Here is a 53,906-nt window from a genome sequence, read left to right as displayed (position 1 = left end):
GGCCCGGCCCGGATCGGCGGCGAACAGATCCCGCAGATGCAGCGGGGCGATCTCGCGATGATGCGCGACCAACGCGGACCACTCCCGAGTGACGGTGATATCGGCGTGTTCGGCGTCGCTGCGGTGAGAGCTCACCGTCTCATCATGCCCATTCCGCGCGCCGGGCCAGTCGCAGCATGCAAGCCGACCCACCGGGACCGGTCGGTCCGGCCGACAGCGCGTCGCGTCCCGCTCGAGGACGATCCTGCGAGGCGTACCGGGCGGGGCTTGTCGGCCGGGCTCACTCCCATCCGTCACTGCCGCTCGTCTCGCGTGTTACCCCGTTGGGTGATGAGATCCACAGCTCATCGTGCTCGACCGTCCGGTTGGCGCAGTGTTGGGCCGTTTGGCGGGAACCCGACCACGGATGGGCTACCCTCGCGTTCACTCGATCTGTGTTCGTCACCACATGCCATCGAGAGGGTGCCATGACTAGGTCGCTCCCCGGTCTCTCCCGCGACATCGCGCTGTTGATCGCCCGTGTGGCCCTCGCCGTGATCATGGCGGCGCATGCCTGGCAGAAGCTGTTCGTCACCGGGATCTCCGACACCGCCGTGCTCTTCCACAAGTTCGGCATCCCGCTGGCCATCCTGGCGGCGTCGTTCACGATCGTCGTCGAGTTCGCCGCGTCAGCCCTGCTGGTGATCGGCTGGCAGGTGCCGGTCGCCGGATCGTTCCTGGTCTTCGTGATGGTCGGGGCGATCGTGTTCGTGCACGGCAGCAAGGGGATCTTCGTGTCCGACGGTGGGTGGGAGCTGGTCGGCGTGATCATCGCCGCGACGCTGGGGCTCATGGCCACCGGTCCCGGCCGGATCAGCCTCGACCACCTGCTGGCGAGCAACCGGGTCCGGGAGGCCGCGCTGATCCGCCGGCCGGTCACCGTCTGACGTTCCTTCCAGCCGGTCGGGGAGACCGCCCTTGACCTCGGCCCCGGCCGGCGCCACGCTGGGCCGTTGAGCTCTTGACCCCAGGAGCCGGCATGGCCACCGAGACAACGCTGAGCGCGGGGCGGATCACCGACCGCGTGCGTCGGACCGCCGCGGCGTGGGAGCGGTTCGCTGCGGGCGACGATGAGGTGGACGGCATCCCGCCGGTCATCCTGTCCTCCTGGCAGCGCAGCCGCGACGTCTATCGCGTCGACCCGATTCACACGTGTCCACCGCCCGCCGGCGGGACCGGCACCGGTTCGCTGCTGCACAACAGCGTCGTGACCCAGCTGGGCGGGCTGGCGGCCTCGATCGCCGGCCGCGGTGAGGACGCACTCACCGCGGTCACTGACGGCACGGGCCGGATCCTCGGCTCATGGGGTCCGCGGGAGGTGCTGCGCCGCGCCGCCGACACCCATCTCGCGCCACTGTTCACCTGGTCCGAGCGGGCGACCGGGACCAACGGGATGGGAACCGCGCTGGGGTGGCACGGTCCGGTGACCGTCCGCGGGCCGGAGCATTGGTGCGCGACGCTGCATGGCTTGAGCTGCCACGGAACCACCATCGACGACCCGGTCAGCGGCGACCCCATCGCGGTGCTCACCGTCTCGGTACACGGCCCCGACCTCCCGAGCCCACTGTCGTGCCTGCTCGAGCGCGAGGTGATGCCGTTGCGCCGGGAGCTGGTGCGGCGCGCCCGCCGCGACGGCGCCCAGTTGGTGGAGGAGCTCATGGCGGCCCAGGCCGCCGCGGCGCCCGGCGAGCCGCTCATCGTCACCGACAGCGCGGGCCAGGTCGTGCTCGCGAACGCATCCGCGCATGCGCGCAACGAGCAGCTCCCCGCGCACCCCGCGCTCGACCCCGCGAAGCGGTGGCGGTCCGGCACACCGGTGCTGCGCGATGCCGTGCGGGAGGCGATCGGGCGGGTCCATGCCGATCCCCGCTGGGTGGGCGTCGCCGACCTCGATGTCCTTGCCGGCGAGGCCGCGATGCCCCAGACGTTCCAGCTGCGTCCGATCCTCTCGCTGAACGGGCTGATCGGGCTGCTGCTGGTGGGCTCGGATCACCCCGATGGCGAGCCGATCGGGCGCGGGAGCCGGCAGGCGGTGGGCACCGCGCTGGAACGGATCATCGGGATCCGCGACGACCGGCTCATCATTCTCGCTCCCGCGGAGATCCGGTACGCGGAAGCAGGCAAGCACGCGGTCTGGCTGATCACGGACCAGGGGCGGGTGCGGGCCGCCGGGCGCGGGATGGAGGGTGTCGAACGCGCGCTCGAGCCGTTCGGCTTTCTGCGGGTTCACCGCAGCTACCTCGTCAACGTCCACCGCATCCGGGAGGTGGAGCGCGGCTTCTCCAAGGGAACGCTGACGGTGAGTACCCAGCACCATGGCCGGGAGGGCATCCCGGTCGCCCGACGGCAGGCCGCGGAGCTGCGCCGGAGGCTGGGGATCTGAGCGGGGCACGCCGACCGGACGCCGGCGGCGCCGGCGTCCGGTCGGCCGGGCGGACCGCTACGCGGGGGCGAGGTGCCCGCGCTCGATGAGCTGGACGGTGTCGACCACCTCCATGTCCTTGACGAAGTGGACGAACTCGTTGTCCATCAGTGCCCGCGGGTTGAAGTTCGGGCTGGCCAGCACGCCGTGCACGCGCCGGCGCTGCATTCCGAAGTTGCCGCCGTCGTAGATCGGGAAGATCGCGGCCTCGCGCAGGTACTTCTCGAACATGTGCGTGCGGTCGGCGCTGTTGACCCCGACGACCTGCATGCACTTGTAGACGCTGTCGAGCAGCAACTCGGTGCAGAACACCTTGTTCATCGCACCGATCAGCTCTCCGTGATAGCCGTGCTGATCGATGTAGTGCGCCGCCTTCCAGCAGAAGTAGCGGCTGGCCTCGATCCGGGCAGCGACGTCACCGAGCACGTACCCGACGTTCTGGAAGTGGATCATCGGGTGCGCGGCGCCCGCGGTGTAGGTCTTGCACCACGAGAGCGCGGCCTCGTAGGCGGCTCGGGCCACTCCGACCGCGGCGATGCCGGCGACCGGGCCGGACCACGCGAAGTTGCGGTTGATCAGCAGGTCACCGTTACCGTAGGTGCCCTCGACGAGGTTCTCGGCGGGAATCCGGGCGTCCTCGAAGATGATCTCCGAGTTCGGCGTGAGCCGATGCCCGAAGCTGTCGATGATGTTGTAGGTGACCCCCGGGGTGCCGCGTTCGACGAGAACCGCCGACAACCCCTCGGTGCCACCCTTGCTCGGGTCGGTCCGGACGACGACGAGGTTGACGTTGGCGCCGTTGCCGTCCCAGCCACCGACGTTGCACGGCCAGTACTTGCGGCCGTTGAGCACATAGCTGTCGCCGTCGCGGCGAGCGGTGACGCCGATTCCCACCGGGTGCGGGGCCGGGGAGTCGAAGTTCGCGGTGCCCCCGGGCGTCCCCGGCGGTTCACTCGCGGCGTATCCGGCGATCCATTCGCCGGACGCGTCGGACGTCGCGGCACCCATGACCCGCCTCTTCTGCTCCTCGTTACCCCAGTACCACACGGGCAGCAGCGCCAGCCCGTTGACCAGCAGGGTGCAGGCGAAACCGGGGTCGACCGCGCAGATCTCCTCCGCCGCGAGAATGAGCTCGACGTTGGTCAGACCTCCACCGCCGTACTCCTTGGGCAGCATCCCGAACGCGATCCCGCGCCGGTACGCCTCGATGTAGGCGGGCTTGGTCAGCTGGAACGCCTTGAGTGGATCGGGTTCCCGGTCGGCCTCGCGGACCACGGGCGCGAGCACGTTCTCGGCGAAGTCCCGGGCCGTCTGCTGGACGTTCTTCTGATCAGCGGAAAGCGTGAAGTCGATGGCCATCGTGATCATCCTCCCGTTCTGCCGATGAGCGCTCTAGCCAGCGGGTCAACGCGGGACCGGCGCTCACGATCACCTTGCGCCCGGCGGGTCGGCCGGTGAAGGGAGATGGCACCGACGGTGCCCGGCCCCGCGCAGGCGGTAGCGCGACGGGCACGAGAGGCGCCCCGCTTCTGGGCGGACCGCATCGACGACGTCCTCCGGTCAAGCGCACCCTCACCATCTAGCGGGTTTGCCTGTCCGAGTGATAGGAAATGCTAACCTTTGATCCAGAAAGGCCGCTCGACTACAGGAGGACGCCCGTGGGGCGCAGCCGGCTCGGTGCGGTCCGCACCGGAAGGACCCGGATCCGGACCATCGTCGCATGCGTCGTGGCGATCGCGACAGCGGCCACAGTGGCTGCATGCGGGAGCGCCAGTGGCTCCTCGGAACCGACGATCACGTTGTACAACGCCCAGCACAAGCAGCTCGGCCAGGAGTGGGTGGACGGCTTCACCAAGGAGACCGGGATCAAGGTCCAGGTCCGCGACGGCAAGGACTTCGAGCTGGCCAACCAGATCCTCGCCGAGGGTGACGCCTCACCGGCGGACGTGTTCATCACCGAGAACTCGCCGGCGATCTCGCTGCTGTCGAGCAAGGGGGTGCTCGCACCGCTCGACGCGGCCACCATCGCCCAGGTCCCGGCCCAGTACCGCTCCGGAGCCGACGACTGGGTCGGGATCGCGGCCCGCTCGACCGTCCTGGTCTACAACCCCTCGCTGCTCCCCGCTGACCAGCTGCCACAGTCGATCATGGAGCTGTCCCGGCCGCAGTGGAAGGACCGGGTCGGGATCGCGGCGGGCGGTGCCGACTTCCAGGCGATCGTGAGTGCCGTGTACGCGGTGAACGGTGACGCGGCGGCCGGGGAGTGGCTCGCCGGGCTCAAGCAGAACGCACGGGTCTACCAGGGCAATGTCGCGATCATGAAGGCGGTCAACGCCGGGGAGATTCCGGCGGGGGTGATCTACCACTACTACTGGTACCGGGACCGCGCGGAGTCCGGGCAGGACAGCAAGAACACCGAGCTGAAGTACTTCGGCAACCAGGACGCGGGCGCGTTCGTCTCGGTCTCCGGCGGTGGCGTCCTGAAGTCGGCGAAGCACCCGGCCGAGGCCCAGCGGTTCATCGCCTACCTGACCGGCAAGGCCGGCCAGCAGGTTCTCGCCAACTCCTATGCGTTGGAGTACCCCGTCGGCTCGGGCGTCGCGGCGGACACGGCGCTCAAGCCCCTGTCCGAGCTCGACCCGCCCGTCATCGACCCCAACACGCTCAACGGGCCGCAGGTGATCTCCGAGATGCAACGGGTCGGCCTGCTGTGAGCACCGGGGTCACGGTGGCGACCCGGTCGCGTGTCGCGTCCGCGCGGGCCTACCCGCCGGTCCGTCTCGCGGCCGCGGTGGCGGTCGCCGCCCTGACCCTGATCCCGCTGGGCTACGTCGTGGTCTTCGTGATCGTCGAAGGGCCCACGCAGGCCGCCGAACTGCTGCTGCGGCCCCGGGTGGGGGAGCTGCTGCGTAACACCTCCGCGCTGGTCGCCGCAGGCTGCACCGCGGCCGCGGTCATCGGCACCGGTGCGGCGTGGCTCGTCGAGCGCACGACCCTGCCCGGCAGGCCGGTGTGGACCGCGCTGATGGCCGCGCCGCTGGCCGTCCCGGCGTTCGTCAACAGCTACGGCTGGGTCTCGGTGACCTCAGCCGTCGAGGGCTTCGCCGGCGCGGTGCTGATCACCACGCTGTCGTACTACCCGCTGGTGTATCTCCCGGTGGCCGCGGTGCTGCGCGGGATGGACCCGGCGTTCGAGGAGCTGTCCCGCACGCTCGGCAACGGTCCGTGGCGGACCTTCTGGCGCGTCGTGCTGCCGCAGCTTCGCCCGGCGCTGCTGGGCGGGGTGCTGCTGGTCGGGCTGCATCTGCTCGCCGAGTTCGGCGCGCTGCAGGCGCTGCGCTTCCCGACCTTCACCACCGCCATCTACGACCAGTTCGAGTCCACGTTCAACGGGGCGGCCGCCACGATGCTCGCCGGGGTGCTGGTGCTGGGCTGCCTGTTGCTGCTGTTCGGGGAGCTGCGGCTGGCCGGCCGGGCCAGGCTCTCGCGAGTCGGTGGCGGCGCCGCCCGCACCGCGGCGCCCTATCGGCTCGGTGCGCTCACCCCCGTGGCCGTGACCGGGATGGCCGCACTCGCCGGACTCGCGCTGGGCGTGCCCTTGGTCATCCTGGGTCGCTGGCTCGTCCTCGGCAGCTCGACGACCTTCCCGATCGGCCAGCTCACCGAGATCACGCTGACCTCGATCGGGCTCGGGCTCGGCGGCGCCGCCCTGACCTGTGTGCTCGCGGTACCGGTGGCCTGGCTGGCGGTACGGCATCCGGGCTGGGTGAGCCGGATGCTGGAGCGCAGCACCTATGTGGCGGGTTCGCTGCCCGGCATCGTCGTCGCGCTCGCATTCGTGGCGCTGGCCATCGGGTATCTGCCCGCGGTGTACCAGACGGCCACGCTGCTGGTGGCGGCGTATGCGGTGTTGTTCATGCCCCGCGCGATGGTCAGCCTGCGAGCGGCGCTGGCCCAGGTCCCGCCCGAGCTCGACGACTCGGCGCGGGCGTTGGGCGCCGGGCCCTCGGGGGTGTTGTGGCGGGTCACGTTGCCGCTGGTGCTGCGCGGCCTGGGCACCGGCGCCGCGCTGGTGTTCCTCGCGGTCGTCACCGAGCTGACCGCGACGCTGCTGCTGGCGCCGACCGGGACGGTGACGCTCGCCACCGAGTTCTGGTCCAACAGCTCCAGTCTCGCGTACGGGGCCGCGGCTCCCTACGCGCTCATGATGATCATCATTTCGGCGCCGGCGGCGTGGCTGCTCACCCGGGAGTCACGGCGGGAGATGGGGAGAGCATGACGCAGACCAGCGAGCGCACCCAGCAGCAGGCGGTGGCCACCGACGGGCTGCGCGTGTCGGGCGTCCGCAAGTCCTACGGCCCGACCCCGGTCCTGCGCGACGTGGATCTCACCGTGCCCGCCGGGGCCCTGACCGCCGTGGTCGGCCGCTCGGGCTGTGGAAAGACGACGCTGCTGCGGCTCATCGCCGGCTTCGACCGGCCCGATGCCGGGACCGTCGCCATCGGCGGGCGCGAGGTCGCCGGGCCGGGCGGGGTGCTGTCGCCGGAGGCGCGCCGGATCGGCTACGTGACCCAGGAGGGCAACCTCTTTCCGCACCTCACGGTGGCCGCGAACATCGCCTTCGGGTTGCCCCGCCGCATTCGTCGCGCCCGGGGGCGGGTCAACGAGCTGCTCGAGCTCATCGGTCTGGACCCCAGTCATGCGAAGCGCTATCCGCACGAGCTCTCCGGCGGGCAGCAGCAGCGGGTCGCGCTGGCCAGGGCGTTGGCGCCGGAACCGGGGATCCTGCTGCTCGACGAGCCGTTCTCGTCCCTCGACGTCGAACTGCGGGAGAGCACCCGGCGCGCCGTGGCCGATGCACTCGCCGCCGCGGGCACCACCACCGTGCTGGTCACCCACGACCAGGCCGAGGCGCTGTCGCTGGCCACCCGGGTGGCGGTGATGCGGGACGGGCGGATCGTGCAGGAGGCCAGTCCCGCGGAGCTGTACCGGCATCCGGTGGACCGCGGGGTGGCCGCGTTCGTCGGGGACATCGTGGTGCTGCCGGCCACCGTCTGTGCCGGTGTGGCGCAGTGTGCGCTCGGTGGGCTGCCGGTTGCCGCCCCGGCCGCCGAGGGGCCCGCGACCGTGCTGCTGCGTCCCGAACAGATCGCGCTCGACGGCGGGGACGACGGGGTGCCCGCACATGTCGTCGACATCGAGTACTACGGGCACGACGCCGTCGTCCGGCTGACCCTGGGCCCGGCCTGCCACGTCACGGCCCGCTGCCCCGGCTACGCGCTGCCCGCCGTGGGGGAGCGGGTGCGGCTTTCCGTGCGCGGCGAGGTCGGAGTGGAGACGGGCGTCGGGTGACCGCGGCGCCCGCCGCACTCGATTGCAGGGCACGCTTCACGACGGAGAATTTTCCGAATCAGAATTGCATGGGGCATTTCGGACGTAACCGGGCGAAAGGCCTCGCTCGATCCGGCGGTCGACGTAACAGACTGTGCGTGACCGGGGCCGATGCGTAGCACTCGGTCGGGATGGTGAATGCTGAATGGCGAACAGTTGACCGCGAAGAGGCAACCTGTTCGTATGGCGCAGGGTCACCATCCGGTGAGACGGAACGCGGGGTTGTTCGCAGGGGGATTGATGAACGAATTGTCGGATAGCCCTGTCTCGGTGTACGAGGTGGAACTGGGCGCCCGCCTGCCGCGCGTCCCCCCGGTCCCACCGGCGGGCGGGACCGTCGCCCAGGCCCGGCTGCTGCTGCGGCTGCACACCCGGCCGATCTCCGAGGTGGTCCTCCCGCTCACCCCGGACGGGCTGGAGCCCGAGGAACTCGCCGACGCGCTCGCCGACATCGTCCGGCTCGCCGACGCTCACCTCGAATGTGACGGGCTGCCGACGCCGCCGAGACTCACCGCGAGCGGCCTGGGCGGCGACGGTGTCCCGCGCTGCCTCCACCGCCGCCACGAACTCGAGGCCGACGGCCCCTGGATGACGGTCCTGATCGCGACCCGCGACCGGCCGGAGTCGCTGAGGCGGTGTCTGGACTCCATCGCCCGGATGTGCTACCGGCGGTTCGATGTCGTCGTCGTCGACAGCGCCCCCAGTTCGGATGCCACAGCCCGCGCGGTCGAGGCCTGGCAGCGGGATCATCCGTTCCCCACGGTGTCCTACCTGAGGGAGCGCCGCCCGGGGGTGGCGCTGGCCCACAACCGGGGGCTCGCGGCGGCCACCGGATCCTGGGTGGCGATCACCGACGACGATGTGGTGGTCGATCGGTACTGGCTGAGCGGTATCGCGGAGGCCGCCACCTCGGACCCCGGGGTGGGCTGCGTGACCGGGTTGATCCTCCCGGCCGAGATCGACACCACCGCGCAGGTGCTGCTGGAGCAGTTCGGCGGATACGGGCGCGGCTACCAGCGCCGCAGCGTCGACCTCAACGGCCACCGCCCGGACGACCGGCTGTTCCCGTTCACCGTCGGGCGGTTGGGCAGTGGCGCGAACATGGCCTTCGAGACGGCGCTGCTGCGGGAGCGCGGCGGCTTCGATCCGGCCATGGGCACGGGCACGACGGCCCGCGGCGGGGACGATCTGCTCGCGCTGCTGCGGGTGATCACGGGTGGGCGCACCCTCGTCTACGAGCCGACCGCCCTGGTCTGGCACTGGCATCGGCGGGACTACGGCAGCCTGCGACGGCTGGTGCACGACTACGGCGTCGGTCTGGGGGCCTACCTGACCAGCGCCGTCGTCCACGAGCCGCGGCTGCTTCCGGGGATGCTGCGCAGGCTGGTCCTGGGTGCGTGGCACGTGGTCGGACGGTCCTCGGAGAAGAACCGCAACAAGCGGCCGGACTATCCGCGCGAGCTGGAGATCATCGAGCTGATCGGCCTGGCGCGCGGGCCGTTGGCCTACGCGGTCAGCCGCTGGCGGCACCGGCGGATGAGCCGGTGACCGACGTGCAGCGCGTTGTCGCCGCCGCACACTCCGAGCTTGTCCTCGCCGATCTGCTGATGGAGCTGCGCGAGGTCGTGGACCGGCTCGTCGAGCGGATCGCCGTGGCCGATGTGCTGGACGGGTTCCTGCTGGCCGCGGGCGCCGTGCAGATCGTCGAGGACCACCTGCAGCCGGACACCTCGCCGGTGCGCCGGGGAGCCCAGTACCTGCGGGGGCGCGGGCCCGGGCAGCTCGGGGCGCGGGCCCTGGAGGCGATCGCGACGACGGCCGAGCGGGCCCGCCTGCTCGGGCCGGCGATGCGCGCGGCGGCGCGCTGGGTCGGCGAGGCCGCCGCGATGCGGGACGCGCTCGCTCACGACCTCCTCGACACCGGGTCGATCGGGGACGACGAGCGGCAGCTGCGGGACCGGGCGCACCGGCTGCGTGCAGACCTGGCCGGGCTGCCGGACGGGCTGACCCGTGAGATCCTCCGGCTGCCCTCCTGCTTCCGCAGCTTCGACCAGCAGCCCGCGGACATGGTCCGGCTGGCCATGGCCTACGCGCACGCATGTCCCGACCGCGACCGGCCGACCCTCGTGGTGGGGGTCCGAACCTCCGGCAGCTACCTCGGCCCGCTCGTCGCGGCGGCGTTGCGACGGGCGGGTTTCGGTCGGGTGCGGGTCTCGACGATTCGCCCCGGCGTGCCTGCGGCCCGCGAGCAGCGGCGGATGCTGCAGGCGCTGGGGCAGGCGGGCGGCGCGGTCGTCGTCGTCGACGACCCCCCGGGCACGGGGGTGGCGTTGAGCGCGGTCGCCGAGCAGATGCACCGGTGCGGTCTGGACCGGGCGGCGATCACGCTGCTGGTACCGCTGTTCGAGGCGACGCCACCGGCGCGCCTTCACGGCTACCCCACCGTCACCCTGCCGCCCGACCGGTGGGCGGTGCACGACCTGCTCGTCCCGGCCGCCGTCGCCGAGGCACTGACCCCGATGCTCGGCAGGACGGTCACCGAGGTCCGCCGCGTGCCCGCGCCGAACCCGGAACCCGGCCGCGGCCACGTGCGGGCACGCTTCCATGTCGTCACCGCGGACGGCCGGGCCCGGCTCGTGGAGGCCCGCGGGGCGGGGCTCGGGTATTTCGGCCGGCACGCGCTGGCGGTGGCCCGGGCGACCTTTCGGCACGTCCCGGAGACCTACGGGTTCGCCGACGGGCTGGTGTTTCGCGAATGGCTCCCCGATGCCCGGCCGCTCGGGACGGTGGACCCGGCGCAGGTGCCCGTGATCACCGAGTATCTGCGCGACCGGGCGTCCGGGCTGCCCGCCACCGACCGGGCGCAGGCCCTCACCGGCCGCCAGCCAGCCTGGGAGATCGCCAGCAGACTGCTCGGTCGCGGCTTCGGCCGGTTGGGCCTGCTGCTGCGCCCGGGGCTGATCGACCCCGCCGTCCGTACGCTGTGCGCGGTCGCGAACCCGTCGGTCGTGGACGGCGCGACCGCGGCGGCCGACTGGCTGACCGCCGACGGGGTGCTGTACAAGCCCGATCCGGACGTGCGGGCCTTCGCCAACACCGACCGGGCCTGCTACGACCCCGTCTACGACGTCGCGGGTGTCGACCCCGGGACGAGCAACCCGGCGCTGGCCACCGCGCTGCGCTCGGCGTGGCCGTGCGACGACGATCGCTTCCTGCTCTACGAACTTGCGCATCTGGAGGATCGGCTGGGCGGCGACCCCCGGGTCCGGCGCGCCGCGTCCCGGGCCGCGCAGCGATATCTGGCGACCCGGTACCCGGCCGGGCCGGTATCGGTGGGCGGCCCGCTCTGTGCCCTGGACATCGACGGCGTGCTGGAGTCCGACGCGCTCGGCTTCCCGATCACCACGCCGACGGCCATGACCGCGCTTCGAGCACTCCAGCAGCACGGGTACCGCCCGGTGCCGGTGACCGGCCGCTGCCTCGACGAGGTTCGCGACCGGTGCGTGGCCTACGGGTTGGCCGGTGGGGTGGCCGAGTACGGCGCGGTCGTCTACGACCACCGTGCCGGGCGGGTGGTCGAGCTGGTCGAACCCGCCGGGCTCGACGTGCTGGCCGTCGTGCGGCGCAGGTTACGGGAAACTCCCGGCGTTCAGGTGGACGACGATTTCCGGTACAGCGTGCGGGCCTACCGGGGCTCCGGCGGCCGACCGGCCGCCGTTCCCGGCGAGCTCCTCGACGGTGTGCTCGCCGGGCTGGACGGGATCCGGGTCGTCCCCGGATACCGCCAGACGGACATCGTCGCGGCGGGAACGGACAAGGGGAGGGGGTTGGCCGCTCTCACCCGGCTGCTCGGCGCTGCTCCGGACCGGCCCGCCGAGGTGGTGCTCGCGGTGGGCGACGCGGAGCCCGACCTCCCGATGTTCGCGCTGGCCCGGCATGCCTATGCCCCGGGCAACGCCGCGGAGGTGGTGCGCGAGGCCGGGATCACGGTGCTGTCGCGGCAGTACGCGTGCGGGCTCGCCGAGGCCGTCACCCGGCTGCTCGGGCACCGTCCCGGTGGGTGTGGGCGCTGTGCCGCGCAGGCGCCCGAACCGTCCGCCCGGCTGTTGCCGGCCCTGCTGGATGCCCAGCGCGGGGGCCGTGCCGGGCTGCCCGCCGCCGCGCTGCACCTCGCCGTCGAGCTCGCCCGCGCCCGGACCTCACGGACGGTCACATGATCATCCCGATCCTGCTCTATCACTCCGTCTCCGATGCCCCGTCGCGGTTCATCGCGCCCTTCACCGTGTCGTCCGCCGCGTTCGACCGGCACCTCGATCTGATCGCCGAGGCCGGGGCGAGCACGCTCACCGTCACGCAGCTGCGGGACGCCGTGCGGGCGGGCCGCGGGTTACCGCCGCGCCCGGTGCTCATCACGTTCGACGACGGGTTCCGCGACACCCTCACCGCCGCGGCGCCGCGGCTCGCCGCGCGGGGGATGACGGCGACGGTCTACGTGACCACCGGTGTGATCGGCGGGGTCAGCCCGGGCGGAGACCCGATGCTGAGCTGGGCGGAGCTTCGCGAGCTCGCCGCCCTCGGGGAGCTCGGTGCCCATAGCCACACCCATCGCGAGCTGGACACCCTGCCGACGGCGGCGGTTCGCCAGGAGGTGGTGGACAGCAAACGACGTCTCGAGGACGGCGTCGGCCGCGCGGTGCACAGCTTCGCCTACCCGTTCGGCTATTCCGACCCGCGGGTCCGCCGCCTCGTCGCGCAGGCGGGCTACTCCTCGGCCTGCGCCGTCAAGAACGCGCTGAGCCGCGCCGACGAGCCGGCCTACGGCATCTCCCGGCTGATGCTCATGGCCACCCACACCGACGCGGACGTGCGTGCCTGGCTGCGCGGCGAGGCCCCGGTCGGCCCCCCCGACGAGCGGCTGCGCACCCGGTGCTGGCGGAGCTGGCGACGGCTGCGGAGCCGATGGCGGCCGGCGCCGCCCTGGGTTGCCGTGAACTCCCCGGCGGGTGAGACGCCGTGACGCTCTCCTGGGCGCCTCCGCTCGGCTGGCTGCGCGGCCCGATCGCGGGCCCGCTCACCGACCTGCGCGCCGCGATGCTCATCCGCCGGACCGCCCCAGCGGCCACCGCCACGCTGCTGGACGGGTCGCTGTCGGCGTGGCAGGTCGGGGAGCGGCTCAGCGGAGGTTCCGACACGACGACCGTCGTGCTGCGTGAGGCGGGCGGAAGCGGCCGCAGCGCCCTGCTCAAGGCCACCCGGAGCAGGTCGGGACGGGCCCAGCTCATGCGGCAGGACGCCGTGCTCACGGCGCTGCACGCGGACGAACGACTGGGTTCCTGGCGTGGGCTGCTGCCCCGGATCCTGGCGGCCGGTGAGGTCAACGGTGCCTACTGCGTGCTCGAAACCCGGCTCGGCGGCGACGATGCGCGGATCGTGGTCGCCGATCCGGACCGCCGGGACCTCGTGCGCCGCGGTGCCCTCGACGCGATCGCGGACCTGCACCGCCGGACCGCCCGGGTCGTCCCGGTCTCCGACGCCGACCTCGCTCGCTGGATCCGCGAACCCGCCGAGGTCGTCCGGCCGGTGCTGCGCGGCGCGTACCGGGCGGCCCTGGACCGCATGGTGACCGAGCTGGTCACCAGCCTGCAAGACCGGCGGGTGGCGGTCGGATGGGTGCACGGTGACTACACCGCGGACAACGTGCTGTGCGGTCCAGCAGGGTCGGCGACCGCGGTCGTGGACTGGTGCCAGGCGGACCCCGACGGGCTGGCCGTTCTCGACCCCGTCAGCTTCCTGCTCGCCCTCGACACCGCGGTGCACAAGGTGGAGCTCGGCACCGTCGTGGTGCGCTGGCTGGAGGCCGCGGGTGAGGTGTGGGGGCCGCTCGCCGAGGCCCAGTCCGGCCTGGGCGCCGATCCGCTCGGGCGCGGGACGCTGGCGTTGCTGGCCTGGCTGCGGCACATCGCGACCAACCTGTCCAAGTCGCCCCGCTACGGCGCCAACCCCGTCTGGATGCACCGCAATGTGCGGGCCGTGTTGCGTCATCGGTATCGGCAGCCGGCCCGGGCACGGCCGGAGCCGCCGGGATGAGCGCGGACTCACCGGGGCTCGCGCCGGCCGCGCGGTGGCTGCGCGGCTGGGCCGCGCCGATCCACCGCGACGGGCTGGCGCTGGTGCTCAGCTCGGGGCTGAGCTCGGTGCTGGGCCTGCTCTACTGGGTGGTCGCCGCCCGGCTCTTCTCCACCGAGGTCGTCGGGGTCAACTCGGTGACCCTGTCGACGATGATGCTGTTGGGCGGAGTGGCGCAGCTCAACCTGAACTACATGCTGCTGCGCTTCCTCCCGGTTGCGGGGGGTCGCGCCCGCAGGCTGGTGGTCCTCGGCTATCTGGTGAGCGCGACCCTGTCCGCGGCGGCCGCGGCCATCTTCGTCGCGGGCGCCGGGGTGTGGGCGCCCGAGCTGCTGGCGCACACCGGCCGGGGCCGGCTGCTGCTGCTGCTCGTCCCGGCGACGGCGCTGTGGGCGATCTTCACCCTGCAGGATTTCGTGCTCACCGCCGTCAAGCGGGCGACCGTGGTGCCGGTCGAGAACCTGGCGTTCGCCCTCCTCAAGATCGCGCTGCTGGTTGCGGCGGTGGGACTGGCGCCGCACGAGGGCATCGTGGTGTCGTGGACGGTCGCCACGGCCGCCGCCGTCGTCGTCACCAACGGGTACCTGTTCTGGCGGGCGCTGCCGGCGCACGAGGCCCGCACCCGGGCGCTGGCCGAACCGCTGTCGCTGGCCGGCATCGGGCGGTTCGTGGGGGCCGACTACGCCGGGGCGGTGTGCTGGCTCGCCGCCACCTTCGGTCTTCCGATGATCGTCATCGCCGTCGCGGGCCCGACCGGCGCCGCGACGTACAACATCGTGTGGGCCATCGCGTTCGCGCTGTACCTGGTCTCGTCCGGGATGGGCCAGTCCCTCGTCGCGCACGTGGCCGCCGAGCCCGACCGGCTGCCCGCGGCCCGGCGGGCCATGGAGGTGAAGGCGGCCGTGCTGCTCGTGCCGGCGGTCGCGATGATCGTGTTCGGGGCGCCCGTCGTGCTCGGTGTCTTCGGGCCCGAGTACGCCGAGACCGGGACCGGCCTCCTCGCCCTTGCCGCGCTGTCCGCGTTGCCGAACATCATCACCACCTCGACGGTCAGCGTCGCCCGGGTGCGTCGGCAGGTCCCGCTGCTGTTCGCGGTACCGGCGAGCGTGGCGGTCCTGACCATCGGTCTGTCGCTGCTGACGCTGCCCCGATGGGGCGTGATCGGTGTCGGGGCCGCGTGGCTGACGAGCCAGACCCTGGTCGCGTCCGTCGTCCTGGTGCTGCGCTCGACGCGGCTCGCCGGGCGTCGGCGGAGCGCGGGCGTGTCCTGAGGTCGGCACCCGGACCGAGGGGTTGGACGCTCTGGCGCCGAGATCACCCGACATTCAGCGGCGGCGGAATGGGGCGCTCTGTGGTGGAATGGACTGGTCAAGCACGGCGGGGGGCGCCATGGGCGGGTTTGCGGTCCGAGATCAGGAGCGGCGAGGCGCGCGCGTCGTCAACGGTGGCTCCCGAAGATCGATATCTCGGCCGGTCTGAGCCGCGGCTCTGACCGGGTATTGCTGCTTCCACCGCACTGCTTCCGGCCCGAACGACCAGCGCACGAAACGGGCCGACCGGACGTCGCTACTGTGCCCCGAGGATGGCCTGCCATGCTCCAGCCTGGGTCAGGAGGTACCAGGTCGCCTGGTACGCGGACATCTCGCCGACTGGGCCTGTCGCGCCGTCCGCATCCCCATCGCACCCGGGGGGCGGCGACGGTCCGCAACTCCCGGCCGCCCGGGGAACCGACGATCGGCAACGGCGAGTTCGTCGAGCTGCCCCGGTTGCTCGAGATCGCCCGCCTCACCCCCGCCCAGGCGCTCGTGCTGGCGATCGATGTGCTGGCTGCGCCGCCGATCCGGGGTCAGGGCGGGCCGCGTGGCGGGTCAGCCGGGTACGCGGTGGTCGTCGGAGCCGATGGCCTCGCGCGGTTGACCGCCGAGCCGGAGCATCCGTCCTCGGACGGCCACCGACCCGTCCCGGCGAGCCTCGGCGAGGCGACGCCGCTGGCGGATCTTGCAGCCGCGGCGCGCCGATCGGTCCGGGAACCGGACCAGCGGGAGAGCGAGCAGCTCGCCGCGCTGGATCGGGCGGCCGTCGCGGCAGCCGAGCCCGGGGCGAACCGCGCCGATGTGACGGCACCATTGCGCGCCGTGTCGCCGTCCGATGGCGACCGACGCCGGCGTGCCGAGCTCGCGCGGCTGGTCCGTGCCGCGAACGGGTGTCCCGCCGGCACGACCGCGCCCCTGCCCCCCGCACCGCGCGCCGCACGTCCCGCGGCCCCGCCCACGCCTCCGCTGCGGAACCGCTCCGGCGCCCGGTCCGTGGCGGCGCGCTCCTGGCGATGGGGGATCTCGATCGTGGTGCTGGCGGCGGTGCTGCTGCTCGAGATCATCTTTCTGCGCGACCGGATCAGCCATGACATCGGTGTGGTGCTGGACGCGGGCCGCGCCGGAGCGGCGACGACCACCGCCCGGCCGACCCCTCCGCCGGTTGCGCCGCCGGCTCCGCGGGCCGCCGGCGCCGTCGCCGGGGTCGATCTGAGGGCGCTGTATCCGTGCACACCGGGTAGCGACTGCCAGATCCGGCTGCAGGTGCTCCTCCACCCGCAGCCCGATCCGCAGACGGTCGCCTGGGACCTCCGGATCGTCAACCCCTGTACCGGCGCGGCGGCGGCCGGCCCAGCGGGAACGGTTGCCGTGCCGCCGAACGGCGAGCGTGCCGTGGTCGTCGACACGGTCTCGCTGCCGCCGGGTGACGCGCTGGCCGTGCTGGCTCAGGTCAGCACTCCCGCCGTGGCGGCCAGCGCGCCGCTGCCCGTCCCGGTGCTGGGCACGTGCACCGCCGTACCACCCGAACCATCCCGCTGAGAGCGAAGGAGCGATGGGGTGCTGAGCGTGGAGCGTGGTCGGGCCGCGGCAGCCCCCGACGGTCCCGACCCGAATCGCCCGTTGCGCGCCAAGGACTCCGGGGGCACCGCATTCGACCTACTGGCGATCCTGGCCGCCCTCGTCCTGGTCGGTCTGGGCCTGGCCAACCTGTCCGTTGTGGACACCCCGGACACGGTGTTCCGGCAGGCGGCGATCGCGGTCGCGGGGGTCGTTCTGCTGGCGGCGTTGTGGCGGTTCCGGGCGGGGCTGCTGCTCGTGCTCGGCTGGGTCACCTATCTCATCGCGGTGCTGCTGCTGGGCGCGGTGCTGGTCATGGGTGTGACGGCGAACGGGGCGACCCGCTGGATCAGCTTCGGTTCGTTGACCTTCCAGCCCTCGGAGCTGGCGAAGCTGGGGTTGCTGCTGGTGCTCGCCGCGGTCCTGGGTTCGGAGCGACCGGCGTGGCAGCGCTTCGTGTTCGGGATCGTCCTCGCGGCGGTGCCCATCGCGCTCACGGTTCTGCAACCCGACCTCAGCACCACCACGCTCCTGATCATCCTCACCGTCGCGATGCTCATCATCGGGCGGACCCCGGCGCGGCTGCTCCTGCCGCTGCTGGCCGCCGTCGCACTGGTGGTACCGCTGGTCATCGGCACCCTGCGGCCCTACCAGGTGGAGCGTCTCGGCAGTTTCCTCGTGGGCTCCCACGAGGAACCGACCGGTTCGGGCTGGGCCATCCAGCAGGCACGCATCGCGCTCGGATCCGGGTCGCTCTTCGGCCGGGCAGGTGATCCACTCAGCTCGCTGATGGCGCAGTACCTGCCCGAGCGGGAGACCGACCTGGCGCTGGCCAGTGTCGTCGAGCAGTTCGGGCTGGTGGCCGGCGCCGCCGTCATCGTGGCCGCGATCGTGCTCGTCTGGCGGCTGGCGCTGGCCAGCCGGGTCCCCCGGACACCGAACGGAGCCCTTGTGGGCGGCGGGCTCGCGATCCTGCTCGGGGCGGAGGTCCTCGTGTCGCTGGGCGGCAACCTCGGGCTGCTGCCCCTGGCCGGTGTCCCGTTTCCGCTGCTCAGTTATGGCGGGACGGCGTTGCTGGTCCATCTGGCCGCCATCGGGGTGGTGCTGGGCGTGCGCCGGGACGGGTCGCGCAGACGACTCTGGATCGTGCCCCGCTGGCGGGCGCGGCGGCCGAGGCTGGTGCGGGCGACCGCGTTCGCGATGAGCGCCGTGCTGGTGACGTTCGGGTTCTACGGCTGGAATGTGCAGTCCGCCCACGGTGCGGCCCTGTCCGCGGCCGGGCAGGAACAGATGACCCGATGCATCCGGATCCCCGCGCTGCGCGGGGACATCACCGACCGGCACGGGGCGCCGTTGGCCACCAGCAGCGCGGCCGCGGGCGTCGGATCGGATCAGGTTGTCGCGGTGCCGGCGCTGCTGCGGTCCCGACCGGACGAGATCGCCAGGGTTGCGGCGCTGACCGGGCAACCGGTGCAGGCTCTGACGTCCGCCCTCGAGGATGCCTCCCCGACCACTCTCTCGCTGCCGATCGCTGAGGTACCCACCGAGACCGGGGCGTCGGTCGCCGCGGCCGGGATCCCCGGCGTGGTGGTGATCCCGGAACCCCGGCGCAGCTATCCCACCGGGCCCCTGCTCGCCCCGGTCCTCGGGTTCGCCGGCATCGCGACCCAGACCGAGGTGCAGCGCAACCCGGATCTGCCGTCCGGCGAGATCGTCGGGCGCGCCGGGCTGGAGCAGCAGTACGACTCGATCCTGCGTGGGACCAACGGCTACCAGTGCGTCTACGTCACGCCGAGCGGGGTGCCGGTGGCGATGGGGCCGCGGCAGGAGCCGATCGCGGGGGCCACCCTGCGGCTCTCGCTCGACCTGGGGTTGCAGCGGGAGCTGGGCACAGGCCTGGCGAACGCGCTGCGCGGGCAGAGCCGCAGCGCGATCGGCGCCGCCGTCGCCATGGACCCGCGCGATGGTCAGATCCTCGCGATCGCCGGCCTGCCGTCGTACGACAACAACATCTACGGCCCGCCGATCGACCCGGCCGGGCTGCAAGCGGCCGCATCCGCCCCCGGCCATCCGATGCTGGAGAAGGTGACCCAGGCAGCGGTGCCGCCCGGCTCGACCTTCAAGCTGGTCGTCGCCTCGGCCGACGTGATCAAGCCGGCGTGGCCGATCGACCAGGTGATACCCACCGGAGGTAGCTTCACCCTCGGCGGGCACACGTTCAACAACTGGTCGGTGCTCGGCCCGATGGACCTACGTCAGTCCATCGCCTGGTCCAACGACGTCTACTTCTACAAGCTGGCGAATACGCTCGGACCCGAGCCGATCATCGACGCCGCCCATGCGCTCGGGGTGGGCTCCCGCACCGGCATCGACCTGCCGGGAGAGTCGCCCGGATACCTCGGCAGCCCTCGGTCCGTGGCCGAGAGCGGCGGCACCTGGTACGGCGGGTCGACGGTGATCCTCGGTATCGGGCAGGGATATCTACAGGTCACCCCCCTGCAGAACGCCCTGTGGACGGCCGGTGTCGCCACCGGGCAGCTCGTCACCCCCCGGCTGGGCCTCGCGACCGGGGTCAACGGGAGCGCCTACACCGCGCTCCCGTCCTCGCCCCCGAGGCCGGTGCCGTTCGCCGACAAGCTCGGTCCGGTTCGGGACGGGATGCGCGCCGCGGTCACCGGCGGGACGGCCACCCGGCTGGCCAACCTGCCGGTGCCCGTCGGGGCGAAGACCGGAACGGCGGAGGACGGAAGCCTTCCTGTCACCAGCTACGACAACTGGATGAGCGCGGCCTCGCCGATGCCGAACCCGAACATCGTGATGACCGCGCTCGTTCAGGGGCCGGGCACCGGAGCGAACAGCGCCAGCGCCGTGGTCGCCGGCGGGCTGCGTTACTACCTCGCCCACGAGGCCGAGATCCGGGCCACCGATCCCGTTCAGACGCCCTGACCCCTCTCGGCGAAGGCTCCGCAACGCGGTCGGCCGGGGTCAGCTGCGGCCGTAGGCCGCCAGCAGGTTGGGATGACGCAGGCAGTATGCGGCTCCCTCGGCGACACAGGTCAACGGATTGTCCGCGAGCTTGACCGGGAACCCGAAGGCCTGTTCGAGGCTCTTGCCGAAGCCGCGGGTCAGCGCCGCCCCTCCGAACAGGAGAATCCCGTCCGCCAGCACATCGGCGGTGGCCTGCGGTGGCAGGTCGTCCAGGCAGGCCGCGAGGGTCTGGATGATCGTGTCGGTGAGCGGCCGGATGACATCCGTGACCTCCGCCACGGGGATCGTCAGGAGTCTCGGGCGGCCCGACCCGGCGTCGCGTCCCTGCACCACCAGGCTCGGCTCGGACTCCGTGCCCGTCTGGATCTTGATCTCCTCGGCCGCCTGCTCCGCCACGATGAGCTCGTGCTCGTCGCGCAGATGCTGGTAGACCGCAAAGGTCATCTCGTCACCGGCAACCCGGCAGGAGCGAGCCGTGAGCACGCCGCCGTAGCAGAACGCGACGGCCTCGGCCGTGCCGCCGCCGACATCGACGACCATGTGTACCTGGCGATCGAGCGGATCGATTCCGCAGCCGACCGCTCCCGCGATCGGTTCATCGACCGCCGTCGCCCGGCTTATGCCCGCCTCGTCGGCGGCCTCGAGCAGCGCGCGCTGTTCCAGATCGGTCGCGCCACCGGGCACGCCGATGACGACCCGGGCGCGACTGCGCTGCCAGGTGTGCTGGGTGAGCCGCCGGATGACCGCGCGGAGATAGGCCCGCGCCGTCTCCAGATCGGTGATCACGCCGTCCTGCAGCGGCCGGATCGCGGTCATGCCCACCGGCGCCCGGCCCACCAACTCGGAGGCGTCCCTGCCGAGGGCGACGATCCGGCCACGTTTGGCCCCGTTACGACGCAGCAGCAGGACCGACGGCTCGTCGAGCACGATGCCTCGACCTGCGTCGCAGACGACGGTGTTCGCGGTGCCGAGATCGATCCCCAGTTCGACCACTGCCCCTCCCCCCGCGGCCGTTGCCGGCCCCGGGGTCCAGTGTGGTCCGGCGAACACCGCCGGTCCACCGCTGACTCTCCGCGAGTCGCCCGGCGCACGGTCAACGGCCGGCGGATCCGCTCGCTCTCCCGGCCCCGTGGGCGAACGACGACGCCTCGGCTCCGCGCTGCGGAGCCTGCTGGGTGCTGAGCCTGCCGACGGCCCGGCGCAGGTCGTCGAGCAGCAGGTTGGCGAGATCGTGGGAGAAGCCGTTTCGCACGACGATCCGCAGCGCCGCGATGTCCTCGCGCTTGGCGGGGAACGTGTAGGCCGGTACCAGCCACCCGGCCTCGCGCAACGCGGCGGAGACGTCGAATGCCGAGAACGGTGCGTCCGGGTCGACGGTGAACGCGAACACCGGAAGCTGGGAGCCGTCGGTGAGCAGCCGGAACGGACCCAGCTCGGCGATCGCGGCGGCCAGCGACGTCGCGACGTCGCGGCAGGTCTGCTGCACCCGCCGGTAGCCGTCCACGCCGAGGCGCAGGAAGTTGAAGTACTGCGCGATCACCTGGCCGCCTGGCCGGGAGAAGTTGAGGGCAAAGGTGGGCATCTGGCCCCCGAGATAGTTGACGGTGAAGACGAGCTCGGCGGGCAGCGCCGTGCGGTCGCGCCAGACGACCCAGCCCACGCCCGGATAGACCAGCCCGTACTTGTGCCCGGAGGTGTTGATCGAGGCGACCCGCGGCAGCCGGAAGTCCCACTCCAGCGTCGGATCGCAGAATGGCGCGATCATCGCCCCCGACGCGCCGTCGACGTGCACCGGGATATCGAGGCCGGTGCGCTCGGCGAGGTCGTCGAGGGCGGCACAGATCTCGGCGACCGGCTCGTAGCTGCCGTCGAAGGTCGATCCGAGGATCGCGACGACACCGATCGTGTTCTCGTCACACAGCTCGACCGCCTCGGCCGCGCCCAGGTGCAGGCGGTCGCCCTCCATCGGCACCAGCCGGGCCTCGACGTCGAAGTAGTTCGCGAACTTCTCCCAGCAGATCTGCACGTTGATGCCCATGACGATGTTGGGCTGGGCGATGGACTTCCCGGCGGCTCGGCGTGCCAGCTGCCAGCGCCGTTTCATGGCGAGCCCACCGAGCATGCAGGCCTCGCTCGATCCGGTGGTCGAGCAGCCGAGCGCTGTGGCCGGGTCCGGGGCGTGCCACAGGTCGGCGAGCATCCGCACGCACCGGGCCTCGAGGTCGGCGGTCCGGGGGTACTCGTCCTTGTCGATCATGTTCTTGTCGAACGACTCGGACATCAGTCGTTCGAGGCTCGGCTCGGCCCAGGTGGTGACGAAGGTGGCGAGGTTGAGCCGAGCGTTCCCGTCGAGCATCAGCTCGTCGTGCACGATCTGGTAGGCGGTCTCGGGATCGAGACCCGCGGCGGGCAGCGCGAAACGCGGGATGTCGAGCGGCTCGCGGGCGAAGATCGGGTTGGCCGTGACGTCTCGGCTCTGGCCACCGGTCTCGGATGGCGGATGCGCGATCGGCATGCCGATCACGCTAGCCCGGATCACTGACCTGGCCAATGCCAACGGCCCAGGTCAGAACCCCCTGTGAGTGCATAACAGTGTTAGAACACTGTTATGCACTCACAGGGGTGCGGAGGGTGACGGGCAACGAGTCGTAGCCGCGCAGCACCCTGGTGGGCCTGCGATGCGCGGGACCGGCCGGGGCGAGCCGGGGGAAGCGGTCGAACAGCGCCCGCAACGCCACCTCGCCCTCCATCCGGGCCAGTCCGGCGCCGAGGCAGTAGTGGACGCCGCCGGAGAACGCGACGTGCTGCCCGGCCTCGGGGCGGGTGACGTCGAAGCGGGCCGGGTCGGGGAAGACCGCGGGGTCGCGGTTCGCGCCACCGATGAGCGTCACGACCGACGTCCCGGCCGGCACCGCGAGCCCCGCCACCTCGGTGTCGCGGATGGCGACCCGTCCGGTGCGCTGCACCGGGGACTCGATCCGCAGCATCTCGTCGATGGCATTGCTCCAGTGCTCGGGCTCGGCCTGCAGGACGGCGAGCTGCTCCGGATGCGCCATGAGCAGCCCGGCGCCGCTTCCGATGAGGTTGACCGTGGTCTCGAAACCGGCGGCGAGCAGCAGCATCGCGATGCTGCTCAACTCGTCCCCGGTCAAGGCGCCGTCCTTGTCGTGCGCGGCGACGAGGGTGCTGAGGATGGTGTCGGCGGGATCGCGACGGATCTCGTCGAAATGCCCGAGCATCCAGGAGTGCAGCGCGTCGATGTCGCGCTCCGAGCGCTGGAAGTCACGGAAGGAGAGGCCGACGTCCAGCGACAGCGCGGCGCCGGCGCCCCATTCGAGGAACTGGCGCCGCATCGCCACCGGGGCCCCGAGCATCTCGGCGATCACCGTGGCGGGCAGCAGGGCGGCGTAGTCCTCGATCAGATCGCCCCGGCCGTCCTCGGCCGCCCGGGCGGTCAGCCCGTCGAGCAACTCGGCCGCGATCTGCTCCGTGCGGGTGCGCAACGCCGCCACCGCTCGCGCGCTGAACGCGCGGGTGACGAGCTTGCGGTAGCGGGTGTGGTCGGGGGGGTCGACGGCGAGCATCGACGGCGGCTCCACCGGCCCGAGCGGCCACCGTCCGCCCGCCTTGACCGCGAGCTTGACGATCCCGGGCAGATCCTCCGGCATCCGCAGGGCGACCCCGAAGTCCGCGCTGCGCAGCACCGCCGACACGATGTCGTGGTGGGCGGAGATGCGCACGAGCCCGGTGTCCACGAGCGGGCCGCGCCGGCGCAGTTCGTCGTAGTGCGCGAACGGTTCGGCGATGACCGCCGGATCGATCATCAGCCGCGCGCCCAGGTCACCCGCGGCGACCTGTTTGCGAACCGCCCGGCGGATCATCCCGTGCCGCAGTCCCCAGCGGAGAGCCCGCCGCACACCCCGTGAACCGGCCATGATCGCCCCCTTCGCCTCCTCCTGCCGAACTTACTGCCGGTAAGTCGTCCTGGGCCAGGGCACTCCGTGCGGCCTGTCAGCTCGCGGTGGCATGTCGCGGTGTGCGCGGCGCGACGTCGCCCGGTACGACTGGTTGGTGCCGTCCCCGCGTCTGCTCGCCGTCAGTGATTTGCACGTGCGCCATCCGGAGAACCGTGCTGTCGCCGCTCAGCTGCGGCCGACCAGCGAGGGCGACTGGCTGATCGTGGCCGGCGACGTCGCCGAGCGCGTCGACGACGTTCTCGACACCCTCGCCCAGCTGCGGGAGCGGTTCGCCCAGGTGCTCTGGGTACCCGGCAACCACGAGCTGTGGACGCGGCGGTCCGATCCGGTGCAGCTGCGTGGCGAACACCGCTACCGGCATCTCGTGGCGCAGTGCCGGGAGCTGGGAGTGGTGACCCCCGAAGACCCGTTCCCGGTGTGGACCGGCCCGGGCGGTCCGGTCACGATCGCGCCGCTGTTCCTGCTCTACGACTACTCGTTCCGGCCCGATGGCGCCGCGACCCAGGACGAGGCGATGGCCGCTGCCTACCGGGCCGGTGTCGTGTGCACCGACGAGCATCTACTGGCCCCGGACCCGTACCCGAGCCGGAAGCAGTGGTGCGACGCGCGGATCCGGATCAGTGAGAGGCGGCTGGCCGAGGTGGATCCGGCCACTCCCACGGTGCTGGTCAATCACTGGCCGCTGACCAGGCTCCCGACCAGGGCGCTGCGGCATCCGGAGTTCGCGCTGTGGTGCGGGACGCGACGCACCGCCGACTGGCACGTCCGCTTCCGGGCCGTCGCGGTGGTCTACGGCCATCTCCACATTCCCAGGGTGACCTGGGAGGACGGCGTCCGGTTCGTCGAGGCGTCGCTGGGGTACCCGCTGGAGCGACGGCGCCGCGAGGCACGCGGAATCACTGTTGACCCTCTCCCACGTCAGATCCTCCCGTGAGTGCGTAACAGTGTTTGAACACTGTTACGCACTCACGGCTGGGGTGGATCGGCCCCTACTCGTTGATAACGGGCCACACGGTAGATTCGTCCCGTTCACCGAGCGGTTAAGTCGAGTCACCGAGCGTCGCCGCAGCAGTGCGCCGCCGGCATCCCAGACCAAGCGGGAGTGGGCGTGGGCAGACGCATCGATCGGGTCCGCACCGCGCTGCGCTGGGCGAAGGATCTGCCGGCCCGGATGGACGCGCTGGACCGGCGGCTCGACGCCATCGACGCCGAGCTGCGCGCCGCTCGCGACGACGTCGGTTCCGTGCGGTGTGGTCTCCACCGGCTCGCCGCCCCGGTCGAGGAGACTCGTCGGGAGCTGGCGCAGCTGCGGGACACGGTCCACCTGGTGTCCCGCCGGACCGCGCTGCGCCGCTGCCCGATTCGGGTGCTGTTCCTGGTGCACCTGCTCGGCGCCTGGGACGCGTACCACGCTGTCGTGGAAGCCATGGCCGCCAGCGACGATTTCGAGCCGATCGTCGCGTCGATCCCGCGTCGGTTCCGCGGCTCGGACGGCTGCTGCGGCGAGGAGGACGTGCATCGCGGCCTGACCGAGCGGGGAGTGACGCATGTCCGCCTCGCCGGAAGCGGCGCCGAGGACATCCTGCAACTGATCAAGGCGATCGAACCCGACGTGGTCTGCCGGCAGTCCCAGTGGGACGCCGACATCCCCGACGAGCTGAGCACACAGCAGCTCGGTTTCGCCCGCATCTGCCTGGTCCCGTACGAGACGATGAACCTCGTCGTCAACGTCCCGGGTGAGCGGACGGCGAACACCGCCGTCGACAGCGATTTCCATCGCGCGGCGTGGATGGTGTTCTGCACCAACGAGATGATGCTCGAGGCCGCGATCCGGGACGGAGCGCGTAACGGGGCCCAGTTCCGCGTGGTCGGCCACCCCAAGGCCGACCACCTGCGGACGGTGAAGCCGGTCTGGCCGCTTGACCCGGGAAGGCCGCACGAGACGAACCGGCCGGGGCGTGTGGTGTGGTCGGCGCACCACACCATCGCGACCGGATGGACCGACTTCGGGGCGTTCCACCTCATGCACCCGGCCATGCTCGACTGGGCCCGGCAGTGTCCCGACGTGCAGTTCGTGTTCATGCCGCACCCGGCGCTGCTGCCCTTCCCCGACTCGGACGCCTCGCCGATCAGCCGCGCCGACTTCGACGGATGGATGCGGAGCTGGGAGGCGCTGCCCAACACCGCGGTGCTGTCCGAGCAGGACTACGGCCCGGTGCTGGCCGCATCGGACCTGATGGTGACCGACGGACTGTCGATGCTGGTGGAGTACCAGCTGTTCACCAAGCCGCTGATCTACTTCGAGCGGGACGGTCACCGGCCGTTCAACGCCATCGGCGAGCGGGTCGTCCGCGGCGTGCACGGCGTGCGCTCGGTGGACGAGGCACGCAGGCTGGCCGAGAAGTTCCTCGCCGGCCATCCGGACCCGCTGGCGGATCGGCAGCGCGAGAACGTGCGCCGGTTGTTCGGCACCGCGGACAGCACGCCACGAATCCTTCGGGCGCTGCGCCGCGAGATCGCGCGCGAGCGGGGCGAGCCGGAGGTATGAGGGTGTGCAGGTTCTCCGGAGGGTCCGCACCACCTTGAGCGGCGGTCGATCAGCCAGCACCTTCGGTGCGTCGCACCGGGCTCGACGAGACCCCGACGACCGCCGCTCGCATCATGATCAACAGCAGCGTCGGAGGGGATCACAGGCCGATGGCCCCTGACCAGGTTGGTCAGGGGCCATCGGAGTTGGTGGGCGATACTGGGATTGAACCAGTGACCTCTTCCGTGTCAATGAGGATCGGCGCTGCTACCTGATTGTCTTGAGTCCGGCCCGTGCAGGTCAGGGCCGGTGCCGGTCTCGTCTAGATCGTTGCTGTGATGATCTCTGGCGGGACGTTCGATGACTTCTCGATGACTCGGTGCCCCCGGTGGTGATCTCCTTGCGGCGCGGGTTCACCCTGCCGGGCCGATGCCCCGGTGTGCAGGCCACGCTTTCCCGGCTTGCGCACCGGGGCATCGGTCTGGCTGCCCTCGGGCGCGCCGTGAGGAGGTCACCGCTGTTGGGCTGATCTCCGCAGCGGTGCCGGGTCCGGGCGGAGCCCGGGTTCTTCGTCCTGGTCCTCGCCGCGGTGCCGGTCCGCTTCGTGGATCAGGTCGTCGTCGTGGTGGTCGTGGCCGGTCAGCCGGTCACGCCAGCCGCGACCGGGCCGGAGGTGGAGGGAGCGAGCCGAGCGGGGCCGGCGCAGCCGGCCGCGCGCCGCCGCAGGCGGCGCCCTTGATCTCCTACATGCGGATTCGGCAGCACCGCGCGGTTGTGCCGATGACTACCTGCGCCGGGCCACTACCGCGTCGACGAGTTCGGTCATCAGCTCGATGATCGCCGCGGGTTCCAGCGCGGTGAACGTCTCGCGCTTGCCGGGCTTGTTGGCGTGGCCGATCGCGACGGTTCCGGCGGTGTGGGCGGCCTCGAGGTCACTGAGCGAGTCGCCGACGAGGACACATCGGGCGGGGATGGTGTCGAGTTCGCGGGCGGCGCGCAGGACGGCGTGCGGGTGCGGTTTCAGCAGGGCCGGACGGCCGATCTCGCGTCCGATGACGCCGGTGACGAACTGGTCCAGCTCGTGGGCGCGGAGGTAGGCGCGGATGGCGGGCTCGGAGTTGTTGCTGACCACGGTCACGGTGTGTCCGGCAGCGCGCAGGGCGGCGATGGCGTCGGCGGCGCCGGGGGTCGGGGGAGCGACGCGGACGGCCTGCTGTTCCAGCTCGACGAACACGGTGTCGAGGCCCGCCGGGACGTCGGAGCCGAGCTGGGGCGAGTAGCGGAGCACGGCGAACGGGTCGGAGATGGCTTTGATGTCGGCCGGGAGGAGATCGAAGCCCGCGGCTGCGAGCGTCGCGCGGAGCTGCTCAGCGAGCCACCGGTCGGTGACGCCCTCGAAGGCGCCGCAGATCGGGCCGTCGAAGTCGAGCAGGACATGCGGGTGGTCGGCGAGGAGGCGGGCGAGCGGATTCACGGCGCGAGGGGGCGGGCGACGGTGTTCCAGAGGCTGTCGAACCACATGCGGGACTGACGCACGTACTGCGCACCGATCGACTCGGGGTCGCCGTCGGCGGCGTGGTGGAACAGCACGGCGTCCTTGCCCAGGAGGTCCCACACCGGCACGCGTTCGCCGTCGAGCTGCACGTCGTGCTTGTCCACCGGGTAGTAGCCGAAGAACGCCTCCGCCTCGTTGATCACGTAGAGCTTGAACAGCGGCACGGCCGGCTGCACCCGGACCTCGGCGCGGGCGTCCTCGACCAGGCCGAGCTCGTTCAGCTCGGTCACCGCGTCGACCACCGCGAGGGCGTGGCGGCGCATGATCCGGTCGGCGCGGGCTCGGAAGGCGGGACTGTCGGCCATGTCCTCGACCCGCGCGGGCAGCGACCAGGGCACGGCCGGGTCCGGGACGAGCAGCCGCACCGAGACCGAGGCGGGGCGTAGCCGTCCGGCGCGGATCTTGTCGATGGGCTCGCTGATCGCGCCGTGCAGGGTCTCGCCGGAGAACCCGGCGAAGTCCACCGACACGTGCGCGGCCTCGAACGCGCGCTCCAGGTGCGGGCGCAGCCCGACCGGTCGCTCGGTGCGCTCGCGCACGAACACCCCGCTCCCCTGCCGGGAGATGACCAGGCCCTCGTCCCGCAGGAGGCGAATCGCCTGCTGCACGGTCATCCGGGCGACCCCGTAGCGCTCGGCGAGCTGCGGCCCGGACGGCAGCTTGTCCCCCGGCTGGAAGGTACGCGTGAGAATCGCCGCGCGCAGCGAGTTCGCCACCTGCTGATACGGCGGCCGTGGGTCGTTCGGGTCGAGTCCCATGCCCTCATGCTAGGGCCGATCCGCCTAACTCACCTAACTTGGCTAGCCAGCCCCTTGCCGCCCCACGACGGTGTGATCTAACCTCTACTTGGCTAGCCAACCTAGGCAGCCCAGTTCAGGGGAGAGCAGATGGCGATCAAGCCGAGGTTTCAGGTGTCGATGGGTGACGTGTTCCCGCACGGCGCCTACGTGGTGTCCGACGTCGAGCCGGTGCGCGACTACGACAAGTCGTCCGCGGGGCGGGTGGTGCAGGCGGTGGACAAGGAGTCGGGACTGCTGGTATGGGCGGTGTCGGTGCTGGATGCCGATCCGGAGGCGCGTAAGGACGCCAAGACGGTGACGGTGAAGATCTCCGCCCCGGTGCAGCCGGTTCCGCCGGAGGCCCCGGCCGGGATGCCGTTTCGGCCGGTGGAGTTCGACGGGCTGACGGTCACCCCGTACGTCAACGAGTCCGGCGGCCGGGCGCGCATCGCCTACAGCCTGCGCGCCACGGCGATGCGAGCCCCGCGCATCGGCGCCGGACGCCCGTCCAAGCAGGACGCGGCCTGACCCACCGCACCCGTCCCGCTCGCACCACCCGGGGACGGGGTGGAGGGGAGTCCGGCGGCCACCGGGCTCCCCTCCTGGGTCTTCCTCACTGCACCAGCCCTGAGCAGGCGTTTCGTTCGGAAGGGGACCGAGGGTAATGAATCCCGACAAGCCATGCACCATCAGCACGCCGGTGCCGATCCGGGTCACGGCCGCGCTGGACGACCTCGACGAGCAGTACCGGGCGGCGTCCGAGCTGCCGATGAGCACCGACATCGAGCACGCCCACCGCGCCGCGACGCTTGCGGTGGTCTGCGCCCGCCGGGCGGGATGGTGGCGGATGCTGGAGTGCCACGCCTACCGCGACCCGGACACGCTCAGCGTCTACGGCCACGCCGCGCTGCTGGCCCGCACCCATGAGCGGGACGCGGCCCGGTTCTGGCGCCAGTCCGCCCGTGACTGGGCCGCCCGCGCGGCAGGTGATCGGCACGGCTTCGGGCTGTGGGCCACTGGGGATCACCTCGGCGGCGGGGCGGTGGCGTGATGATTCACGAGTCGTCCGGGCGGGGCTGGCGCGCTGCCTGCGCCACCCCGGGGATCGACCCGGAGATCTTCTACCCGATCGACACCGGCCCCGCCGGAGCGCAGGCGGTGGCCCGCGCCAAGCAGGTGTGCGCCGGCTGCCGGGTGCGGGCGGAGTGCCTGGCCGACGTCATGGCTTCGGAGGATCCGGCCGAGCGGTGGGGAGTCACCGGTGGCCTGTCCGCCGACGAGCGCTCGGCGCTGTTTGCCCGCGACCGTCACCCCGCGCCGGTGCTCGTCCCCGCTGCGGGGGTGCAGCTCGGCCTGTTCGACCTCACCAACACCACGGCCCGGAGGGGGGCGGCGTGATGAGCACCGCGCAACTCGTTCTCACCCTGGCCGGGCTCGGTGCCGGGCTGTGGGTGCTGCACTGGATCGGGCAGGCGCTCACGCAACTGCTGGAGGCGCTGGCGGTGATCGCCGCGGTGTTCGTGACCGTGTGGCTGGTCGCCAAGGGCCTCTACCGCGCCGCCCGGCTGCTCCTGCGCTGGTGGCGTACCACCCTCACGACCGCCGCCGTGGTGGTGTGGTGCTCCTGGCTGGGCTGGGTCTCCCTCGTGGTCACGCTCGCCGTCATCGGGACGGGCTTGGTGGTGTGGCGGCTTGCCCGCCGGGAGGTGTTCGAGCCCTGGGTCGGGCGGCATCTGCGCTCCTGGTGGCAGCGCTGGACCCGCTACGCGCCCCGGGCTGCGCGGTGGTTCCGGGCGTGCGGGCTGACCGTGCCGGACCCGGACACCGGGATCACGGTGCAGGTCAACCCGTTCCGCAGGACCGCGATCCGGCCCCGCCCGCAGGCCCGGCCCGATCAGCTCCCGCGCATCGAGTCGGTGCGCTCGGGGGCGTCGTGGGACGAGGTCCGCGTGCGGCTCGTGCCCGGGCAGACCCCGGAGGAGTACGACCAAGCCGCCCGCGCCCTCGCCGTGGCCCGCGGCGTGGCTCGCTGCCAGGTCCGCGAGATCGGCCCGCGGCTGGTGTCGATCGACTTCCAACGCCGCAACCTGCTCACCGACCCCGTCCCCTGCACGGCCCTCGCCCCGCTGGCCGCGGTGGCCGGCGAGTCGGTGGATCTGCGGCGGGTGTGGTCCGGGCGCACCGAGTACGGCACCGACTGGCACCAGTCCCTCGCGGGCGGGCACACCCTCTACGCCGGGGCCACCGGAGCCGGCAAGGGCTCGTTCTGCTGGGCACCCCTCGTGTCGATCGCCCCGGCGATCCAGGACGGGCTGGTGCGGGTGTCCGGGATCGACCCGAAGGGCATGGAGCTGGCCTACGGGCGGCAGGTGTTCCACCGCTACGCGGTCACCTCCAAGGACGCGCTCGCGCTGCTCGATGACCTGATCGAGGGCATGGAGGCCCGTAAGACGGAGTTCGCCGGCCGACTGCGCGCCATCCCGGCCACCCGCGAGCATCCGTGGGAGCTGCTGGAGTTCGACGAGATCGGCGCCCTGCTGCGCTACATCGGCGACCGCAAGACCCGCGAGGCCATCACCGACCGCGTCGCCGTGCTCACCACCCAGGGCCGGGCGTTGGGCTACACCGTGCGCGGCTATGTGCAGGAGCCGACCAAGGACACCGTCCCCGTCCGCGAGCTGTTCCCCCGCCGCGCCTGTCTGCGCGTGGCCGCCAAGAGCCACGTGGCGATGGTCCTCGGGGATCACGCCTATGACCGGGGTGCGTGGGCCAACCGCATCGGCGAGTCCGATCCCGGCGTGGCCTACCTGTTCGGCGAAGGCATCCGCGAACCCCTGCGGGTCCGCTCCGCCTGGGTGCCCGACCAGACGATCAAGGAGCTGGAGCAGTTCGTCACCGGCGCCCCGATCCCGGCCGCTGCTGGCCAGGTCCTCGCCCTGCCCGCCCCCGCGGCCCCGACTGTCGAGCCCGCCGGAGGTGTCGCATGACCAGCACCAACGACCAGATCCCGCAGGCGCTCGCCCCGGTTGGCGAGTTCGGCCCGCACACGGTGCCGGACGCAGAGTGGATCGACCAGGACCAGCTCACCCGCGCGCAGAAGGCGCTGCTCGCGCTGACCGGGGACGTCGCCCGCCAGCTCGCGGAGGACCACGGCGTCTGCGTTCGCCCCCTCGCAATGCGCCGGCTGGAGACCTCCACCGGCCGGGTCGACGTCGTCCCGGTGCCGTGCGGGGCCCGGGATGAGGCCAAGTGCCGGCCGTGCGCGGAGAAGGCGCGGCGGCTGCGGATGGTCCAGTGCCGGGAGGGCTGGCACCTCGAGGACGAACCCACCCCGGCCCGGCCGGTCCCGACGGAGCGGCAGAAGGGACTGCTTGCCACCCGGGCGGATCTGCACGCCCGCTACACCCTCGCCCGCGAGCAGGGCGACGACGAAGTCTGTGAGGAGATCCGCGACATCGTCGCTGAGCTGGACGTCGAGATCCGCGCCGCCGGGATCCGTGGGCGCCTCGTCCCCCTCGACCCCGAGCACAAGGCCCGCAAGCGCTCCACCCGCCGCCGCCAGGACGCCCCCAACCTGCCCCGCCGCCCGGTCGAGCAGCGCACGCTCGGGCGGGTCTACGGCGGCAAGTACCGGCCCTCGACCTTCCTCACCCTGACCCTGGACAGCTACGGGCGGGTCGATCAGGACGGCGCCGCGCTCGACCCGTCGAGCTACGACTACCGCCGCGCCGCCCGCGACGCCATCCACTTCGCCCGGCTGGTGGATCGGTTCTGGCAGAACACGCGCCGCTGTGTGGGCTGGGACGTGCAGTACTTCGGCACCGTCGAACCCCAACGCCGCGGCGCCCCGCACTTCCACGCCGCGATTCGCGGCACCATCCCGCGCGCGGAGCTGCGCGCCATCGTCGCCGCGACCTACCACCAGGTGTGGTGGCCACCCCACGACGAGATCCGGTACTCGGGGGAGCGGATGCCGCGGTGGTGCGACCGCGCCAAGGGGTTCGTGGACCCGGACACCCGCGAACCGCTGCCGACCTGGGAGGAGGCCACCGACCCGGCCAACCTGCCCGCCCCGGCGCACACCGTGGTGTTCGGGCGGCAGGTACACCTCAAGGGCATCCTCGGCGGCACCGAGGAAGCCGGCCGCCACATCGGCTACCTCACCAAGTACCTGACCAAGAGCGTCAGCCACGCCGCCGGCCTCGACGAGGACGCGACCGACCGGCAGCGCGAGCACCACCGCCGCCTGACCGCGGAACTCCGGGTCACGCCGTGCTCACCGCGCTGCCCGGTCTGGCTCCTGTACGGGGTCCAACCCAAGGGCGCCCGACTCTCCATGGTCTCCGGGGTGTGCAAGGGCAAGGCGCACAAGCCCGAACACCTCGGCATCGCCGGCCGCCGCGTCCTCGTCTCCCGCAAATGGTCGGGCAAGACCCTCGACGACCACCGCGCCGAACGCGCCGCGTTCGTTCGGCAACTCCTGAACAAGGCCGGCGTCCGCCCCGGCTACGCCATCGACGACGGCCCCTTCGAATGGGAACGCACCAGGCCGGGTGATCCGGACGTCCCGAGCAGACCCGTCCTGCTGCTGCACGCCATCGCCGAACGACAGCGCTGGAAAGCCGACTACGACGCCGCCCAGCAGCTCGTCATGGACGAACCAGATCGTTCGGCAACTCGTGATCAAGAGGAGGCAGCGTGAACAACGTCATCCGCTTCCCGGCCCCGGACGACCTGGATGATCCGGTCTCGCTCGGGGACCTGCCGACGGCCGCGATCTACACCGTGGCCCAGGCAGCGACTCTCCTCGGCATCAGCTCCGGCCTTGCGTATGAGCTCGTCCGGGCCGGCGAGATTCCGGCCAAGCGCCTCGGCCGGCGCTGGATCGTCCCGCGCGACCGCTTCCACTCGTGGCTCAACGACCTCCCGAAGGGCGCCTGACCATGTCGAACATCTCCAAGACCCCGGCCGGGAACTACCGCGCCAACTGGCGGGAGCCGTCGGGCCGGCTGCGAGCCAAGACCTTCCGCACGAAGAAGGAGGCGGCCCGGTTCCTCGCCGAGCTGGACACGACGATCACCAAGGGCACGTACGTCGACCCACACGCCGGTCGGATGAAGTTCGAGGTCCTCGCAGAGCGCTGGCTCGCGAGCCGCAACGACGAGGCCACCACCCGCGCCCGGGACGCGTCGATCATGCGCAACCACGTGGTGGCGAAGTGGGGGGAGTGGCCGCTGGGCAAGATCGATCACCTCGCCGTTCAGGAGTGGATCAGCGCTCTCGGCGAGCGTCGTGCCCCCGCGACCGTCGCGCAGTGCCACCGGCTGCTGTCCGCGGTGCTCCGCTCGGCCGTCCGGAGCCGGATCATCGCGTTCAACCCGTGCGAAGGCGTGCGGCTTCCGAAGCAGCGCAAGCGCGACACCGACCACCAGGTCATCAGCCGCGACGACCTTCGCGGCCGGCTGCTCCCCGTTGTCCCGACGCGCTACCGCGCCCTGGTCGGCACGGCGGCCGGCACCGGGCTCCGGTGGGGTGAGGCAACCGGCCTGTGCCTGGACGCCCTGGACCTCGACCGGCGGCAACTCCGCGTGATCCGCACCGTCGTGGAGGTCAGCGGGAACACCCGGTTCAAGGCGTTCCCGAAGAGCGCGGCTGGCCGGCGAACCATCCCGCTCCCGGCGTGGCTACTGCCGATCCTCGCTGAACACCTCGACCTGTTCCCGGCTGGTGATCACGGGCTGCTGTTCGGCAACTCCGTCGGCAAGCCGCTCCGCCGGACGCTGTTCCGGTCCCGGGTCTGGCGGCCCGCCCTCGTCCGCGCCGGCCTGCTCGGGCAACTCGTGGTCGTCGACGAGCACACCGTCCGGGCCGGCTGGACGGACGGCGACGGGGGCGAGCACACGAAGGAGTTCCCGACCGAGCGCGAGGCCGTGCAGCACCTCGCTCGCTCAGCCGCCGGCGGGCTGCGCTTCCACGACCTCCGGCACTCCTACGCCACTTGGCTCGTGGACGATGGCGTCCCGATCAACATGGTCCAGCGGGTGATGGGACACGAGCGCTCGACGACGACGCTCGACCTCTACACGCGGCGGACCGACGGCCACGACCGCATCCTCCGCGCCCTGGGCGAGGACGACGACGAGGACGGGCCGGCGGGTGCTCTCGTGCCGGTCGGATGACTTTCTGATGACTCACGAGCCCCGGCAACGACGAACGGCCTGGTCGGTGATCCTCTTGCGAGGCTCTGACCAGGCCGTTCGGGTGGTGGGCGATACTGGGATTGAACCAGTGACCTCTTCCGTGTCAAGGAAGCGCTCTCCCACTGAGCTAATCGCCCGAGGCGGAGGCGGGAATCGAACCCGCGTACAGGGCTTTGCAGGCCCTTGCCTAAGCCACTCGGCCACTCCGCCTGACCCTCCGGACTACAGCTCCGTCGGCCCAAGCCCTGGAGGTCCGGCGCAGACCCGAGGTTCCTCCGAGCGGACGACGGGATTCGAACCCGCGACCCTCACCTTGGCAAGGTGATGCGCTACCAGCTGCGCTACGTCCGCATGTGCACCGGTCGGTGCGATGTGGAGAACATTAGCGCAGGCCCTCGGACGGTTCAAAACCGGCCCCTCCGCTTGCTCGCGGAGCGCCTCCGACCTGCGAATTCAGTCGCGGGCTCGATGGTTGGCCAGCAGGTTCGACAGCGCAGCGTCGAAGTCGAGCCAGGAGTACTCGCTCCCGGGCGGGACAGCCTCGAAGGTCCGGTCCAGGAACTCGGCGAGTCCGGCGGCACATGTGGTGAAGACGGCGTGGCCCGAAGGTGAGGTCAGTTCGAGCTCGATCCGGCTGAGGTCGTGGGGGAGCGGCTGCACCTTCACATCGCCGGTTCCGGCCTCTGCGACCAGCCCGTCGGCTAGCAGGTCACGGGCGAAAACCCACCTCACCGATGAGTCGCCACCGGTCTGGAAGGTCGCCTGCACCGCGTAGGGGTCTCGGCTGGAATATGACAACTCGACGTTGACGGGCACGACCGGCGCATCAGATGTGATCAACTCGAAGATCGCTGATGAGCAGATGGTCAGGTACTCGCCGCGCATCCTGCATCCTCTTCCGTCGTGCCGCGTGATCTGTCATGCACAAAACGAGCGTGGCGCGATGCGGTGACGGTCGGGTACGCGCAGTCTGTCCCGACTGCCACAAGATTCACCGGGACGAGTCCGTCACGCCCGGTCAGGGACTTGCGGTAGCGGATGTGACCTGGCTTGCAGCGTTCGCCGGAACCGAGCTGCGCGGACAGCGAAGGCCGCACGCGCGGATCCCGCTGACGGCCGAGACATCCGACGACACACGCGATCGCATCCTCGACGGGCATCGCGCAGGGCAGAGGCAGGCCTACCCGCTGGCCCGTCGCATCCGCCTCGATGACGGGAGCGCGCACACCGTGATGCCGGGTCGCGAGGCCTACGCCCTGTGGGGATCCCTGATGAGGTGGGCCGAGGGCCATCGGCACGTTCGAGGTGACGGACGGCCAGACCGGACCTCGCCCTGTAGCATCGGTCACCGCGGCTGACGAGTTCACGACCTCTGCGATCTCGATCGAACCTGGTTGTCCTGCTCCGGCCGCACCGCGGACGATCATTGCGAGCGGACGGGTGGAAACCTGAACGACACCGACGAGTCGGAGCAGACCCGGCTGGCCAGGCTGCGCGCCCGGATCGCGCACCGGCCGGCGCTGCGCCGCACCTACCGGATCGGGGTTGGAGTTCTCGGCGGGCTCGTGCTGGCGGGCGGCATCGTCGCGATCCCGTACCCGGGCCCGGGCTGGCTCATCGTGTTCCTGGGCCTGGCCATCCTCGCCAGCGAGTTCGAGTGGGCCCGGCGGCTGCTGCACTTCGCCCGCGGCAAGTACGACGCGTGGACCGCCTGGCTCGCCCGGCAGCACCTGGGCGTCCGGCTGTCGGTGCTGAGCGCCACCTGCCTCGTCGTCCTCGGCACGCTCTACCTGCTCAACGTGTTCAACACCGTCGCCAGCTGGACCGGGCTCGCGCAGTGGACCTGGCTGCGAAGCCCGTTGTTCTAGTGTTGTAAGGTCTACGACGGCACGGGCGATTAGCTCAGGGGGAGAGCGCTTCGTTCACACCGAAGAGGTCACTGGTTCGATCCCAGTATCGCCCACGCAGCCCAGAGGCCCCATCCGAGATCATCGGACGGGGCCTCTGACGTTGTGAGTGACTAACTCAGTGACTACGTTCCTGCCGCGGGGAAGATCCGGTCCATGGCCGTCGCTCCATCGTCGAGCACCGGACGGATCTGCTTCCGGTAGACCAGCTCGGTCACCGACGTGCCGTTGTGTCCGACGAGCCGGGAGATCTGCTCGATCGGCACCCCGTCATCGGAGAGCAGCAAGACGAAGCTGTGCCGCTGCTCCCGTGGCGTCCACACTTCTGCCGGGAGACCGGCAGCCGCCGCGATTCGGCGGAACGCGCGGCGGACGTTGGCCCCGTCGAGCGGGGTGCCGATCTCGGAGGCGAATACGAGGTCGGTGTCGATCCATCGGATGCCGGCCAACCGGCGGCCTGGCGGACCCGTTGGGCCCGGAGCGCGTCGACGCAGCGTTGCGGGAGCGCGATCGTCCGGCGCGACTTGCGGGTCGTGGTGTCGCCGCCAGCCCGGACCGAGCGCCACACCATCATGTGTGCGGGCACCGGGGGGAGTGGCGTCGGATCATCGTCGAGGTCGACGTGGGCCCAGGTCAGCGAGCGGAGTTCCTCGGTCCGCGCACCGGTCAACAGTGACAGCACGAGGTACGCCCCGATCGTCGAGCCCTCGGCCACGGTCAGCAACGCCTCCGCCTCTGCGAGCCTGAGCGCCTCCGACGGCCGGCCCGGCTGACCGCGCGGGGTTTCGCACAGCAGCACCACGTTCCGCTTCACCTTGTCGCGTGCCTGGGCCCGAGCCACGGATCGGCTCAGGATCGAGCGGAGGTCCTGCAACGTCCGCGTGCTCAGCGTGCGGGCCTTCTCGACGGTGCTGGCGTCGCGTCCCCTCAGCCAGTCGTTCACCGCCCACGCGACGGTGTACCCGGGGCGCGGCTGCGAGGCCATCGCTGTGGCGGCGGATGATCTCCTTGAGGTTGTTCTTCGCCTCGGCCTTGGTCCGGCCGCTTCCGCGTCCAACGATCCGCTTGCCCGATGGGGTGTAGCCCACCGTCACGGACGCGATCCAGCGCTCGCGCGCGGCGTCCCGGTGCAGGCCGCCGTCCCCGTGGCTACGCCATGGCCGATCACTCGCGCGCCGACCTGGTCATCGACGCGCTGCGCATGGCGGTTCGCAACTGTTTCCTCGTTGAGGCTGGCCAGTACATGTCCGAGGCGTTCGCTGCGACCGCCGAGCACTTGTGGATTCGCCGATCGATGGGGCGCACGGGCGTGTGTTTCGACAAGCAACCAGATCACAGTCCGGAATTTGCGGGGCAGTCCACCTCCCAGGAGCACTCGTTCAGTGGATGATCACGCCCCGAAGGTTCGCACCCGAGTGAAGGTCCTGATAGCCCTGCCGGATCTGATCCAACGAGTACCGTCCGGACACCAACTCGTCGAGTTTGAGGGATCCCTGCCGGTACATCTCGATCAATCGTGGAATGTCGACCGTGACGTTGCACTCCCCGAGTGCACTACCTCGGATCACCATGTCGGCACGTGCCACGAGGGCTACCGGCAGGTCCAGCCGAACCTTCTCCGGGTCTCCAAGAGCCGCCAGCACGAGCGTGCCCGCCTTGCGGAGAAGACTGAAACCCGTCTCGGCCAGCCCCGGCACACCTGCCGCCACGATCACCTGATCAGCACCGTCTCCGTGGGTGGCCTCGTGGACCGCCTTTCGCAGGTCTTCTTCCACGGTGAAGGCCTGGGTGGCACCCAGGGTCAGGGCAAGGGACGTCTTCGCAGGAGACGGGTCCAGCACCATCACCTGGCGGGCTCCGGCGTGAACGGCACCCTGGACAGCGTTGCTCCCCACTCCGCCGGCGCCGAGGACAACGCACACGTCCCCGGGACGAACGGCGGCGCTGTGGACGGCCGCGCCCCAACCGGTGGGCACGGCACAGCCGAGGAGAGCCATCACCTCCAGCGGTAGGTCCTTGGGCACCGTGATGCACGAGATCTCCGGCACCACAGCATGCTCGGAGAATGTTCCCAGCATGCTGTTGGCTCCGACGTCCTCGCCGTTGTGATGGAACCGGAACGTGCCGTCCGGCAGGCAGCCCTCAAACAGCCGGGCGCTTTCGTTACACAAGTTACTTTTGCCGGTCACACAGTACCGACACCGACCGCACACGGGCCGGAAGGAGAACACGACATGGTCCCCAACCGCCAATCTGCTGGTCGACGTCCCGACAGCGGTGACGATGCCCGCTCCCTCGTGCCCGCCGACCAGCGGGTAACGCGGCTTGAGCTCACCCAGGCGCATATGTTCGTCGGAATGGCAAAGACCCGCTGCGACCATTTGCACCTGGACCTCTCCGGCCTTCGGCGGGTCCAGTTCGAGTTCGACCACCTCCCACTCCTCGCCAGGCGCGAACACAACGGCTGCTCTGGTCTTCATGACACTTCCTTCGTGATCGTGGCCTCGGTGTCCAGGAAGCCGTGCAGTTTGAAGTAGGTGCGCCGGAACGTCGACTTATCGATGTTGTTCAGCCACAAACCGCCCCATGGCGCATGTCCCTTACGGGATGCCATGAAGATCTCCGGCGCCTCGGACTCGTAGATGCACCAGTACCGCCGTGGCGTGTCGTCATCGGCGACGACGCGCCAGGCACGGTGAATGCCGGGCGCTCGGCAGACGTCACTCATGTGCTCATGGGTGTACCACTCGTCGAAGGCTGACTCCTGGGCAGCTGCATCGTCTGCTGTCGGGACGAAGTCCACGCACACGGCCACCGCATAGTCGCCGCGCAGAGGCGAGCAGTCGAAGTAGCCGAGCGGGGTGAAAGGCCGGGGCACCAGGTCGGTCGGCGATAGATGGCCCATGCGGCAGAGAGCGTCGACCACGTCCGACTGGCGGCGGTGCAGCCCAGGTCCGGTGGCGATGATCAGCGAGGACTCCGGGCCTGACGCGGTGCTGGTGTCCGGGTGATCGATGGTCTCCAGAAACACGACTTGGGAAGCACCCGCCGCTTCGGCGACCGACCGGAGCGTCGCCGTACTGCGTAGGGCTGAGACCTCCGACCCCGGATCGACGGCCAGCATGAGCCAGTCATCACGCATGTTCACGTGGAACTACTCCTTCGTTGGATCTACCTGGACGGACTCGCATCTGAGGCGGTGGAGGTCCCGAGATAGGCCTCGTGCACCCGGGGGTCAAGGCGCAACTCGGCCACAGAAGCGGCGGCGACGACCTGCCCGCGCACAAGCACGTAGCCGCGATCGGCGAGAGCGAAGGCCATCTCCGCGTTCTGCTCGACGACGATCATGGTGGTGCCACCCCTGGAAACCGTCGCGAGACGTTCGGCAACCTGCTCGGTTGCCTGCGGAGACAGCCCCAGGGAGGGCTCGTCAAGCAGCATGATCTTCGGGTCGGACATCAGGCCCCGCCCGATGGCGAGCATCTGCTGCTGTCCTCCGGACAGGGTTCCCGCCGGCTGGTTCTCCCGCTCCGCGAGGATCGGGAAGACCTCGTACACCTTGGCGATTTCGCCTTTTCGGTCGAAGGCGCGCCGTCGGTGGTAAGCACCGAGAAGGAGGTTCTCCTTGACGGTCAGCCCGTTGAAAACATGACGCCCTTCGGGCACAAGCACCAGGCCCGCACGGACCCGGTCCTCAACGCTCAGATTCGTGAGGTCTCGGCCACCAATGGAGATCCTGCCCTCCATCGCCGGAACCAGACCCACAAGCGTCTTGAGCAGCGTCGACTTACCTGCTCCGTTCGAACCGATGATTGTCACGACCTCGCCCGGCTGGACAGTGAGGCTGACACCACGCACGGCTTCGATCCCGCCGTATCCTGATCGGATGTCGGTAGCGATGAGTTCGGTCATCACAGACCACTCCGCTGCTTCACTCCGGCGAACCCTCGGCCGAGGTAGGCTTCCATTACTGCGGGATTCTGCTGGACCTGCTCGGGAGTTCCGTAAGCGATAAGTCCACCGTTTTCGAGGACGTAAACCGAGTCGCTCACCCGCATCACGGTACCCACGTCATGTTCGACGAGGACCACTGCGGTGCCGGACCTGCCGAGTTGAATGAACAGGTCGCCGAGTTCGGCGCTTTCCGTGGCGTTGAGCCCGGCCAGCGGCTCATCGAGCAGGATGACACGCGGCTCGGACGCGACCGCCCTGGCGATCTCGACCCTTCGCTGATGACCGTAGGGGAGGTTCTGTGGGTATTCATCGGCGAATTTGTCTACTCCGAACCGGCCGAGCACCTCGAATGCGACGTCGTACTCCTTACGCAGTCGGCGGGTACGGGCCGGCACACCGAGCAGGTCTGCGAGGTATGACGAGCCGAGCCGTACGGATCTGCTGACGACGACGTTCTCCAGCACCGTCAGCGAGGCGAACAGTTGCGGGGTCTGGAAGGTTCGCGACATGCCCAATTTCGCCCGCTCGGCGACACTGAGTCGGGTAATGTCCTTGCCGGCCAGCTCCACCGTTCCCTTCGACGGAGAAACCGCGCCCGAGATCAGGTTGAACAGGGTCGTCTTGCCGGCGCCGTTGGGTCCGATGAGAGCCGTCACCCCCTCGGGTTGGATGTGGATGTCCACGTCGTTAACGGCGATCACCCCGCCGAATGCCTTGGTCAATCCCGAGGTCTGGATTATCGGGGACATCGGACTCTGTCACCCCTTCCTTCGGGTGCTGCGGTGCCTCTGGAAGTTCGCCCACTTCTCGCTAGCGAAGCCGACGATTCCCTGCGGCAGGAAGAGCAGGAAGATGACCAGCACCACGCCATAGACCGCGATCTCGAAGTTGCCGCCGACGTTCGAGGACAGGAGCGGCAGAGTCTCTCGCGCACCCTCGGTGAGGACGAGCAGGAACAGCGCTCCGACGGGTGCGCCCCACACCGAGCGCATTCCACCGATGACCACGATGATGAGGAACTGAACGGACTGGAGCAGTCCCATCATCGTGGGGTCGATGAACGACGTCCAGTGCGCATAGAGGCTTCCCGCCACGCTGGCCAGGACCGCCGAGGTGATGAGTGACCGCGTCTTCAGCCGCATCGGCTCCAGACCCGCGGCCGCTGTGGCGATCTCGCTGTCTCCGAGCGCCTTGAGCCGCTGTCCTTCAACCGAATGCAGCAGATTGCTGCACAGCAGCGTCGCGACGAAGAGCACTCCCGCGACCAGCCAGTAATAGGAGGCGTCTCCGGAAAGGATCCAGGACCCGAGCTGAATTGGGGGAATGTCCGCCAAGCCGACGGCGCCGCCCACCGAGTCCTGTTCCTTGACGACCGTCTCGGCGACGAGGCCGAGCGCAAGTGTCGCCAAGGCGAGGTAGTGGCCGGCCGTGCGGAAGATCAGTCTGCCGATTAGCCAGGAGAGTACGGCGCAGATCAGCGCGCCGACCAAGGTGGCGACGAGGGGCGAGATTCCAGTTCGCACGACCAGGAGCGCGTTGACGTACCCGCCGATGCCGAAGAAAGCGGCGTGCCCGATCGACAGTTGTCCTGCGAAACCGGCGAGGATGACGATGCCCAGTCCGGCGATGGAGATGATTCCGGCCTGCACGAGCAGCGACTGGTTGAGCAGGGGGAGCCCGGAGGCCACGGTGGGAAGGGCGAGCAGGATCAGCGCGAAGACCGCGAACTGGACACGACGCGACACGTGTCGCCCGTTTCCCTGCGGAACGCTGCGGCCCGCACCTCCCAGGAGAGAGGCCGTGTCTTTGGTCGTGGTCATACCCGTGTCACCGCCTTCCAGCCGAGAAGGCCGCTCGGTCGCACCAGCAAGATGATGGCCAGCAACCCGAAGGCAACGGCGTTCTGGTAACCCGACGGGAGGAATCCCACCGCGACCGATGAGACGACACCAAGGACGAGTCCGCCGACGGCCGCTCCGACGGTGGATCCCAGTCCTCCGATCGCCGCGGCCGCAAAGCCGTAGAGTCCCAGGTGCAGGCCCATCATGCTGTCGGGACTCTGGAGCGGCGCCAGCACCGACCCGGCGAGCCCGGCCAGCATGCCGCCAAGAGCGAATGCCAGAAGCGACATCCGGCCGGGCGAAACGCCGACGATTCGTGAGGCCATGCGGTCGATGGCGACCGCTCGCATCGAGACCCCCAGCAAGGTCCGGTTGAGGAAGAACCACAACCCGAGGGAAACCACGGCGGCGGACAGGAGAATCCAGAGGTACTGCTGTGGCAGCCGTGCTCCGAAGAATTCAACCGGGGGACCTGACGTGATCGGCGGCGCGAAATGAGGATTGGTGCCGATCAGCACGAGTGCCACTCCACGAATGGCGATGCCAGCCCCTAGCGTCAAGAAGACCTGCCGCCCGGGGTTCATGTCGCGGCGTGGTGCGATGACGAGCTTCTCAACAAGCACGCCGAGCAGACCCGCCACCAGGATGGCCGCACCCAGACCAGCCCCCAGCGGCCACCCCGCCTCTGCGGCGAGGGCGAAGGTGAGACCTCCCGCCATGACGAACTCACCCTGGGCGAAGTTGATCACCCCGGTGACTTGGTAAATCAGCACAAGGCCCAGTCCGATGATTGCGTAGACGAGTCCTACGCCGAGGCCTGTCACGAGGTACTGCATCGCTTCCGCCATGACTCACCAAGACCGCATTACTGGTTGACCTGAGAGTCGGCGAGCGTCCACTGTCCGTCATGGACCTGCAGGAGGCGAAGAGAGGACGTCTTGAGCCCAACGTGATCCTCTGTGGTCATCTGGAACTCGCCCTCGACACCCATGTGGTTCAGGCTCTCCAGGGCATCGCGCACCTTGGCCGAGTCGGTGGTCCCCGCCTTGTCGATGGCCGCCGCCATCAGCCCGAGTGCGTCCGCTCCGTATGCCGCGAACCCACTGAAGTCGCCGAACTTCTCGGTGAATGTCGAGTAGAACTCCTTGAGCTCGGCGTAGTTCGGCAGATCCTGGGGAGCACGGTCGCCCAGCATCGCCGCCGGGTGGACACCGAAGACACCCTCGGCCGCGGCAGCTGCGCGCTGCAGGAAGATGGGCGAGCCGGAGCCGACGTCGAAGTAGATCGGCTCCTTCCAGCCGAGCTGTTTGGCGTTCTGCGTCAGAATGGCCGAGCCGAGCGGGTTCGAGGCCGCGACGAGAGCCCCGGGCTTGGCGGCCAGAACCTTGGTCACCTGCGGTGAGTAGTCCTTGTCGTTCATCTGGAACCGCTCACTGGCGACGACGTCGATGCCGTTGCTCTCCGCGACCTTCGTGAACGAGTCAAGCGCGACGTCACCGTAGGCGTTGGCGACGGCCAGGTACGCCACGGTCGTGATTCCCCGAGCCTTGAGGTCCGCTACCTGCACTTCAGCGCTCTGGCTCAACAGGGGTGAGGTCTTGAAGATCCACCGCCGCTGGTCCGTGGGCTTGACGATCGCGTCGGAGCCTCCCATCGAGATGACGGGGACGCCTTGGGACTCAGCTGCGCTGGCGAAGGACAGCGTGGTGGAGCTCGCGCCCGCCCCCAAGATGCCGACGATCGAATCGTCGTTCATGAACTTCTTGGAGATCTGGAGGGACTCGGTCGGTTCGCTCTTGTTGTCCCGGACGACGAGCTCGATCTTCTTGCCGCCCAGTACACCCTTGGCATTGACACTTTCCAGCATGGCTTCCATGCCCTTGAGGTACGCGTCCCCGATGACCGCCTCGCCCCCCGACAGCTCGAGGTTGACCCCGATCCGCACGAGGTCTCCGGACTCCTTGACGGCCCGTCCTCCCTCCGACGAGGACGCGGTGGACGTGGTTGCCGCACAGCCGGCCAGAACGGCCACGCCGACGATCGGGGCGGCAAGCTTGAGCAGTAGGCCGCGGCATGCCTTCCGCGCCGAACGTAATGAATCTTTGCTGGTCATGTCAGACATCCTGGTTGTCGGTGATGGTGCAGGGATTTCATGTTGCTCAGTCGGCCGAGGCCCTAGGGGCTCAACCTCTGCGGGACTGAAACCGAACCGAACAGCAGTCCCTGGGAGATCACGGTTCGAGAGTCGGCGTCGAGGAAGCCTGGGGCATGAACGACGTTGGCCAACCGGACGCTTGCTGCATGCGTACGGGTAGTCGACTGTCAGCTATCACCTGACGTGGGCCGAGGTCGGACTAGCCATTGGACAGCAGTCGCAGAGGCATTCTCCAGGTGGCGGTGGGTGTGGACATCTCGTTGAGCATAGAAACGACGGGACATGCCTGACTAATGCTCTTTTGTGTCAGCGACATGCTCAGATGGGCATATCGATCGTCGTGCCGTCTCCGCCTAGATGTCGAGGTCACCGAGGCGGACCCGATGACGTACGCCCCGGGTCGTCACACCCTGTCATCGAGTCAGCCGACGGCCCACACCCAGCCGATTCTCATACCTGCTCAGGGTTGAGTCCGGCGGCCTGGTGGCGGAGGTGGCCGAGTAGAGCCTTGGCCCCAGGGGACAGCGGTCGGTTGGCAGGCCTGGTCACGCCGACCGACCTGCGAATCGACGTCAGTTGCGTATTGATCAGTTCGAGCTTGTCGTCTTGCGTGGCGATCAGCATCGGCAGCGCCGCCAGGAAGTCTGTCGACACCAGCAGCTCGCGCAGAGTCAGGATCGAGGTGCACTCGATCCGGTTGGCCGGGATGGCGATGCCCTCCTGTGCGAAGAATGCCTCGAGTTCGCCGCGGAGCGTGGTCTGCTCCACCGGAAAGATCCACGGGTAGTCCGCCAGCTGCTTGAGAGACGGCGACTTGAGCGCGTGCACGGGATGTCCCCGGCGGGCCACCAGTCGGACCGGTTCGCGGTACAGCATCTGCTGCACGAGGCTGGCGGGAGCCTTGGCGGTCAGCCGCCCGACGACGAGGTCACACTCTCCGGCCAGCAGTGCGGCCTGGAGGATGTCGGGGGTCGCCTCGCGTACGACGACGGTCAGCTTGGGGTGCTCCTCCTTGAGCGCCGCGATGGCCCTGGGGAGCAGCAGGTTGGCGCCGGCGAGGTGCGTCCCCACCGTGACGGTGCCGAGGTCGGCGTTGGTCAGCAGATCGATCTGCCGGCCCGCCTGCCGCAGTTGGGCGATGACGGCGCGTGCGTGCTCAAGGAAGCTTTCGCCGAACAGCGTCGGGGTCACGCCGCGTGGGCCGCGGTCGAAGAGGCTGACGCCCAAAATGTCCTCGACCTCACGAAGACCACGGGTCACCACCGGCTGGGTGATGTGCAACGCCTCCGCAGCTCCCACGATGCTGCGCCGGTCGGCGATGCTGATGACCAGGGTCAGGTGGCGCAGCTTCAGTCGCCCCTCGAGCAGGCGGTCGTCACTCACCTGCAAACTGTATGCCAATTTAGGCATGCCTTGTCAAGAAAAGGGCATTGGACGGGCATTGCTCGCGCTTCTACGCTCTTTGCTATGTCCGGAACGCCAGTCAATTCCCTGTTGAACTTCATCGGCGGAACGTACGTCGAAGGGGAGGCCACGTTCGACAAGATCAGCCCGGTTGATGGCACCGCTGCCGCCACGGTTCATGTCGCGGGCTCCGAGCTGGTCGATGCCGCAGTCGGCGCCGCACGACGGGCGCTCGGCGGGCCGTGGGGCCGCACCTCCGTCGCGGACCGCGCCAAGGTTCTGCGCCGGATCGCCGATCGCATTGAGGAGCGTTTCGAGGACTTCGTCGCCGCGGAGGTACGCGACACCGGTAAGCCGGTCACCCTGGCCCGGCAGCTCGACGTAGCTCGCGCGGTCACCAACTTTCGCTCGTTCGCCGACATCGTCAGCGCCAAGGGCCTCGATTCGTACCTGACCGAGCTGCCCGACGGACGCCAGGCCCTCAACTACGCCCTCGCCAAGCCGCTTGGGGTCGTAGCGGTCATCGTGCCATGGAATCTCCCGCTCCTGCTGCTGACCTGGAAGGTTGCGCCTGCGCTCGCCTGCGGGAATGCCGTGGTGGTCAAGCCGTCGGAAGACGCGCCGTCCACCGCGACCCTGCTCGGCGAGGTGATGTCGGAGGCCGGAGTACTGGCTGGCGTCTACAACGTGGTCCACGGATTCGGCCCTGACTCGACCGGAGAGTTCCTCACCACACACGAGGACATCGACGGCGTCACCTTCACCGGTGCATCGTCCACCGGCTCTGCGATCATGCGCGCCGTCGCACCGGGCGTGCGGCCGGTGTCTTTCGAGCTCGGCGGCAAGAACGCCGCACTGGTCTTCGCCGATGCGGACCTCGAGAAGGCGGTCGACGGCCTGTCCCGCTCGATCTTCACCAACACGGGTCAGGTCTGCCTGTGCACCGAGCGGGTGTACATCGAGCGCCCCGTGTACGACGAGGTGGTCGGACGACTGGTGGCGAGGGCAGGGGCGCTGAAGCTCGGCCGGCCCGAGGATCCGCATACGACCATGGGGCCGCTGATCTCCGCGGCCCATCGGGACAAGGTCCAGTCCTATTTGAAGCTGGCCGAGGCCGAGGGCGCCGATGTGCTGACGGGGGGCCGTATCCCCGACCTCGGTGAGGACCTTGCCGGTGGCGCGTGGATCGAGCCCACGCTGTGGGCCGGGCTCGACAACTCCTCACGGGTCGTTCGCGAGGAGGTCTTCGGACCGGTCGCCGCCCTCATCCCGTTCGACACCGAGGAAGAAGGGATCCGGCTGGCCAACGACACGAAGTACGGCCTTGCGGCAGCAGTGTGGACCCAGAACCTCGAGCGAGGCCATCGCGTCGCGCAGCAGATGCGCGTCGGGATGTCCTGGGTCAACACGTGGTACCTCCGCGACCTCCGCTCACCCTTCGGCGGCATCGGTCTGTCCGGCATCGGTCGTGAAGGCGGTCACCACTCGCTGGCCTTCTACACTGAACCGACGAATGTGTGCGTGCAGCTGTGACGACCACCGCAGCTCTCAACGCCGCGGCCATGCAGCTCATCGCTGCCACCGAGACCGGGGTTCCGTGCGCGCCGGTCCGCGACATCATCGGAGAAACCGACCAGGACGCCGCCTACCAGGTCCAGGCGAGGGTCACCGAGCACCGGCTCGCCGGCGGTCAGCGGATCGTCGGACGCAAGATCGGTCTGACCTCACGCTCGGTGCAGGCGCAACTCGGTGTACACAGCCCTGACTTCGGCACGCTCTTCGGCGACATGGCGTATGCCGACCGCGAGCCCATGCCCCTTGGCCGGTTCCTCCAGCCCAGGATCGAAGCCGAGGTCGCCTTCGTGCTCGGCCGCGACCTCGATGTCGAGTCCGCCAACGTCGCTGACGTCGTCCGGGCAACGGACTGCGTGCTCGCGGCCATCGAGGTGGTCGACTCCCGAATCTCCGGTTGGGATATCACGATCAGCGACACCATCGCAGACAACGCGTCCAGTGGTGCCTTCGTCCTCGGGACCATGCCTCGCCTGCTGCACGAGGTGGACCTCCCGGGGCTTGGGATGGTCATCGAACAGCGTGGTCAGGTCGTGTCGGCGGGGGCAGGCGCCGCCTGTCTCGGCAGCCCGGTCACGGCCGTGGTGTGGCTGGCACGTGCACTGGCCAGGCAGGGCGCGCCGCTCCGCGCCGGTGACGTGATCCTCTCCGGTGCGCTCGGCCCTGTCGTGCCGGTCACGGCCCCCGGCGTCCTCACCGCTCGCCTCTCCGGTCTCGGCGATGTTTCGGCCCAGTTCGTGGAAGGAGTGTCCGGATGACTGTGGCGGCTGCCATCATCGGGTCCGGCAACATCGGCACCGACCTGATGTTCAAGATCAAGCGCCTGTCGGACGTGCTGCACGTCGCGGCGATGGCCGGCATCGACGAGAGCTCGGAGGGTCTCGCCCGAGCCCGACGGATGGGCATCGGGACGACCCACGAAGGAGTCGACGGGCTGCTGACGATGCCGGAGTTCGGCCAGGTCGAGATCGTGTTCGATGCCACGTCGGCGGCCGCTCACCGGCGCAACTACGACCTGGTGCGGCAACACGGCAAGACCATGGTCGACCTGACGCCCGCAGCCATCGGCCCCTACGTCGTACCGCCGGTGAACCTCGACACGCACCTCGCCGCTGACAACATCAACATGGTCACCTGCGGCGGCCAGGCCACGGTGCCGATCGTCGCCGCGGTCTCCGCGGTCACCCCCGTGGCCTACGCGGAGATCGTCGCTTCGATCGCCTCGAAGTCCGCCGGCCCGGGGACACGCGCGAACATCGATGAGTTCACCGAGACCACGTCAGCCGCGATCGAGACGGTCGGTGGTGCCGAGCGGGGCAAGGCCGTGATCGTGCTGAACCCGGCCGATCCGCCGCTGGTCATGCGTGACACGGTCTTCTGCCTGGTCCAGGAGGCCGACCAAGCGGCGATCAGGGCATCGGTCGAGGCGATGGTGGCCGAGGTGCAACAGTACGTGCCCGGTTACCGGCTCAAGCAGGCCGTGCAGTACGACGCTGTGGAGCATGCGTTCGTGCCTTCGTTGGGGCGCCCGTTCCAGGGAACCAAGGTCTCGGTCTTCCTGGAGGTGAACGGCGCCGGCCACTACCTGCCCGAATACGCGGGCAACCTCGACATCATGACGTCGGCCGCCCTCCGTGCCGCCGAGCGACTGATCTCGAAGCGCGCCGAGGAGGTCGCATCGTGACCAAGGTCTATGTCCAGGACGTCACCCTGCGGGACGGCATGCACGCCGTCGGCCACGCTTACACCGTCGACCAGGTGAAGGCGATCGCGGGCGCCCTCGATGCCGCCGGAGTCGACGCCATCGAGGTGACCCACGGCGACGGGCTCGGCGGCTCATCGGTGATCTACGGGCACGGTGCCCACACCGATGAACAGTGGATCACCGCCGCGGCCGAGGTGGTGACGAACGCCAAGCTCACCACGCTCCTGCTCCCGGGTATCGGACGTATCGACGATCTCAAACGCGCACGTGACCTCGGCGTGGTGAGCGTGCGAGTGGCGACCCACTGCACCGAGGCCGATGTGGCCGCACAACATATTGCCTGGGCCCGCGAGCACGGCATGGACGTCTCCGGCTTCCTGATGATGAGCCATCTGAACTCTCCCGAAGGGCTGGCCCGGCAGGCGAAGCTGATGGAGTCGTACGGTGCGCACTGCGTGTACGTCACCGACTCCGGCGGCCGGCTGACTCTCAAGGACATGGCCGCGCGGGTACGGGCCTACCGCGACGTACTCAATGACGAGACACAGATCGGGGTCCATGCCCACGAGAACCTCTCGTTGAGCGTCGCGAACAGCGTCGTCGCGGTGGAGAACGGCGTCTCTCGCGTCGACGCGTCGCTCGCCGGACAGGGTGCCGGCGCGGGCAACTGCCCGATCGAGGCGTTCGTCGCCGTCGCCAACCTGATGGGCTGGAAGCACGGTTGCGATCTGTTCGCCCTGCAGGACGCGGCCGAGGAATTGGTGCGACCGCTACAGAAGCGCCCGGTGCGGGTGGACCGCGAGACGCTCACCCTGGGATACGCCGGGGTGTATTCCAGCTTCCTGCTGCATGCCGAACGGGCCGCGGAACGCTACGGCCTCGACGTACGCGCGATCCTGCTGGAGCTCGGCCGCCGCCACATGGTCGGCGGTCAGGAAGACATGATCGTGGACGTCGCGCTGGACCTCTCGAAGGAGCCAACATGACCGACGTCGTCGCTCTGGCGTCGATGCTCGACGACGCGGCGCGCACCGCGACCGCGATCCCGCAGCTGACCGCCACGACCTCGCTGACCCTCGACAAGGCGTATGACGTCCAGCGTGCCGGTGTCGCCCTTCGGACAGAACGCGGCGATGCGGCGGTCGGCGTCAAGCTGGGTTTCACCAGCAAGGCCAAGGCCCTGCAGATGGGCGTCTCCGATGCCATCATCGGCGTGATCACCGATGAGATGCGCGTCGATGATGGCGGCGAGGTCGATGTGAGCCGGCTCATCCATCCCCGTATCGAGCCGGAGGTGGCCTTCCGGCTGGGGCCCGATATCGACCCCGACGACCCGCACGACGATCCCCAGACCGCCGTGTTGGAGATCGCGCCCGCGCTCGAGATCATCGACAGCCGGTACCGCGACTTCACGTTCAGCTTGGAGGACGTCGTCGCCGACAACACCTCGGCGGCCCGTTTCGTGGTCGGGCCCTGGCGCCCGTTCGAGAGCGCACAGGCACGTCTCGACCTGGGCAACCTCGGGGTCGTCTTGGAACTGGATGGCGCGGTCGTCGAGACCGGATCGACCGCCGCCATCCTCGGTGATCCGCTTCGCGCACTGCCGGCGGTCAAGCGGATGGCCCGGCACCACGGTCTGGCGCTCCCGGCCGGATCGATCATCCTCGCCGGGGCCGCCACCGCCGCCGTCTCGCTCCCGTCACAGCCGGGGATCTCAGTGGTGGCCACCGTCACCGGGCTCGGCCGCGTCTGCCTCACCACTGTCGGAGGTGACGTCGATGGCTGACGCATTCCTCGTCGAGGGCAAGGCGAAGCCACGCGGCCGGTTCCCCCACGCGAAGGTGGTCGGGGACCTGATCTTCGTCTCCGGCACGAGCAGCCGCCGTCCCGACAACAGCTTCGAGGGCGTCGAGGTCGACGAGATGGGCGTCACCAAGCTCGACATCAAGGCACAGACCCGCGCCGTGCTCGACAACATCCGCGACATCCTCGCCGCCGCCGGTGCATCACTGGAGGATCTCGTTCAGATCACGACCTACCTCGTCAACATGAACGACTTCGGTGGCTACAACGAGGTGTACGCCGAGTACTTCGACGAGTCGGGGCCCACCCGCACCACCGTCGCTGTACATCAACTGCCGCACCCGCATCTGCTCATTGAGATCCAGGCAGTCGCTTGCCTGGCAACCGTGTCGACCAGGAGGTAGACCGATGATCGCTCCGCCCGTCGCAGACGTCTGTAGATGGATCGCCGACTGTGAGCAGCTCTACGGCACCGAGGATGCCCGTACCTGCAGCAACGGTGGAACGCCGTACCCAGGTAAGGACTGAGCCGCGTTGGGGACTATCGACGCCCATACCCACTTCGTGTCACGCGGTTGGCCAGACCTCGGGGACGGCCAGCCATGGCTACGCGTCGAGTCCGAGCGCGAGGCCATGATCATGGTGGGTTCCAAGGAGTTCCGGCGAATCCACTCTGACTGCTGGGACGCCAACGTGCGCCTCGCGGACATGGATGCCGACGGCGTCGAGATCCAGGTGGTCTCACCGACGCCCGTTTTCTTCTCCTATGACACACCGGGAGGTCATGCGGAGAAGGTCGCCCGCATCTTCAACGATCTCGCCCTGGAGATCTGTGCCCCCGGCCAGGGAAGGCTCCTGCCGTTCTGCCAGGTCCCGCTGCAGGACCCCGACGCGGCCTGCCGCGAACTCGAACGGGCAGTGGCCTCGGGTCACGTGGGCGTCGAGATCGGCAACCACGTCGGCGACCGGGACCTCGACGATGCCGGCGTGGTGACCTTCCTGCAGCACGCCGCCGCTTTGGGCGTCCCGGTGTTCGTGCACCCCTGGGACATGCAGTCGTCGCCCCGGCTCGATCGCTGGATGGCTCAGTGGCTCGCGGGCATGCCTGCGGAGACCCACCTGTCGATCATCGCCATGATTCTCGGGGGCGTCTTCGACAAGGTGCCGGACACGCTACGGATCTGTTTCGCGCACGGCGGCGGGTCGTTCGCCTTCTGGCTCGGCCGATTCGAAAACGCATGGCACAGGCGAAGCGACGTCATTGCCACCTCACAGGAGCCGCCGTCGAGGTACGTGAAGCGGTTCAGCGTCGACTCGGCCGTCTTCGAACCCGCGGCGCTGCGCGTGCTGGTGGATACCCTCGGCGCCGCACAGGTCATGGTCGGAACCGACTACCCCTATCCCCTGGGGGAGCGTCCCGCGGCAGACGTCGTCCGGCGCGCCGAGTTCCTCAACGATCGGCAGCGGAAGCTCATCCTGGCCGACAACGCCAGAGCGTTCCTTGGGATTTGAGAGCATGCTGGCCGATTCAGCGGGATTCGCCATCCTCTCGCTGACTCGGCCAGCGCTTTTCACATGAGCCTGTTCTTGGCTCTCAAGCCGCGTTGGTGGCTCTTCACAATCGAGGGTGTAACGCACGTGCTGGCGCGTCGGTTTCGGGACAGACGTCGAGTCTTCCGAGGATGAAGGCTCCTACAGGCTCATCCCGAAAGACCTCGACGTGTCTGACGCTTCCCCGCCGGCGGGCTTCGCCTACCCCGACTTGACCGCCTTCTGCCGACTCGACGAGCTCGGTCTCGTTCAAGGCCGCCGAGCCTCGGTCGAAGCTGTCGCGCCGCGTGCCCGGCGGTGGTCGGCCGCTCGACCGCCGCCACCAGCGGGAACCGAGCCCTTGACAACATACAACCAGTAGGTTGTATGTTGGTCCCGTGAGCGAGGCCGACGAGGAGCGGGCGGACGCCCTGTTCCACGCGCTCGCCGACCGGACCCGGCGCGACATCATGCGCCGGGTGCTGGCCGGGGAGCATTCGGTTTCCGCGCTCGCCGCGAAGTACGACATGAGCTTCGCCGCCGTGCAGAAGCACGTTGCCGTCCTGGAGCGGGCCGGCCTGCTCACCAAGCGGCGCAACGGTCGCGAGCAACTGGCCAGCGGCGACGTGGAGGCGGTGCGGTCGGTCGCGTCCATGCTCGCCGAGCTGGAACAGATCTGGCGGGGCCGCATCGCGCGCATCGATGAACTGCTCGCACTCGACACCGCAAACCACTCGGACCCGGAGGACTGACACATGCCTGTCGTCGACGTCAAGCACGACCTGGAGACCCGGACCCTGACCATCACCGCCGAGTTCGCCGCGCCGATCGAGCGGGTCTGGCAGATCTATGCGGACCCGCGGCAGCTGGAGAAGGTGTGGGGTCCGCCGACCTACCCGGCGACCGTGGTCGAGCACGACCTGACCCCCGGCGGCCGGGTGCACTACTTCATGACCGGCCCGGAGGGCGAGAAGTTCGCCGGGTACTGGAAGGTCACGGCGGTCGATGAGCCGCGGAGCTTCTCGTTCGAGGACGGGTTCGCCGACCTGGATTTCACCCCGAACCCGGAGATGCCGGTCTCGATGAACGTCTACACCTTCACCGAGCACGACGGCCGCACGCGCGCGACGTACGTGGCCTCCTACGAGACCGCGGAAGGGC

General features: G+C 69.9%; 48 protein-coding genes and 4 tRNA genes. 33 read left to right on the top strand and 19 right to left on the bottom strand.

Annotation, left to right across the window (positions count from 1 at the left end; all coding sequences use genetic code 11):
- Nucleotides 1-467: 467 nt before the first annotated feature.
- Both ACFQE5_RS05490 and ACFQE5_RS05485 read left to right on the top strand, forming a co-directional pair.
- Nucleotides 468-926, top strand: a complete 459-nt coding sequence (locus ACFQE5_RS05490; RefSeq protein WP_379583486.1) for a DoxX family protein — start codon at nt 468-470, stop codon at nt 924-926.
- Nucleotides 927-1,018: 92 nt separating this feature from the next.
- Complete coding sequence (locus ACFQE5_RS05485; RefSeq protein ID WP_379583484.1) at nt 1,019-2,422, top strand: DNA-binding protein; 1,404 nt, start codon at nt 1,019-1,021, stop codon at nt 2,420-2,422.
- 57 nt (nt 2,423-2,479) lie between these two features.
- Here the strand turns inward: ACFQE5_RS05485 and ACFQE5_RS05480 are convergent, their stop codons facing one another.
- Nucleotides 2,480-3,820: an acyl-CoA dehydrogenase family protein gene (locus tag ACFQE5_RS05480; protein ID WP_379583482.1), complete on the bottom strand. Its 1,341-nt coding sequence runs from the start codon at nt 3,818-3,820 to the stop codon at nt 2,480-2,482.
- 440 nt (nt 3,821-4,260) lie between these two features.
- Here ACFQE5_RS05480 and ACFQE5_RS05475 point away from each other — a divergent pair, with 440 nt between their 5' ends.
- The 10 genes from ACFQE5_RS05475 to ACFQE5_RS05430 all read left to right on the top strand — a co-directional run bounded on the left by ACFQE5_RS05475 (nt 4,261) and on the right by ACFQE5_RS05430 (nt 19,794).
- Nucleotides 4,261-5,175, top strand: a complete 915-nt coding sequence (locus tag ACFQE5_RS05475; protein WP_379583480.1) for an iron ABC transporter substrate-binding protein — start codon at nt 4,261-4,263, stop codon at nt 5,173-5,175.
- Nucleotides 5,172-6,740 (top strand): ABC transporter permease, encoded by a 1,569-nt coding sequence (locus ACFQE5_RS05470; protein ID WP_379583478.1) that lies wholly within the window; start codon nt 5,172-5,174, stop codon nt 6,738-6,740. Before ACFQE5_RS05475 ends, ACFQE5_RS05470 begins: the two co-directional genes overlap by 4 nt.
- Nucleotides 6,737-7,813: an ABC transporter ATP-binding protein gene (locus tag ACFQE5_RS05465; RefSeq protein WP_379583476.1), complete on the top strand. Its 1,077-nt coding sequence runs from the start codon at nt 6,737-6,739 to the stop codon at nt 7,811-7,813. The genes ACFQE5_RS05470 and ACFQE5_RS05465 overlap by 4 nt, the downstream gene beginning before the upstream one ends.
- 309 nt (nt 7,814-8,122) lie before the next feature.
- On the top strand, nt 8,123-9,400 hold the full coding sequence (locus ACFQE5_RS05460) for a glycosyltransferase (protein WP_379583474.1): 1,278 nt from the start codon (nt 8,123-8,125) through the stop codon (nt 9,398-9,400).
- Complete coding sequence (locus ACFQE5_RS05455) at nt 9,397-12,069, top strand: HAD family hydrolase (RefSeq protein ID WP_379583472.1); 2,673 nt, start codon at nt 9,397-9,399, stop codon at nt 12,067-12,069. The genes ACFQE5_RS05460 and ACFQE5_RS05455 overlap by 4 nt, the downstream gene beginning before the upstream one ends.
- Nucleotides 12,066-12,869 carry a polysaccharide deacetylase family protein gene (locus tag ACFQE5_RS05450; protein ID WP_379583470.1) on the top strand — a complete coding sequence of 268 codons (804 nt, stop codon included), beginning with the start codon at nt 12,066-12,068 and terminating at the stop codon, nt 12,867-12,869. The genes ACFQE5_RS05455 and ACFQE5_RS05450 overlap by 4 nt, the downstream gene beginning before the upstream one ends.
- Nucleotides 12,866-13,939 carry an aminoglycoside phosphotransferase family protein gene (locus ACFQE5_RS05445; RefSeq protein ID WP_379583468.1) on the top strand — a complete coding sequence of 358 codons (1,074 nt, stop codon included), beginning with the start codon at nt 12,866-12,868 and terminating at the stop codon, nt 13,937-13,939. The genes ACFQE5_RS05450 and ACFQE5_RS05445 overlap by 4 nt, the downstream gene beginning before the upstream one ends.
- Complete coding sequence (locus tag ACFQE5_RS05440; protein WP_379583466.1) at nt 13,936-15,249, top strand: lipopolysaccharide biosynthesis protein; 1,314 nt, start codon at nt 13,936-13,938, stop codon at nt 15,247-15,249. Before ACFQE5_RS05445 ends, ACFQE5_RS05440 begins: the two co-directional genes overlap by 4 nt.
- Nucleotides 15,250-15,744: 495 nt before the next feature.
- Nucleotides 15,745-16,830, top strand: coding sequence for a hypothetical protein (locus ACFQE5_RS05435; RefSeq protein WP_379583464.1), 1,086 nt, complete (start codon nt 15,745-15,747; stop codon nt 16,828-16,830).
- A gap of 18 nt (nt 16,831-16,848) precedes the next feature.
- Nucleotides 16,849-19,794: an FtsW/RodA/SpoVE family cell cycle protein gene (locus ACFQE5_RS05430; protein ID WP_379583462.1), complete on the top strand. Its 2,946-nt coding sequence runs from the start codon at nt 16,849-16,851 to the stop codon at nt 19,792-19,794.
- Between the two features lie 39 nt (nt 19,795-19,833).
- Here ACFQE5_RS05430 and mreB read toward each other — a convergent pair whose 3' ends face one another.
- The 3 genes from mreB to ACFQE5_RS05415 form a co-directional block, all read right to left on the bottom strand.
- The gene (gene mreB / locus ACFQE5_RS05425; RefSeq protein WP_379583460.1) at nt 19,834-20,829 is read right to left on the bottom strand and encodes a rod shape-determining protein; all 996 of its coding nucleotides are present in this window, start codon (nt 20,827-20,829) and stop codon (nt 19,834-19,836) included.
- 100 nt (nt 20,830-20,929) lie between these two features.
- Nucleotides 20,930-22,351, bottom strand: coding sequence for a glutamate decarboxylase (locus tag ACFQE5_RS05420; RefSeq protein ID WP_379583458.1), 1,422 nt, complete (start codon nt 22,349-22,351; stop codon nt 20,930-20,932).
- Nucleotides 22,352-22,442: 91 nt separating this feature from the next.
- A complete protein-coding gene (locus ACFQE5_RS05415) occupies nt 22,443-23,771 on the bottom strand; it encodes a cytochrome P450 (RefSeq protein ID WP_379583457.1) in 1,329 nt (442 codons plus the stop codon).
- A 91-nt stretch (nt 23,772-23,862) separates the two neighbouring features.
- Between ACFQE5_RS05415 and ACFQE5_RS05410 the strand changes: the two genes are divergently transcribed.
- Both ACFQE5_RS05410 and ACFQE5_RS05405 read left to right on the top strand, forming a co-directional pair.
- Nucleotides 23,863-24,747, top strand: a complete 885-nt coding sequence (locus ACFQE5_RS05410; RefSeq protein ID WP_379583456.1) for a metallophosphoesterase family protein — start codon at nt 23,863-23,865, stop codon at nt 24,745-24,747.
- Nucleotides 24,748-24,921: 174 nt separating this feature from the next.
- Complete coding sequence (locus ACFQE5_RS05405) at nt 24,922-26,361, top strand: hypothetical protein (protein ID WP_379583455.1); 1,440 nt, start codon at nt 24,922-24,924, stop codon at nt 26,359-26,361.
- 763 nt (nt 26,362-27,124) lie between these two features.
- On the opposite strand, the gene ACFQE5_RS05400 is transcribed toward ACFQE5_RS05405, so the two are convergent.
- Both ACFQE5_RS05400 and ACFQE5_RS05395 read right to left on the bottom strand, forming a co-directional pair.
- On the bottom strand, nt 27,125-27,814 hold the full coding sequence (locus ACFQE5_RS05400; protein ID WP_379583454.1) for an HAD family hydrolase: 690 nt from the start codon (nt 27,812-27,814) through the stop codon (nt 27,125-27,127).
- Nucleotides 27,811-28,653 carry a GntR family transcriptional regulator gene (locus tag ACFQE5_RS05395; RefSeq protein WP_379583452.1) on the bottom strand — a complete coding sequence of 281 codons (843 nt, stop codon included), beginning with the start codon at nt 28,651-28,653 and terminating at the stop codon, nt 27,811-27,813. Before ACFQE5_RS05395 ends, ACFQE5_RS05400 begins: the two co-directional genes overlap by 4 nt.
- Nucleotides 28,654-28,782: 129 nt before the next feature.
- Here ACFQE5_RS05395 and ACFQE5_RS05390 point away from each other — a divergent pair, with 129 nt between their 5' ends.
- From ACFQE5_RS05390 to ACFQE5_RS05360, 7 genes are all read left to right on the top strand, one after another.
- Nucleotides 28,783-29,202, top strand: a complete 420-nt coding sequence (locus ACFQE5_RS05390) for a plasmid replication, integration and excision activator (protein WP_379583450.1) — start codon at nt 28,783-28,785, stop codon at nt 29,200-29,202.
- Nucleotides 29,203-29,374: 172 nt separating this feature from the next.
- Nucleotides 29,375-29,725, top strand: coding sequence for a hypothetical protein (locus ACFQE5_RS05385; protein ID WP_379583448.1), 351 nt, complete (start codon nt 29,375-29,377; stop codon nt 29,723-29,725).
- Nucleotides 29,725-30,072 (top strand): WhiB family transcriptional regulator, encoded by a 348-nt coding sequence (locus tag ACFQE5_RS05380; RefSeq protein ID WP_379583446.1) that lies wholly within the window; start codon nt 29,725-29,727, stop codon nt 30,070-30,072. Before ACFQE5_RS05385 ends, ACFQE5_RS05380 begins: the two co-directional genes overlap by 1 nt.
- Complete coding sequence (locus tag ACFQE5_RS05375; RefSeq protein WP_379583444.1) at nt 30,072-31,661, top strand: FtsK/SpoIIIE domain-containing protein; 1,590 nt, start codon at nt 30,072-30,074, stop codon at nt 31,659-31,661. Before ACFQE5_RS05380 ends, ACFQE5_RS05375 begins: the two co-directional genes overlap by 1 nt.
- Nucleotides 31,658-33,376: a replication initiator gene (locus ACFQE5_RS05370; protein ID WP_379583442.1), complete on the top strand. Its 1,719-nt coding sequence runs from the start codon at nt 31,658-31,660 to the stop codon at nt 33,374-33,376. Before ACFQE5_RS05375 ends, ACFQE5_RS05370 begins: the two co-directional genes overlap by 4 nt.
- Nucleotides 33,373-33,615 (top strand): helix-turn-helix domain-containing protein, encoded by a 243-nt coding sequence (locus ACFQE5_RS05365; protein WP_379583440.1) that lies wholly within the window; start codon nt 33,373-33,375, stop codon nt 33,613-33,615. Before ACFQE5_RS05370 ends, ACFQE5_RS05365 begins: the two co-directional genes overlap by 4 nt.
- 2 nt (nt 33,616-33,617) lie before the next feature.
- Complete coding sequence (locus ACFQE5_RS05360; protein ID WP_379583437.1) at nt 33,618-34,853, top strand: tyrosine-type recombinase/integrase; 1,236 nt, start codon at nt 33,618-33,620, stop codon at nt 34,851-34,853.
- Nucleotides 34,854-34,936: 83 nt separating this feature from the next.
- On the opposite strand, the gene ACFQE5_RS05355 is transcribed toward ACFQE5_RS05360, so the two are convergent.
- The 4 genes from ACFQE5_RS05355 to ACFQE5_RS05340 all read right to left on the bottom strand — a co-directional run bounded on the left by ACFQE5_RS05355 (nt 34,937) and on the right by ACFQE5_RS05340 (nt 35,759).
- Nucleotides 34,937-35,011 (bottom strand) — tRNA-Val (locus ACFQE5_RS05355).
- 1 nt (nt 35,012) lies between these two features.
- Nucleotides 35,013-35,084: transfer RNA gene (locus ACFQE5_RS05350), tRNA-Cys, on the bottom strand.
- A gap of 68 nt (nt 35,085-35,152) precedes the next feature.
- A tRNA-Gly gene (locus ACFQE5_RS05345) sits at nt 35,153-35,225 on the bottom strand.
- Between the two features lie 102 nt (nt 35,226-35,327).
- Nucleotides 35,328-35,759 carry an SsgA family sporulation/cell division regulator gene (locus ACFQE5_RS05340; RefSeq protein ID WP_379583435.1) on the bottom strand — a complete coding sequence of 144 codons (432 nt, stop codon included), beginning with the start codon at nt 35,757-35,759 and terminating at the stop codon, nt 35,328-35,330.
- 509 nt (nt 35,760-36,268) lie between these two features.
- Here ACFQE5_RS05340 and ACFQE5_RS05335 point away from each other — a divergent pair.
- Both ACFQE5_RS05335 and ACFQE5_RS05330 read left to right on the top strand, forming a co-directional pair.
- The gene (locus ACFQE5_RS05335) at nt 36,269-36,742 is read left to right on the top strand and encodes a TIGR02611 family protein (protein WP_379583433.1); all 474 of its coding nucleotides are present in this window, start codon (nt 36,269-36,271) and stop codon (nt 36,740-36,742) included.
- Nucleotides 36,743-36,765: 23 nt separating this feature from the next.
- Nucleotides 36,766-36,837 (top strand) — tRNA-Val (locus tag ACFQE5_RS05330).
- Between the two features lie 69 nt (nt 36,838-36,906).
- Here ACFQE5_RS05330 and ACFQE5_RS05325 read toward each other — a convergent pair.
- Entirely contained in the window at nt 36,907-37,230 is a 324-nt protein-coding gene (locus tag ACFQE5_RS05325; RefSeq protein WP_379583430.1) for a tyrosine-type recombinase/integrase, read from the bottom strand.
- Nucleotides 37,231-37,937: 707 nt separating this feature from the next.
- On the opposite strand from ACFQE5_RS05325, the gene ACFQE5_RS05320 reads away from it, so the two are divergent.
- Nucleotides 37,938-38,171, top strand: coding sequence for a hypothetical protein (locus ACFQE5_RS05320; RefSeq protein ID WP_379583428.1), 234 nt, complete (start codon nt 37,938-37,940; stop codon nt 38,169-38,171).
- On the opposite strand, the gene ACFQE5_RS05315 is transcribed toward ACFQE5_RS05320, so the two are convergent.
- From ACFQE5_RS05315 to ACFQE5_RS05280, 8 genes are all read right to left on the bottom strand, one after another.
- Nucleotides 38,161-39,261 carry an NDMA-dependent alcohol dehydrogenase gene (locus tag ACFQE5_RS05315; RefSeq protein WP_379583426.1) on the bottom strand — a complete coding sequence of 367 codons (1,101 nt, stop codon included), beginning with the start codon at nt 39,259-39,261 and terminating at the stop codon, nt 38,161-38,163. The genes ACFQE5_RS05320 and ACFQE5_RS05315 overlap by 11 nt on opposite strands.
- On the bottom strand, nt 39,258-39,929 hold the full coding sequence (locus tag ACFQE5_RS05310; RefSeq protein ID WP_379583424.1) for a hypothetical protein: 672 nt from the start codon (nt 39,927-39,929) through the stop codon (nt 39,258-39,260). The genes ACFQE5_RS05315 and ACFQE5_RS05310 overlap by 4 nt, the downstream gene beginning before the upstream one ends.
- A gap of 23 nt (nt 39,930-39,952) precedes the next feature.
- The gene (locus tag ACFQE5_RS05305) at nt 39,953-40,693 is read right to left on the bottom strand and encodes an ABC transporter ATP-binding protein (protein WP_379583422.1); all 741 of its coding nucleotides are present in this window, start codon (nt 40,691-40,693) and stop codon (nt 39,953-39,955) included.
- Entirely contained in the window at nt 40,693-41,457 is a 765-nt protein-coding gene (locus tag ACFQE5_RS05300; protein ID WP_379583420.1) for an ABC transporter ATP-binding protein, read from the bottom strand. The genes ACFQE5_RS05305 and ACFQE5_RS05300 overlap by 1 nt, the downstream gene beginning before the upstream one ends.
- A gap of 36 nt (nt 41,458-41,493) precedes the next feature.
- Complete coding sequence (locus ACFQE5_RS05295; protein ID WP_379583418.1) at nt 41,494-42,423, bottom strand: branched-chain amino acid ABC transporter permease; 930 nt, start codon at nt 42,421-42,423, stop codon at nt 41,494-41,496.
- A 128-nt stretch (nt 42,424-42,551) separates the two neighbouring features.
- Complete coding sequence (locus ACFQE5_RS05290) at nt 42,552-43,424, bottom strand: branched-chain amino acid ABC transporter permease (RefSeq protein ID WP_379583416.1); 873 nt, start codon at nt 43,422-43,424, stop codon at nt 42,552-42,554.
- A gap of 17 nt (nt 43,425-43,441) precedes the next feature.
- Nucleotides 43,442-44,689 (bottom strand): ABC transporter substrate-binding protein, encoded by a 1,248-nt coding sequence (locus tag ACFQE5_RS05285; protein WP_379583414.1) that lies wholly within the window; start codon nt 44,687-44,689, stop codon nt 43,442-43,444.
- 492 nt (nt 44,690-45,181) lie between these two features.
- Nucleotides 45,182-46,114 carry a LysR substrate-binding domain-containing protein gene (locus ACFQE5_RS05280; RefSeq protein ID WP_379583412.1) on the bottom strand — a complete coding sequence of 311 codons (933 nt, stop codon included), beginning with the start codon at nt 46,112-46,114 and terminating at the stop codon, nt 45,182-45,184.
- Between ACFQE5_RS05280 and ACFQE5_RS05275 the strand changes: the two genes are divergently transcribed.
- The 9 genes from ACFQE5_RS05275 to ACFQE5_RS05235 form a co-directional block, all read left to right on the top strand.
- Entirely contained in the window at nt 46,070-47,668 is a 1,599-nt protein-coding gene (locus ACFQE5_RS05275; protein WP_379583409.1) for a 2-hydroxymuconic semialdehyde dehydrogenase, read from the top strand. The genes ACFQE5_RS05280 and ACFQE5_RS05275 overlap by 45 nt on opposite strands.
- Nucleotides 47,665-48,465 carry a 2-keto-4-pentenoate hydratase gene (locus ACFQE5_RS05270; RefSeq protein WP_379583406.1) on the top strand — a complete coding sequence of 267 codons (801 nt, stop codon included), beginning with the start codon at nt 47,665-47,667 and terminating at the stop codon, nt 48,463-48,465. Before ACFQE5_RS05275 ends, ACFQE5_RS05270 begins: the two co-directional genes overlap by 4 nt.
- Nucleotides 48,462-49,391, top strand: a complete 930-nt coding sequence (locus ACFQE5_RS05265; RefSeq protein WP_379583404.1) for an acetaldehyde dehydrogenase (acetylating) — start codon at nt 48,462-48,464, stop codon at nt 49,389-49,391. Before ACFQE5_RS05270 ends, ACFQE5_RS05265 begins: the two co-directional genes overlap by 4 nt.
- Nucleotides 49,388-50,398: a 4-hydroxy-2-oxovalerate aldolase gene (gene dmpG, locus ACFQE5_RS05260; protein ID WP_379583402.1), complete on the top strand. Its 1,011-nt coding sequence runs from the start codon at nt 49,388-49,390 to the stop codon at nt 50,396-50,398. Before ACFQE5_RS05265 ends, dmpG begins: the two co-directional genes overlap by 4 nt.
- A complete protein-coding gene (locus ACFQE5_RS05255; RefSeq protein ID WP_379583400.1) occupies nt 50,395-51,198 on the top strand; it encodes a 2-keto-4-pentenoate hydratase in 804 nt (267 codons plus the stop codon). The genes dmpG and ACFQE5_RS05255 overlap by 4 nt, the downstream gene beginning before the upstream one ends.
- On the top strand, nt 51,191-51,619 hold the full coding sequence (locus ACFQE5_RS05250) for a RidA family protein (protein WP_379583398.1): 429 nt from the start codon (nt 51,191-51,193) through the stop codon (nt 51,617-51,619). Before ACFQE5_RS05255 ends, ACFQE5_RS05250 begins: the two co-directional genes overlap by 8 nt.
- Before the next feature lie 130 nt (nt 51,620-51,749).
- The gene (locus ACFQE5_RS05245) at nt 51,750-52,727 is read left to right on the top strand and encodes an amidohydrolase family protein (protein WP_379583396.1); all 978 of its coding nucleotides are present in this window, start codon (nt 51,750-51,752) and stop codon (nt 52,725-52,727) included.
- Nucleotides 52,728-53,143: 416 nt separating this feature from the next.
- The gene (locus ACFQE5_RS05240; RefSeq protein ID WP_379583394.1) at nt 53,144-53,497 is read left to right on the top strand and encodes an ArsR/SmtB family transcription factor; all 354 of its coding nucleotides are present in this window, start codon (nt 53,144-53,146) and stop codon (nt 53,495-53,497) included.
- A 3-nt stretch (nt 53,498-53,500) separates the two neighbouring features.
- Nucleotides 53,501-53,906: SRPBCC family protein (locus ACFQE5_RS05235; protein ID WP_379583392.1), on the top strand; the 406-nt coding region annotated here is incomplete at its 3' end.

This window comes from Pseudonocardia hispaniensis (assembly GCF_042658695.1).
Taxonomy (GTDB): domain Bacteria; phylum Actinomycetota; class Actinomycetes; order Mycobacteriales; family Pseudonocardiaceae; genus Pseudonocardia; species Pseudonocardia hispaniensis.
Note: the sequence above shows the minus strand (reverse complement) of the source record. Positions and strands in the feature narration are given on the sequence as shown.

Excerpts from the sequence above, each read along its gene's own strand:
- ACFQE5_RS05490 (WP_379583486.1), top strand. The coding sequence starts at position 468 with ATGACTAGGTCGCTCCCCGGTCTCTCCCGCGACATCGCGCTGTTGATC.
- ACFQE5_RS05485 (WP_379583484.1), top strand. The coding sequence starts at position 1,019 with ATGGCCACCGAGACAACGCTGAGCGCGGGGCGGATCACCGACCGCGTG.
- ACFQE5_RS05480 (WP_379583482.1), bottom strand. The coding sequence starts at position 3,820 with ATGGCCATCGACTTCACGCTTTCCGCTGATCAGAAGAACGTCCAGCAG.
- ACFQE5_RS05465 (WP_379583476.1), top strand. The coding sequence starts at position 6,737 with ATGACGCAGACCAGCGAGCGCACCCAGCAGCAGGCGGTGGCCACCGAC.
- ACFQE5_RS05450 (WP_379583470.1), top strand. The coding sequence starts at position 12,066 with ATGATCATCCCGATCCTGCTCTATCACTCCGTCTCCGATGCCCCGTCG.
- ACFQE5_RS05440 (WP_379583466.1), top strand. The coding sequence starts at position 13,936 with ATGAGCGCGGACTCACCGGGGCTCGCGCCGGCCGCGCGGTGGCTGCGC.
- ACFQE5_RS05420 (WP_379583458.1), bottom strand. The coding sequence starts at position 22,351 with ATGCCGATCGCGCATCCGCCATCCGAGACCGGTGGCCAGAGCCGAGAC.
- ACFQE5_RS05415 (WP_379583457.1), bottom strand. The coding sequence starts at position 23,771 with ATGGCCGGTTCACGGGGTGTGCGGCGGGCTCTCCGCTGGGGACTGCGG.
- ACFQE5_RS05410 (WP_379583456.1), top strand. The coding sequence starts at position 23,863 with ATGTCGCGGTGTGCGCGGCGCGACGTCGCCCGGTACGACTGGTTGGTG.
- ACFQE5_RS05395 (WP_379583452.1), bottom strand. The coding sequence starts at position 28,653 with ATGGGACTCGACCCGAACGACCCACGGCCGCCGTATCAGCAGGTGGCG.
- ACFQE5_RS05390 (WP_379583450.1), top strand. The coding sequence starts at position 28,783 with ATGGCGATCAAGCCGAGGTTTCAGGTGTCGATGGGTGACGTGTTCCCG.
- ACFQE5_RS05380 (WP_379583446.1), top strand. The coding sequence starts at position 29,725 with ATGATTCACGAGTCGTCCGGGCGGGGCTGGCGCGCTGCCTGCGCCACC.
- ACFQE5_RS05375 (WP_379583444.1), top strand. The coding sequence starts at position 30,072 with ATGAGCACCGCGCAACTCGTTCTCACCCTGGCCGGGCTCGGTGCCGGG.
- ACFQE5_RS05370 (WP_379583442.1), top strand. The coding sequence starts at position 31,658 with ATGACCAGCACCAACGACCAGATCCCGCAGGCGCTCGCCCCGGTTGGC.
- ACFQE5_RS05360 (WP_379583437.1), top strand. The coding sequence starts at position 33,618 with ATGTCGAACATCTCCAAGACCCCGGCCGGGAACTACCGCGCCAACTGG.
- ACFQE5_RS05340 (WP_379583435.1), bottom strand. The coding sequence starts at position 35,759 with ATGCGCGGCGAGTACCTGACCATCTGCTCATCAGCGATCTTCGAGTTG.
- ACFQE5_RS05320 (WP_379583428.1), top strand. The coding sequence starts at position 37,938 with ATGGCCGATCACTCGCGCGCCGACCTGGTCATCGACGCGCTGCGCATG.
- ACFQE5_RS05315 (WP_379583426.1), bottom strand. The coding sequence starts at position 39,261 with ATGAAGACCAGAGCAGCCGTTGTGTTCGCGCCTGGCGAGGAGTGGGAG.
- ACFQE5_RS05305 (WP_379583422.1), bottom strand. The coding sequence starts at position 40,693 with ATGACCGAACTCATCGCTACCGACATCCGATCAGGATACGGCGGGATC.
- ACFQE5_RS05290 (WP_379583416.1), bottom strand. The coding sequence starts at position 43,424 with ATGGCGGAAGCGATGCAGTACCTCGTGACAGGCCTCGGCGTAGGACTC.
- ACFQE5_RS05285 (WP_379583414.1), bottom strand. The coding sequence starts at position 44,689 with ATGACCAGCAAAGATTCATTACGTTCGGCGCGGAAGGCATGCCGCGGC.
- ACFQE5_RS05265 (WP_379583404.1), top strand. The coding sequence starts at position 48,462 with ATGACTGTGGCGGCTGCCATCATCGGGTCCGGCAACATCGGCACCGAC.
- ACFQE5_RS05255 (WP_379583400.1), top strand. The coding sequence starts at position 50,395 with ATGACCGACGTCGTCGCTCTGGCGTCGATGCTCGACGACGCGGCGCGC.
- ACFQE5_RS05250 (WP_379583398.1), top strand. The coding sequence starts at position 51,191 with ATGGCTGACGCATTCCTCGTCGAGGGCAAGGCGAAGCCACGCGGCCGG.